This is a genomic window from Staphylococcus sp. HMSC069D12, assembly GCF_001810405.1.
GTDB classification, from domain to species: Bacteria; Bacillota; Bacilli; order Staphylococcales; family Staphylococcaceae; genus Staphylococcus; species Staphylococcus haemolyticus.
Window position 1 is genome coordinate 4,898 of record NZ_KV801122.1, and the last position, 57,671, is coordinate 62,568.

Below are 57,671 nucleotides of genomic sequence, written 5' to 3' on the forward strand. Positions count from 1 at the left end.
TATGCGTTATCTGATTTAGTCGCCAAACTATTCACATCAGATGACGCTCTTTTTATAACTGTATCAATATCATTTAATTCACTTTCATAGTCACGAATAACTGATAATAACGTTGATACAATAATGAAATTTGATTTCATATTGTCGTTGGTCTGTTTTTCTCCTAATACTTGATTATTTTCTCTATAATAATCTCTTAAATCTTCAAGTCCTTCTTGTTCGTCACATACATAATCAATAACTGCTTGGATCTTATTAGAAATATCAGCTATTTCAAAACTCTCTTTAATTTGTTTTAAATCTTTAAGCATTTACTATTCCTCCAATCTTTCAACAAAAACTAGCATTTCTTCAACAGCCATTTTTAAATCTTCAATATCATCTTCAGTTAAGAATTTACTAATATTAGAAGTTTCGTAAATGATAGGGAAGTCTGTAAAAGTTTCAGTAGCTTGAACAAGGTTTTTGTATTCTTGATAATCATTAGTGATTTCTAAAATCTCATCATTATTTAAATAAGGGTACATTTTTTTGATAATTGAAATATCTTTGTTACGACGTTTTTGGAATAGTTTCATCATTTTTTTAATATGCTTTTTGTCTTTAAAAATTAGATCGTGTTTCACTTCATTCTCAATATTTTTAAAATCTTGATTAGTTAAATTTTTCATTTTTTCATTTTCCTCTCTAAATTTATTTGTTGTGTTTAATTTTTGATTATTGTTCATTTACTGCTCCTCCATTTTCTTCAATATTTAACGCTGCGATCAAACTACCTAACATGTGAATTGCGAAAGCTACATGTATTCCTAGTAACCAACCACTAAGGAATGAGATTACTGAAATTAACATTAGTGTGACTATGAATTTAGCCATGTTGTATCTCCTCCATTTAAAGCCAACCTTTATGACGCTTACTAAGATACTCTTTAAAGCCATCAATAGAGATAACTGTCATTGTAGATGACAAGCTGTAATATAGATCTTCTACACCTTTGTTATCTTTATCATATTCTTTGAGAATTCTATTAACCGATGAATAAGAAATCCCAAATAGTTTAGCAATGGCATTAGGCTTTGCCATGATTGGCTTTACTATCACTTGTTTAGGTTCAGTAACTACATTTTCTTTAGTTGGTAAATCTTGTAATTTAGTATGCGGCATAACCTAAGCCTCCTCTTTTCATAGTAAAACATAGTAAGAGATTAAAAAAATATTTCATCAATAGTAATTCTAGGAAATAATTCTTTTCTTAATAAATCTCTAAAAATAATCATCTCTTTTCGATTAAAATTAATCTTTTGTTTTTCTTTCATTCGATAGGCTTGTACTGAAATATTAAATTTTTCTGCCATTTTTTCTTGTGTCATACCTAGCATTTTTCTATAACCTACTATTTTATTCATATATTCACCACCTCCGATAAACATAGTAAAACATAGTATTTCTGTAATGTCAATAAAAAACATAGTAAAACATAACTTTATATTATATAATTACTATTGAGGTGATAACTTGGATAAAGTAGAAGTCGGTAAAAGGATAAGAAAAATTCGTAGCCACTTAGGACTTACTATGGATCAATTTGGTGAAAAAATTGATAAAGAAAGTCCTGTAAAATCGGGAGTAGTTTCAAATTGGGAAAATGGAAAACAACTTCCAAATAAGAAAAGATTAAAAAAAATATCAGAATTAGGTAATATAAGTTTAGACGAATTATTATATGGTTCTATGTACAATTATATTGTTAAAAATATAAATATTGATTACGATAAACTAAATATTCCTAAAGAAGAAGGTACTTATCAAAAATCATTAATTGTTACTATGATGATGAATGATATACAAACTAAAGAGAATAGAAGAATGATTGAAAGTTCTATAAATGAAGAGAATTATGTACCCTTAACATATAGTCAATTTCTCGAAAAAGTTGAAATAGAATTGCCAAAAAAACTGAATTCTATTATTGAAAAAGGAAAAATCGCTATTCAAGAACTTAAAAAGAAAGACAAAGAGATTTTAAAAAATCATTCTGATTTAAATATAGTTAGTAAAATTCTTAATAATGAATATGTGACTTTTAATGATATTTTATTAGAACACTTTTTTATAGAAGTATTTTCATTAGAAAATTATACTTTTGAACAAGAAATTTATGTGGATAAAATGGATCAAATTAAGTCAATTTTATTAAGATATTTCACTGAAAAATATATCAACAACGATTTAAGTAACACTCTCACTATAGAACAACTAGAAAAATTAAAAGAAGATTCCTTGTATATGTCTGAAATATTAGAATATGATCCTTTCTTTAAAGATAACGAAAAAGTTAATGAAGACTTAATAAAAATTTTTAATAATAAAATTCCTAGACACTTAAATAAAAAAATTGAGTTCGCTAAAAAAGGAGAACTGTAAATGACAATAATTAAGGTGGTGGTTCTATCGAACAATGTCTAATACACCATAGAAAAATGAATATAAAGGATAATAAAATTAGGGAGTTACATATAAAATGAAAAAGTTCCTTATACTTTTATTAAGTAGTTTATTTGTTCTAGCTGCATGTGGTCATCATGATAATGGCGAATTGAAAAATAATGATTCAGAGAAAAGTGAGAATAAGGAAAATAGCAACAATAAAAACAGAAGTAATCAGAATCAAAACAACAGAAATAGCCAGCAACAAAATCAAATCACTGCTAGAGATGCAGAACAAATCGTTCATGACCATTACATAAATGATTTATCAGCTACTGAAGCACAAGTAGGCGATTTTAAAACTAATATGCAACGAAGTAATGCAAATGAATTCTATGTTGAATATTTTGCGAGAGATGCAGCAGGTACACCTATTTCTTGGTGTGCAATAGTTAATAGAAGTACAGGAGAAATCATTGATAAATTTAATGATATGAGCGAAGAAGAACAGAAAAATCTTGAAGAGTTGAAGAAGAATAGCCCAATATACAATCCAAATATGAACAAACCTAAAGAGCAAGAAAACAGTAATAATGAAAGCTCTAATAACGAACCATCAGTTAAAGAAGAAAGTAATCAACAACCTAAACAAAACGTAAAAACTCAAGAATCTATCGAAGAACCAAATACGCTAGAACAATAAAACACTGAAGAGACTGCAAGCACAGAAGAAGTTAAGAATCAAAGTTAGAATGATTATCTATTTATCTAATTTAACAGCGTCCTAGTGACGCTTTAATATAAATATATAAACAAAGGAGGGATGCATAATGAAAAAATTCTTAGCATTAATTTTCGCAAGCACATTAATTTTAGGAGCATGTGATACTAAAGATGTGGAAGATAGCACAAAGAAAAGGAAAGATCCTAAAACTGAAGTGGATGATAAAGGTAGAGCTAAGGGTGAAAAAATTGAAAAAGAACTAAAATAACATTTCACAGATTAATTATTTTACCATTCTAGTGGTGCTTTAATATAAATAAAGGAGGAATTGAGATGTTCGAAAAATTATTAACTTCAATAGGTATAGAATCATTAGAAATAAACACTGTGTTAAAAACACAACAAGTTCATAGTAATGGTATATTGGACGGAAGCGTGGTCATAGAAAGCGGCGCATCTGAACAAACTATTAATCAGATTGAGCTTACATTAATTGAAAGATATGATAATCCCGATGAACGAAGTCAATTTCCTATTTTAGATAATGAATTACAAACATTCACTTTACACGTAGACCGTAGTATATGTGAAAATACCAAAGAAATTGAACATTTCCATTTTAATATTCATGAACTAGAATTTAAAACTAATCCCAATAAATTAATTTTAAAAACACATGCTTACCTTTCTCATTCGGTTGATGCTTACGATGAAGATGAAATAAGGTTGATTGATTAATTGTGTTCTACTTTTTCAACATAAATAAGGAGATTGAGGGATGGAAAAACTTGATTTACACAAGCTTAATGATGAACATGTAAAATCATTGATAAATGACTTAAAGTACCCAACGACTCATATTGATGAAATCGAAGTAATAGGGAAAGTTATTTATAACTACCAAACTTTCGATTAATAGCGCCCTAGTGGCGCTTTAATATGAATTAATTTAAAGGAGAAATGTAGAATGTACTTTAATGATTGGAAAGTTACTATTAACGGAAAAGGCTCACATGATGTTGTGACAAATGAAGATACTTTGTTAATTTTGCAAGATTATCAACACGTTGAAATAGCATTAAAATTAGTAAACGATACTATTCAAGTGAAATCATTAGGCTATGGAGAGGATGTATGTATCAACCCTATAACAAAAGAAATCACAGTTAATGTAACAAACTTACTAGAAGATGATGAATAATTAAACAAAGGGGAAAACAAAATTCATAATATGTTAAGGAGGCCTACTCACATGTGGCATGAGAAATTTACTAATAAACATGGTGAAACTAAATATCGCTATTATGAGAAGTATAAAGACACTCTCACAAACAAATGGCGACGTGTTAGCGTGGTACTTAATAAAAATGGTAAGCAGTCACAGAAAGAGGCTCAGAAACGCTTAAATGAGCGTATAGAGGCAAAGGTAAATGACAAGACACCTACTACACTCAAAACGCTAACTTTCCATGCTGCATGTGATGAGTGGTTTGAACATTATAAGGTAATATCTGGATCTAAACAGTCAACTATTACTACTAAAAGCTATAAGGTTGCTCACATCAAAAGAAATATAGACAAAGATATTCTTGTTCAAAATATGAATGCTAAAGTTATACAAGATTTAATTAACTCATCATTAAAAGATGGACTAAGCCATAAAGTAGTTAAAGACGATTTAAGTATCATCAAAAATATACTTCGATATACTCAAAAGAAATATAACATCACTGATATATCATACATAGATGATGTTGTTATGCCTAAAAAAGCGACTACAAGAGAAGAAATTAAAGCTAAACGTGAGAATTATTTAGAAATGGCTGAAATTCTGGCTATTGCTGAACAATTAAAACGCATAGCAAATAAAAAGCGTGCTAGTTATATGAAAAGATCATACTTATTTACTGCTTACATAGTTGAATTTCAAGCATTAAATGGCATGCGTATTGGCGAACTCTTAGCAATTCAACCCGATAATATCGACTTTGAAAAAAAGAAACTTCTCATTGATGGCACTATACACTGGCGAAAAGATGGTAACAAAATAGGTTTCAAAGATACTACAAAAACAGCATCATCATATCGTACTATATCTTTAACTACTAGAAGTTGTGATATTTTGCGTAAGGTTATGTTGGAAAATAAGAGAGCGATACAATGGGAAAACATGTATGTTGATAGAGGTTTTATATTTACAAGTCATAGAGGTAACCCTCTACCTCTCACATCAATAAACAGAAATATACAAATAGCTACACAAAATATAGGGATAAAAAAGCATGTGACAAGTCACAGTATGCGTCACAGTCACATATCATTATTATCGCAATTAGGTGTATCTCTTAAAGCTATAATGGAGCGTGTAGGTCACACAGACCATAAAACAACATTAGAAATATATAGCCACGTCACCGAGCAAATGGATAAAGATATGATGAATAAATTAGAAAAAGTTGGAAATTAATTTAATATGCCCTTTTTCTGCCCTTTTTTAATTTAAAAATCATAAAAAACAACCTCTTAAGCCTATGCCTAAGAGGTTTCTTCATTTTATGTTATTATTCCCACTCTATAGTGCTTGGTGGCTTAGAAGTGATGTCATAGACTACGCGGTTAACGTGGTCTACTTCGTTTACGATACGACTTGAGATTTTTTGTAGGACTTCCCAATCAATGCGGGCGAAGTCACTTGTCATACCGTCAATAGATGTAACTGCACGAATACCTACAGTATGATCATACGTACGATAGTCTCCCATAACACCTACAGATTGAATGCCAGGAAGTACTGTGAAATATTGCCAAATGTCTCTCTCAAGGCCTTCCTCACGCACAACTTCACGTAAAATCGCATCTGATTCTCGTACGATTTCTAATTTATCTTCAGTAATTTCACCTAATACACGGATTCCTAAACCTGGACCTGGGAAAGGCTGTCTCCACACTAAATGTTCAGGAATGCCTAATTCTATACCTAATGCACGCACTTCATCTTTAAATAACGTGTTAATCGGCTCAATAAGTTCAAATTCCATATCTTCAGGTAATCCACCTACGTTATGGTGAGATTTGATAGTTTGTGCAGTTTTAGTACCTGATTCGATGACGTCAGTGTAAAGCGTACCTTGTGCTAAGAAATCAACGTCAGTTAATTTTGCCGCTTCATCATCAAACACATATACAAATTCATTACCAATAATTTTACGTTTTTGTTCTGGATCAGATACACCTTTTAATTTATCCATGAAACGTTCCTGTGCGTTCACACGAATAATATTCATATCGAAACCTTCACCAAATTGTTCCATAACCATGTCACCTTCGCCTTTACGAAGTAAACCATGGTCAACAAAGATACATGTCAATTGATCGCCAATCGCTTTATGTAATAAGACAGCTACAACTGATGAGTCTACGCCCCCGCTCATCGCACATAATACTTTGCGATCTCCAACGCGTTTACGGATTTTTTCAACTTCGATATCGATAAAGTTTTCCATTGTCCATTCGCCTGTGCATTCACACACACGGCGTACGAAGTTTCTTAATAAATCATTACCGTATTCTGTATGACGTACTTCAGGGTGGAATTGAACACCGTAAATTCGGCGTTCTTTGTCTTCAATTGCTGCATAACTTGTACTTGGACTATCCGCAATCACTTCAAATCCGTCTGGAATTTCAATTACTTTATCAGAATGACTCATCCATACAGTTTGTTCAGCTGGTAACCCAAAGAATAACTCATCTGATTTTGCATTAATAATTGCTTTACCATACTCACGTTCATTAGCGCGTTCAACTTTTCCGCCTAAAAGTTTAGTCGTCAACTGCATACCATAACAAATACCTAGTACAGGAATGCCTAAATTATAAATTTCAGGGTCGATAGTGAATGAACCTTCCTCATATACTGAATTCGGACCACCTGAAAGAATAATACCTTTAGGATTCATACGTTTAATTTCATCAACCGTAATTTCGTGATCATGTAATTCACTGTATACGCCCATTTCACGAATACGACGCGTAATCAATTGATTGTACTGACTACCAAAGTCTAAGACAAGAATCAACTCTTGCTCTTGAGCCATTTCCATAATTGTGAATCTCCTTTTAATTGAATTTTATGTAAACAATAGAGAGACACTTCCCACAATGCATTGCTTTTAGATTCTTCTTAAAAGTGAACAACCTCTATGACAATCACATTTAAAATGAAAAGTGCTCCCCATTCTTTCTAACAAATTGACTTCATCACACTTGATTTAAATTAAAATGAATAGTTTGGTGATTCTTTTGTAATTTGTACGTTATGTGGATGGCTTTCTGCTAAACCAGCAGGGCCCATACGTGTGAATTGTGCTTCATCACGTAGTGTTTTTAAATCAGGTGAACCTGTATAACCCATACCAGCTCTTACGCCACCCATAAGTTGATAAATTGTATCTTGTAAAGGACCTTTATATGCAGTACGTCCTTCAATACCTTCAGGGACAAATTTTCTAGGCGTTTTGTCTTCTTGGAAGTAACGGTCGTTTGATCCTTTTTCCATAGCGCCTAAAGAACCCATACCACGGTAAACTTTATATTGTCTGCCTTGGAATACTTCAGTTGCGCCTGGGCTTTCTTCAGTACCAGCTAATAAGCTTCCTAACATTACTGCATGTCCACCAGCAGCTAATGCTTTAATAATGTCACCAGAGAATTTAATACCACCATCCGCTATGATTGCTTTACCAAATTTACGAGCTTCAGTAGCACAATCATAAATCGCAGTAATTTGAGGCACACCTACACCAGCTACGACACGTGTTGTACAAATTGATCCTGGTCCAATACCAACTTTAACGACGTCAGCACCAGCTTCAAACAATGCACGTGTAGCTTCAGCAGTGGCTACGTTACCAGCTACGATTGTAATCTCTGGATATTTTTCTTTCATTTTTTTAACTTCTTGAATAACGCCATTAGAGTGACCATGTGCTGTATCGATAATTAATGCATCTACGCCAGCTTCGACTAATTTTTGAGCACGAATTTCTGTATCTTTAGATGTACCGATAGCTGCAGCAGCTAGTAAACGTCCATGCGCATCTTTTGCTGCGTGAGGGAATTCAAGCACTTTTTCAATATCTTTAATTGTAATTAAACCTTCTAAACGACCATTTTCAACTAAAGGTAGTTTTTCAATTTTGTGTTCTTGAAGAATTGTTTCGGCTTCATCTAATGTAGTGCCTACAGGAGCTGTAATTAAGTTTTCTTTAGTCATAACGTCAGAAATTTTGATTGAAAAGTCTTCAATAAAACGTAAATCACGATTAGTTAGAATACCTACTAGCTCTCTTGATTCTTTATCACTAACAATTGGTACACCTGAAATACGATATTTACCCATTAAAGCTTCTGCTTCATACACACTTTCGTCTGGCGTTAAGTAGAATGGGTTTGTAATTACACCGTTTTCTGAGCGTTTAACTTTTTGAACTTCTTCAGCTTGCTCTTCGATGCCCATATTCTTATGAATGACACCTAGACCACCTTGACGTGCCATTGCGATGGCCATTTTAGACTCGGTTACTGTATCCATACCAGCTGATATAACTGGAATATTTAATTTAATTCGTTCTGATAATTCAACACTAAGATCCGCATCACTAGGTAACACATCTGATGCAGCTGGAATTAATAAAACATCGTCAAACGTTAAAGATTCTTTAGCAAACTTGTTTTCCCACATTGATAATACAGCCTCCATTTTTTATATAGTTATTTCTATTATTTCACATTTTCTTCGCTTTGTTTATACTTTAGACCATTAAAAAAGAAATTAAGAATAATTGCTGAAATAGCACCTAGTACAATGCCATTTTGAGTTAGCCAAGCAAATTGCTCACCTAACGCTTTAAATGCTTGAGGTACTGCACTAATGCCTGTACCTAAACCTACGGATACTGCAATAATTAGTAAATTATTTTGATTTTTAAAATCAATATGTCCTAAAATGCTAACACCATAAGCCATAACCATACCAAACATTGCAATCATTGCACCGCCTAATACAGGTAATGGGATGATATTAGCTAATGCACCTAATTTAGGAATACAACCACATATTAAAAGTAAAATAACCATGCCGTAAATGACATTGTTTTTCTTAGCACCTGATAAAGATACTAGTCCAACATTTTGAGAGTATGCCGTATAAGGAAATGAGTTAAAAATTGATCCTAATACAATAGCAAGACCTTCCGCAGTGTAACCTTTACGAAAATCTTTTCTTTCCAACTTTTTACCAGTAATTTCACTTAGTGCATGATATACACCTGTCGATTCTATTAAACTTACGATGGCTACAATTGTAAATACAAGTATCGCACCTAAATCAAAACCAAAACCAGAAAAACGAAATGGTTGAGGTATTCCTAACCAATGGGCTTCTCCCACTTGCTTAACATCTACTAAGCCAAGCACATTTGCCAATATTGTACCTGCAACTAGTCCGATTAAAATCGCAATGGATTTTAAGAACCCCTTCGTAAATCTTTGTAAAATAAGAATAATGACTAATGTAGCGCCTCCTAAAATTAAATTTTTAGGATTTCCATAGTCTTTAGCACCTTCTCCACCAGCTAAATAATTCATTGCTACTGGCATTAAATTAATTCCTATAATTGTAACCACACTTCCAGTTACGACAGGTGGAAAGAATTTAACTAAATAAGAGAAGAATGGTGCAATAATAACAACTAAAATACCTGATACAAACAATGAACCATATAGCACATCCAAGCCCTTCGTTTGACCGATTAAAATCATAGGTGCTACCGCAGTAAATGTACATCCTAGTACAATGGGTAATCCTGTACCTGTCACTTTGTTAGCTTGTAAAAATGTTGCTACACCACACATAAAAACATCCACTGTGACTAAATACGCAATTTGTTCCGGCGTAAATTTAAGACTGGTACCAACAATAATTGGTACTAATATCGCTCCGGCATACATTGCTAATAAGTGTTGTAAACTTAAAATGAACGTCTTCATTCATTTTCACCTAGTAGTGTCACTTGGTTTCCTTTTAATGAAGCCACTTTACATAATGAAGAAACGTTTAAACCTGCATCTTCTAATCTTTGTCTACCATCTTGGAAACTCTTTTCAACAACAATACCAATACCAACCGTTTTAGCTTTAGCTTGTTGCGCAATATCATATAACCCAAGTGAAGCATCACCGTTGGCTAAGAAATCATCAATAATTAAAACCGTATCATTCTCATTTAGAAATTCTTCCGAAACAATAACCGTACTTGTTTTATTCTTTGTAAAAGAATGAATATCGGTACTATAAAAGCCATCTTTCAACGTACTTGGTTTAGCCTTTTTAGCAAATAAACAAGGAACATCAAAATGTAAAGATGCCATAATAGCTGGAGCAATGCCTGAAGCCTCGATTGTCAAGATCTTTGTGACACCTTTATCTTTAAATTGCTCATAAAATGTTTTGCCTACTTCATGCATCAATTTTGCATCGATTTGATGATTTAAAAAACCATCCACTTTCAATATTTTTTCGTCAATTACTACGCCATCTTCTTTGACTTTCTGTCTAAGCGATTCCACGTCAAAACCTCCTAAATTTGTATACAAAAAAAGCCTCAAACTTTGCGAAAAAGTTTCAGGATCCATGAGCGTACAGGCAATACATAGTATTTTGAAATTTCAAGAAGCCGTATATTTAAATGTATTCTTCTTCAAACACTTTATAATTTTAAATTTGTTTTACCTCATAGGATGAAGTGGGTGAATATACAACCTCCAAAGCTAAACAACTTTTATATAGTATTCTAGATAGCTATTTAAATAAAACTTGCTCTTTTATGTATTGAGTCTGAACTCATAGTCATGTCGTTTGTGGCAACATGGTAGAAACTTCTAAAGCCATATTCTTTAGATTATATGAGTAATATAAATTATTTAACGATAATAGCAAACTTTTGCTTTATTTTCAATATGATAGAAATTGTTACAAGCCCTTTCATAATAATATTTTCAAGTGTAAGCGTTTAACTAAATATTGTTCATCACTATTTGTAAACCATTCTTAATTAATTATATAATAACTATAGTTGAGTTTTATAAATATTCTTAAGGGTATACTTTTATTAAAAGTAGGACGAAAAGATGGAGGGCGATTAATATGGCAGATTTTACCGTATTAGACAAGCAAGATGAGATTTATAACGTTATTGATAAGAAAAAAGCTGAAGGATACTCAGAAAATGAATTAGTCGTTGTAAGTAAAAGTAAATTACATTTAGATGATTTCCATGATTCTCAAGTTACTTTAATTGCTACAAGTGGTTCTTTTAGTGACCGTATGTCTAAATTATTAACTGGTGAGGATGGCGAAGAAGCCGTTTTAGCTCGTTATGAATTATCTGAAGAGCAAACAGAAAAATACAAAAAAGATATTTTAGATGGTAAATTTTTAGTAATTGCCAACAAAGATAACTCTTCACACGACGAAGTTGAGGAAAATAACTCAGCTTATGAAGAAATTGATATTACACATTATGCAAACGAATCTAAAGGTCCTAAATCATAATCAATATTCATTTTAAACTTTGAGACCGTGAAATGAACGTAGTTTTAAGTTCATTTTACGGTTTTTTTCAATCTCAATATCTTTTTAACAATGACGTCAAAATGTTTAAATATGCTATACTTAAACAAACTATCGTGGGGGTGACATAATGAATTTTCACGTAATTCAATCAATAAAAGATGAATATTATGACAAAGCAATCACTTTTTATAATCAACAATTAGATGTGAATTTCTATGAAGATAGCTATATTATTGAAAGATCCTTAAAAAATAATAAGACCGAAAATGATTACGTATTTCTTGTGGGCATACAAGATGATGAGATTATTAGTTTAGCAACGGCACATTATGAAGCAACAACAAATTCGGCATTTTTAATACATTTAATCGCCAATGATACACCAAATTATGAAGATGTCCTAATTAATACACTTCAAGAAATAGAACATCAATTAAATCAACTTTCTAATAAAGTTCATTCTCGTGATATTAATTTTGTAATGGTGGAAGTTCCTAAGACGAATCATCCATTAAAAGACATCAATCAACAAGCTTTAACTCAACGCCAACAATTATTATTATCAAACGGCTTTGAACGACAAAGTGAAATTGAATATATACATCCTAACTATTCAAAAATTGACTCGCCTTTTAAAGTAGACTTATTCATTAAATCAAATATAGAATTAACAAAAGATATCTATCCAGCAAGTGTTAAATCAAATTACATTTTAAAATATGTGTTTGCTAACGGCATTTCTCGAGATATTATTTATCCTTTATTAGTCAAAATGAATTTACGCCTACCCCATTAGGAACACTTGAAATGAGCGATATAAAGGGTTAAACTAATATTTGAGGTTAGACTGACGTTTCACTGACAGAAGACAAACGTCAGTGTACATAAATCAAAGAACGAAAGGACTTTCAGCTATGTTAACCAAAGAATTCGCTCAGCGTGTCGAACTAAGTGAAAAACAAGTCCGTAAGATAGTCCAACACTTAGAAGAACGTGGCTATCAACTTAGTAAGACAGAATATCGTGGCCGTGAAGCTACTGACTTTAAAGAAGAAGATATCGAACTTTTCCAAGATATCGCTGAAAAAGTAAAACAAACGAATAGTTATGATTTAGCTTTTGAAGAGCTTGAAAAAGAAAAAGACTTCTTACAAGTGATTGTCAAAGAAGATAATGAACAACTACCTGCTGATCAAGGTGCTACACAATTGGTAGAAGAATTACGCACAGAAATTCAAAAAATGCGCGAAGAACGTCAAATGCTCGGTCAAATGATTAGCCAAGTTCACCAACAACAAACGGAATTAAAAGAACTTCAAAATCAAATCACTGAAAAATTAGATACTCACAATCAATCATTATTGGCTATTCAAAATTCACAAGAAGCCATCCAAACAGCTCAAAAAGAGCAATCTGAATACACTAAAAATAGTTTAGTTAAAGAAATTAATGATAATAATCAACAATCTATCGATACATTAAAAGAAGATATTAAAACGCAATCTTCTCATAATAGAACTAATGATGAGAATAAAGGTTTCTTTGCGAGATTATTTAATTTATAAAGATTTCAATTATTTAATGATTGGTAACAGGACCTATTTGTCGCAATACTAACTCTTTATACAAAGGTGAGACAGAATTCATTTTGAATTCATTGTCTCACCTTTTTTCGTTTCTATATTAATATGATTAACGATTTAAATCTTTAAATTATTTTAATTCAATTAACTATTGTGTGTTTTCAAAAACTTATAATTTATACTTTTTATTTCAAGCTATTGAAATATAAAATAAATAGTATTATCCTTATTAAGTATGTCGGAATTAGAATATTCAAAGGAGACTAATTATGGGGACTTTTTTTACAGTTATTAATATTGTCGTTATGATATTGTTTTTAATTGGGTTATTCATAATGTCTAGAAAGCACGTCTCATTCCCTAAAAGAGTATTTACCGCATTAGGGTTGGGAATTGTGTTTGGTATAGCGTTACATCTTATTTATGGAGCAAACTCCAAAGTACTTGAAACAACTACTGACTGGTTTAGTATTGTGGGAGACGGGTATGTGGCTTTGTTACAAATGATTGTAATGCCACTTATATTCATTTCAATTGTGTCAGCATTCAGTAAAATACAAATTGGTGATAAATTCGCTAAAATTGGTACTTATATTTTTATGTTTTTAATTGGTACTGTAGCTATTGCTGCTATAGTAGGAATTTTTTATGCCATTGTATTTGGACTTGATGCCTCAAGCATTGATTTAGGTAGTGCAGAAAACTCAAGAGGAAGCGAAATTAGTAGCCAAGCTAAAGATCTGACTGCTAATACGTTACCACAGCAAATTCTTGAATTATTACCTAGCAATCCATTCTTAGATTTCACTGGTCAGAGAACAACTTCTACAATTGCAGTGGTTATCTTTGCAATCTTTGTAGGATTTGCATATTTACGTGTTGCTCGCAAACAACCAGAAAGTGGTAGTTTGTTAAAACGCGGCATCGATGCTATATACGCATTAGTAATGTCTATCGTTACATTCGTTTTAAGACTAACACCATATGGTATCATCGCGATTATGGCATCTACAATCGCTACGAGTGATTTTCAAGCGATATGGACCTTAGGTAAATTTATGATTGCATCTTATGCAGCATTAATCACAATGTACATTATCCATTTAATATTATTAGCAGTAATGGGAATCAATCCAGTGCGTTACGTTAAGAAAACTTTAGAAGTGCTTATATTTGCATTTACTTCTCGCTCAAGCGCTGGTGCATTACCTTTAAACATTCAAACTCAAACACAACGATTAGGTGTACCAGATGGTATCGCTAATTTCTCAGCATCATTCGGCTTATCAATAGGTCAAAATGGTTGTGCGGGAATTTATCCTGCTATGTTAGCCATTATGGTAGCACCAGTTGCAAATGTAGATATTGATTTACCATTTATTCTTACATTAATTGGCGTTGTTATAATCAGTTCATTTGGTGTAGCTGGTGTCGGCGGTGGTGCAACTTTCGCATCTATCTTAGTATTATCAACTTTAAATCTACCAGTTGCACTTGCAGGGGTACTTATTTCAATAGAACCAATTATCGATATGGGACGTACTGCCCTTAACGTTAATGATTCAATATTAGCAGGTACTGGAACTGCAAAACTTACAGGTAATATGGATAAAGATAAATTCAATTCAAATGAATATGGAGATTTATCAACAAATTAATATTTAAAAAAAGCGTAGCTAAAACATTACAATGTTTATTTCGAACAATTGTAACCATTAGCTACGCTTTTTTATTAATAGCTTATTTTTTCATTAACCCAGATTTATTTAGCTCTTCCAACATATCTAAACGTGTTTTACCACTTAAGAACCCAGCAACTTGTTGTGACCATGTTTCTTGACGCTTTCCATTCGTACGTTCTTTATAATACTCACTGATTTTCTCATCATATTTCTGAATAGCTTCTCTTTGTTCTTTAGCATTGCTATTATAAACGTTTTTATGAAATACATGCTCAAACGGTAAACGTGGCTTAGGTGCACCATTTTCATCATCTGCTGGCTCGCCAACAGCCATTCCAAATAATGGAAAAGCATATTCAGGTAAATCTAAAATTTCTTTGACACGCGCAACATCATTTCGTAGTGAACCTAAGTAAACAATACCATAACCCATATCCTCAGCAGCTAAAGCAACATTTTCAGAAACTAATGCTACATCAATAGCTCCTACCAATAATCCTTCTGCCGATTCAAAAGACGTTTGCATATCAAAGTCTACATTTTCATTTATTAAATTATGACGATAATAATCTAAAACAAATACAAATAAATAGCCATTATCGACAACATATGGCTGTCCTGAAACTTCTTTCAATTGTTTTTTAATTTCAGGATCATCTACACCTATAATTGAGTATGTTTGTAAGTAACTTGACGTTGATGCGCTTTGCCCTGCTTCTACTAACTTTTGAACTGTTTCATCACTTAGTGCTTTATCTTTAAATTGTCTCACTGAGTGGTGTTTTTTCATCAAATCGTAAACATAGTCTGACATGGTATCTACTCCTTCAAGTCTATTTATTACATCGTAACAATTTATATTTCATTTTGCTTTTATAAAGGTTTAACTATCTTCCGTAAAACATTTGCATGATAATAATTTTATAGTTATCATAATAGTAACAATTTTCAGATATTTAAGGAGAGGTATCATGAGTCAAGCAAACAAAGAAGTATCAAATGCCTTATTTCAAGCATACATTTCAAAAGAACCTATCGAATTTGTAAGCAAAACATATAATCTAACTGAACCAGAAGCTTACAAAACACAAGATGATCTTATCCATCAAATTCAAGCCGAGAAGAATGTACCTATTAAAGGTTATAAAGTTAGTATGACGAGTGCTGCAACTCAAGCAATTGCTAACACTAATGAACCAGCATACGGTACTATTTTATCTCATCAAGTCGTAGAAAACGGTCATGGTGTGTCTCTTACAACGTTATTTGCACCACTATTGGAGCCTGAAATTATTTTCGAATTAACTGCGGATTTACCTGAAGATGCTGATACACAAACGATATTAGAAAGCGTAAAAGTCGCACCAGGCATCGAAATTCCCGATGCACGTTATAAAGATTGGTTCCCAAATTTCACTTTAGGTGATTTAATTTCTGATAATACAGCTACTGGACTTATTGTGGTTGGTGAACGTATCACACCTCTTGATTACGAGGCATTTGCTGATATTAATTTAAAGTTATTCAAGGATGATAACCAAATTGAAACAGGTAACTCTAGTGAAGTGCTTGGCAACCCAATTGAATCAGTAAAATGGTTAAACAAAAAATTACATTCTCATGGTAAATCATTAAAAAGAGGACAATTTATTTCATCTGGAACTTTCATTTCTCCTTTAAATTTAGAAGAAGGTACTTATACTGCTGACTATGATAGAGTAGGATCTGTCACAGTTAAAGTTATTGATTAACTGACTATTTAAGTTATAAAGAACTAACCCATACATTAGCCATTGTTGAACGGGATATGAAACCTTCATCATTAATGTTGATTTCTATTCCGTCTTTTTAATTATTCATATTATTTATTATCAAAAACATATGTTTAGTTGAGAATGGAAAAAGTTAATTGATATTCATAAGCACTTTTAAAATAACATTTTCAAAGTAAACACTAAAACTTAAACACATATTTACTTTCTCAACATATGATTCAAAAAACCTATTTGAACAATGTTAAATCAACATTTCAATAGTTATAAGTGCATTAAGTTGACGAATAAGAAGTAGCATGTAATAATAATATTTAAGAAATTAGAATTATTATAAACAAGCAATAATTATTATGTAGTTCTAATTAATATTCATGATAATCAGGAGGAGTTTAAGTTATGTCATTAATCAATAAAGAAATTCTACCATTCACAGCGCAAGCTTATGATCCTAAAAAAGACGAATTCAAAGAAGTAAGCCAAGATGATTTAAAAGGTTCTTGGAGCGTAGTATGTTTCTACCCAGCTGACTTCTCATTCGTATGCCCAACTGAATTAGAAGATTTACAAAACCAATATGATAAATTACAAGACTTAGGTGTAAATGTATTCTCAGTATCAACTGATACTCATTTCGTACACAAAGCTTGGCATGATCATTCAGATGCAATCAGTAAAATCCAATATCAAATGATTGGTGACCCTTCTCAAACAATCACTCGTAATTTTGATGTATTAGATGAAGAAGCTGGTTTAGCTCAACGTGGTACTTTCATCATTGATCCAGACGGTGTTGTTCAAGCAGCTGAAATTAATGCAGATGGTATTGGCCGTGACGCAAGCACATTAGTAAATAAAATCAAAGCCGCTCAATATGTACGTCAACATCCAGGTGAAGTATGCCCAGCTAAATGGGAAGAAGGTTCTGAATCATTACAACCAGGATTAGACTTAGTAGGTAAAATTTAAGGAGGCATTAAAGAATGCTTAATGCTGATTTAAAACAACAATTGCAACAACTTTTAGGACTAATGGAAGGCGATGTAGAATTCAGGGCTAGTATCGGTTCTGACGACAAATCTAAAGAACTTAAAGAACTTTTAGATGAAATCGCTGAAATGTCTGAACATATAACAATCGTAGAAAAAGAATTAAAACGTACACCAAGCTTCTCAGTCAGCAAACCTGATGAAGAAGCTGGCGTAACGTTTGCCGGAATTCCATTAGGTCATGAATTTAATTCTCTTGTATTAGCAATTTTACAAGTAAGTGGTCGTGCACCTAAAGAGAAACAATCAATTATTGATCAAATTAAAGGTTTAGAAGGTAAATACAACTTTGAAACCTACGTTAGTTTGACATGTCAAAAATGTCCTGACGTTGTTCAAGCATTAAATCTAATGAGTGTTGTTAACCCTAATATCACTCATACAATGATTGATGGTTCTGTATTCCGTGAAGAATCAGAAGATATCATGGCTGTCCCAGCTGTATTCTTAGATGGTGAAGAATTTGGCAATGGACGTATGACTATTTCAGATATCTTAACTAAATTAGGCAGTACACAAGATGCTTCTGAATTTGAAGGTAAAGATCCATATGATGTTTTAATCATCGGTGGTGGTCCAGCTAGTGGTAGTGCCGCAATTTATACAGCTCGTAAAGGACTACGTACAGGTATTATTGCTGACCGTATTGGTGGTCAAGTTAATGATACTGCTGGCATCGAGAACTTTATCACTGTAAAAGAAACAACAGGTTCTCAATTCTCAGCTAATTTAGCTGCTCATATTGAAGAATATGATATTGATACAATGACAGGCATCCGTGCTACTAATATCGAGAAGACAGACCAAGCTATTCGTGTCACACTTGAAAATAATGCAGTTTTAGAAACTAAAACCGCTATTATTTCAACAGGTGCAAGCTGGCGTAAACTTAACATTCCTGGTGAAGATCGTTTAATCAATAAAGGTGTTGCTTTCTGCCCTCACTGTGATGGTCCTTTATTTGAAAACAAAGACGTTGCAGTTATCGGCGGAGGAAACTCTGGTGTTGAAGCTGCTATCGACTTAGCAGGAATTGTTAAACATGTTACTTTATTTGAATATTCATCAGAACTTAAAGCAGACACTGTATTACAAGATCGTTTACGTTCACTATCAAACGTAGATATCCACACTAATGCACGAACTGCTGAAGTATTAGGTGAAGATCATGTAACTGGTATTAGTTACGAAGATTTAAATTCTGGCGAAATGAAAGAATTAAGTTTAGATGGTATCTTCGTTCAAATCGGACTAGTTCCAAATACAAGTTGGATTGGTGATGCAGTAGAACTAAATAACCGTGGCGAAGTTGTTATTGACCGTAATAACAATACAAACGTTCCAGGTATATTTGCTGCTGGCGACGTTACCGATCAGAAAAATAAACAAATTATTATTTCTATGGGTGCCGGTGCCAATGCGGCATTAAATGCATTTGATTATATCATTAGAAATTAATAATCTTTTTAGGATATGTTAGAAGTTTATTTACTTCACATTTATCCATATTAAACACTTAACCTATCAAATATCTTCATATAAAGCAGAGACGTTTTTTACGAGCGTCTCTGTTTTTTTGTAACTTTCACTTTATCTTTGCTAATCTATGTTTGTACAGTTGGAGGTCACTGTATGTCACGAATCTCTTTCCCTAATTTCAGAAGAACAATTGAGTAATTTGAAGCTACTTGTAAATCCATCATCTCATTACAGTAAAGTCTATACGCTACTTCAATTCGCTTCACAATCCGAAACATTAACACAACTTTACAATGAGATGAGCCAATCTGAAAGAATTTATATTAGTATTTTTTTAAAAATAGTGAATCACTTATACTAATTAATAAGAGAAAATTAAAAAAGTTACCTATAACCCATAAAATCCTAGATAATCTTTTAGCCGATTTACAAACTATGTAACTAGATAAATGCCACAAATTGTTCATAGATGGCTATGAATTTAAGTACTTAACATTCAATTATTTTTCGATAAATGATAATCTATTATTATGTAAAATTATAGTTGCGTTACTAATAAAGGAGATTTATAAACCTATGAAGAAGAATATATTAATAGGTCTCTTTTTATCATTATTACTAACATTAAGCGCTTGTGCACCTGAGGATGATAATGATACAACAGACCATCATAGTAATGGCGTTAATGCACCAAAACACGCTAAAAATTTAACAGAAAGTGATATTTTCACTTCAAATAAAGAGAACCAAAAACTTAGCGAAGATGAAATGAATAAAGCCATTAAAAAATATTTAGATGTTAATAGCGATATTTTAGATAATAAATACGTGATGCAAAGTCAAATTGACCGACAAAGTACAGGACAAACAAGAATCACTGATAAACAAGCTAAAAAGCTCAGCAAATTATCAAACTTAGCTGTTAAAAATGATTTACATTTCAAAAAATTCGTTAAAAACAATACCTTACCTTCTGGGTATAAGGAAAACACTGAGCGTATTATTAATTATTTCCACGCCTTAAATAGCACAATCGCAGATGTAGATAAGAGCATTGAGCAGCTTAATTATGAACCACAAAATACAATTAACGTTGTCGATGTGCCTACACATTATGCAGGTGATGTAAATGGTAAACAACAAGATAAAATTCAAAAATTCCTAGACGATAAAAATATTAAATCTGACGTTTTAGATAAATAAAATGTTGTGACTGACATACTTTTCTAGGCACATAAAAATCCAAACCGTTAAAATATGCGGTTTGGATTTTTGCGTGTTAATCAATTGTTATTATACATTTTATACTTCTAAAAAGTATGGTTTACAATTTTCGACATTGTAATCTAATGCTTCTTCTTCACCAATTACATTGAAATATGCAAATATACAACGAATAACTACTTGATGTGCTACGATTACAATTGTTTCATCGTCACTCATATTCATTTGTCCAAAGAATTGATGAACTCTATTATATACATCTCTATAACTTTCACCCATAGGCGCTTTTTGAGTGAAACTATGACGAAAATCTTTATATTCAGGATTGTTAAAGTAACGATGATATTGCGCATCTTGCATTAACTTATCTTTATACTCACCTTCAAATACTCCTAAAGAACGTTCTCGAAGCAATGAAGTGATAGTAGAAGGTATGTCATAAGGAAAGATATAACGATAGGTTTCCTGTGTTCGAGTTAAATCAGATATATAAACATGATCAATATGTTTGTCTTTAAAGTAGCTTTCCAAATTTTTTGCGCCTTCAATACCTTTCTTGGTTAATGGCACATCTAATTGGCCACAGAAATAAGCTCGATTATGTTTATTATCATAATTTGATTGTGATTCTCCATGTCTCACTAAATATAATTTCATATACTACAATCCTTTACTGAAATTTATCTACTCTTGCTTAATAATAAATTAATTGATAATCCAATTAAAATAAAACCTACAGTATAATCAAATATAGCTTTTACTTTAGGCTGACTGAATAATAATTTAATATATTGAAATACAAATACACAGAATAAAAACCAAATTAAGATAACCATAATGACTGCTAAAGATAAAATGGCTACTTGTGATTTCACTTCAATGCCGCCAGTTGACAAAAATTGCGGTAAAACACTCACATAATAAAGTAACGCTTTAGGGTTCAAAATTGTGCTTAGAAAGCCTTGTCGATATGAGGTAAAACAACTCACATCATTGACTTTATTACCACCCGTATTAAAGTTCATCGACTGACAAGCTGAACGAATACTTTGTACGCCTAGATAAATCAGATAACAGGCACCTAGAATTTTTATAATCAAAAATACATAATATAAACTTGTAAGAATATATACAATTCCCAATACAGCTAACGATGAATAAATGATATGAGCAGAGGTAATACCTAAAGCTGCCATAGAACCATTTAGTTTGCCCTAATGGATTGTGTTTTTCATGACAATCAAAAAGTCTGGACCAGGCACAATGATAATAAGTAACGTAATAGTAATAAACGTTATTATTCGATCCATATATACACCCTCTTCAATCAAATATTATAAAAATTATGCCATAACTTATATAAATATGTAAGTCTACGCGTAGTCTAAATGTTAATAAGCGACACAATCATTTTAAGTTTAATAAATAACTTAAATATAACTTTTTACAAATATTAGTACTAAACGAAATTTTTTTATATTTTAAGCACTTTTTATTGTCATTACAGTAGGTAACATGATAGTATTAGGGTGTAGTTAAATAATAACTACAAAGTCTTTTATATTCATGAACATAATACTCCTGGGTGACGCCTTAACCCGACGTCACCCTCTTTTTATGCCCAATTTTAGCTACTTTTAAAATATACCCCCCTCAAAAAGATAAGTGAAATGATAATCATTAACATTTAAGTAAAATTACTGTCATCATGCATTTTTACATGCTACATTATAACTAAGTAATCACACTTATTGGAGGGGAATCAATAATGGAATTACTAGGTTATAAAATGGTAAACGACGAACTCATGGCAACTGTTAAATCGGACCACGGACATATATTTAGGTATTCATTTAATATTGAAACGCCTGAGTATGAAATTCTGGAAGTATTAGAAGAAGTTAATAAGCACGTTGATAATGGTAGACATCCACTAGGATGTGAGATTATAAAGAACTATGATTTTGAAGATATTCATAACCATCAGGCTTTAATTAATTAAAATTTCATTAAACTAAAAAAGAGAGCTACTATTAAAGTAGCTCTCTTAATATTGCTATTATTTTCTAAGTGCTTTTAAAATTAAAGAAACAACGAAAATAACAATAATTGCACCGATTAGTGCTGGAATGATTGGTACGCCACCCCATACAGGTCCCCAAGTACCTAACAATTTACTACCTACAGCTGAACCGATTAAACCAGCGATGATGTTACCGATGATACCACCTGGGATATCTTTACCCATGATCATACCGGCAACCCAGCCGATTAATCCTCCGACTATTAACATAACAATAAAGCCCATATTCAGAACTCTCCTTACATCTTCTATTTTTGTATACTTCTTATATATACCACGCATCAATATGAATAAACATTAGCATATAATTTTATTATATTTTTATTTAAACTTATATCAAATCTCATTATAAAAATTATGGATAATTTATATATTCGTTTTCCACTACTACAAATTCGATTTTCATTCTGAAATTCTGTAAAATTTTAATGCATTTTTATAAAAGATCTTCTCTTGTGTCTCTTCATCAAAATGCTTTTGAATTAACTCAATATCTTGTTCACTAAAAGGGCGCTTTGCTCGCGTGGAAGGTAAATCTGTACCAAACATAATGGCATCAGGATTAATGTCAATCAGTTCCTTAATGACTGCAATAGGCTCAACTTCTATACGTCCAAATCCTGTTGCTTTAACATAAACACCTTGTTTGACTAATGCTTTTAAATCTTCAAAACCCTCTACGGTCAAGCCAAGATGATCGATTGATACTTTAGGTAACGAACTTATAATTTCTTTATAGTCTTTTAATTGTTTGGATTCAATATATATTTCAGAATGCCAGCCAACTAAATCATAGACTCTTTGTGCAAACGTCTTAATAAGCGCTATATCTTCAGACCCACCACGTTTAACATTAAATCGAATACCTCTAACTCCTTCATCATGTAATCGAAGAATTTCATCATCAGATGTAGATGCAGGTAGCTGCGTTATCCCAACAAATTGACCCTGAAGTTGATTTAAAGCTGATATTAAATAATCTTGGTCAAATCCTTGAAATGACCCTGATACAATTGCGCCACCAACAACATTTAATTGCTGAGTATGATTTAAATAGTCATTAACCTTAAATGATGGAGGCATATAGCCGTTATTTTCCTTCACCGGAAAATCATAATCAATGATATGAAAATGCGAATCAAATAGTTTCATTATAAATTTCCCCTACATTTATATTTCTTGAAATAAAGATAACATAATTAATATTTATCAGCTAAAAGACTTGATAATTATTGTGAACAAGACTAGTATAGTTAAATAACTTAGGTTGTATATAAAAGACTCAAATTATTTACTTATAATTAAAGAATTGGAAAGTAAGTAAAAACAATTTAAATTCAAACTTGTTTTTTAGGAGGTTATATTTCATGAGTTCACATACACTTTTTAATTTAAGAACTAAACGAAATCTTGAAATTAACGAATTAACAGAATTAATTAATAAAAAATATGGTACACATTATGAACCCCATCAATTATGGGAATGGGAAAATCATCAACATGAACCTAAGTTTAAAGATGCAATGATTCTCGCAGACTTCTTTGACACACCTTATCAAATGTTAGTCGAAAGTAAATACAAAGAATATCAACAGCAAATTGACGATATCGATATTCGTTTATAATTTCTATTAAATGCCTGTCATACTATATATTTAGTGTATGACAGGCTTTTTTATCATAATTTTCTTTTTAAATAAAATTAATTGCGATATAATGACTTGAATTTAAATTAATGTCACAAAATAAATTTTATAGCTATTGTATGTAAATTTTAATTTATGTATGATTGTAATTAGTGTTAACCAACTACAAGGAGGATATTTTAATGGCATTTAATGAAGAGCCACCAAATAATACCAATTCATCCCAAGAACAATCACAAGAAAACAATATACATAATCAAGATAAAAATGAAAATGTGAGTAATAATGAAAGTACTCAAAACGATGATTTCAATAGTTCTAATAAAGGGAAATATTGGCTTATTGGATGCGGCGCCGGTTGTGGCTGTCTAGTTATTTTAATTATATTAATACTAGCAGCTTGTGTGATTTTTATGAAAGTCTCAGACTCAATTTCATCAAGTGATAGTGAAAATGCAACACATGAATCCAAACAAGAAGGTAACTCTCGTAAAGCTGGCGGGAATGATAAAGAAGAAGCTTTGCAACGTGCTGAAACTTATGCTAAATCGATGTACATGTCTAAAAAAGGTATCTATAACCAATTGACTTCTAGTAGTGGTGATAAATTTAATTCTAGTACAGCTAAATATGCCGTTAATCATTTAAAAGATGTAGATTATAAGGAAAATGCGTTAAAAACTGCAGAAGAAAGTAGTGATAACTTACATTTTTCGAAAAAAGAACTAACTGATTATCTTAAAAATGATGAAAATTCAGGTCAATTTACTAGTGAACAAGTAGATTATGCGATGAAGCATGCAAAAATTGACTATAAAGAAAATGCGTTAGAAACAGCAAAACATATCAGTGACCAATCTTATTCTTCAAAATCGCAACTTGAAGACGAACTTACGTCTAAGGATGGGCGTCAATTTACGAAAGATGAAGCAGATTACGCAATGAAACATTTGAAGACGGATTTTAAAAAGAATGCATTAAAAAATGCCCAACGATATATGCAAGACTCTATCGAATCAAAAAGTGAACTTTATAATAAGTTAGTAGAATACGACGATTTCACAGAAGATGAAGCAAAATATGCTGCCGATAATGTAAAAGTAGACTACAAAGAGAATGCACTAGAAAGAGCCAAATCTTTATCTAAGAATGGCGATACTTCTAAATCAGATATTAAGGATATGTTGTCTTCTAAAGATGGTTTCAAATTCACTGAAGAAGAAGCACAATATGCCGTTGATCATTTAAAATAATGATTTAATGACAATAAAATATTAGTATTTATAATATTAAATCCCCTTCAAGCTAAATTATCAATTTAGTATTGGTGGGGATTTTTTTGTGTAGTACTACTAAGTGCTTTATGTAAAATTATTATTATATCCCTTTTCTATCCTTTCCCTAAAATTCAAAGCACAAAAAAATAACCCCATAAGCCTTAAGCCTACGGGGTTTAACCAATACCTATATATTAGTTTTCGTCTTTAACATATGGTAATAAAGCCATATGACGAGCACGTTTGATAGCTGTAGTCAACATACGTTGATATTTAGCTGAAGTACCAGTTACACGACGTGGTAAAATTTTACCGCGTTCTGAGATAAAACGTTTTAATAATTCAGTGTCTTTATAGTCAATGTGTGTAATACCATTTGCTGTGAAATAGCATACTTTTTTACGACGACGTCCGCCTCTTCTTGGTCCACCTGCCATGGTTAATTACCTCCTTTGGAATATTTTTTTATACGTTCATTTTGTTATTAGAATGGTAAGTCATCATCACTAATATCAATCGGTCCGTTTGCGTTTGCAAATGGATTATCAGATTGTTTATTGTTTGATGAATTATTGTTATTGTAAGACGTATTTTGTCCTGATTGTTGACCACCAAATCCTTGACCGTAGTCTTGGAAATCATTGTTATTACTTTGATTACGTTGGCCACCTTGAGCATTTTTAGGTTCAAGGAATTGAACACTATCTGCTACAACTTCAGTAACAAAGATACGACGACCTTCTTGATTTTCATAACTGCGTGATTGTATGCGACCATCAACGCCAGCTAGACTACCTTTGAATAAATAATTATTCACATTCTCTGCTTGTCTTCTAAATACAACAACATTGATGAAGTCAGCTTCGCGTTCCCCTTGAGCATTCGTGAAAGTACGATTAACTGCTAGAGTAAATGTCGCTACACTTACGCCTGAGGGAGTGGTTCTGTATTCTGGATCTTTAGTTAAACGACCTACTAATACAACTCTGTTTATCATTAAAACGCCCCCATTAATTTATTACTTATCTTGATCTTCACGGATAACGATATAACGGATGATATCGTCACTGATTTTAGCTAAACGTTGGAATTCGTCTGTAGCTCTGTTGTTATCAGTTTTAATGCGTACGATGTTATAGAAACCTTCTTTGAAATCTTCAATTTCATAAGCAAGACGGCGTTTACCCCAGTCTTTTTCTTCTAAAACTTCTGATCCTTCTGAAGCTAAGATACCGTTGAAGCGTTCAACAACTGCTTTTTTAGCATCTTCTTCAATGTTTGGACGTACGACATACATAATTTCATATGTTCTCATTTTATACTTGCACCTCCTTGTGGTCTATGCGGCCTATCGAATACTAACGATAAGCAAGGAATAATTTTCATTACTCACAATCAAGGATTATAGCACAGAGTATTACTTTTTACAATATATTTTATTCAGCATCTGTACCGCTAATTTACATTGTTCATAACCTTATTTTTCTACATATGTATCGTGTCAATTATAAAGTTGAGAATCATTAGTTTTTGTACTAACATCACAACTGCATTTTGCATATTAATATTATTTTAAAAAAATAAAATATCTAAAGGAGAGCTCAAATGTTCAAGAAAACAACATCATCTATTGCATGTTTAACTATTATGGCAACTTCTATAGGTGCGTTAAATGCAAACGCTTCTGAACAGACTGAAGGTAGCCAAAAAGGAACGATGGGGTATGGATATCAAAAATATCTAAAAAATCATCCCAATGAACAAAACAACGCTACTAGTAACCGTTCAACCTTTTCAACAAAATCTAAAGCAATCACAACACAAAATGGTGATCGTGTGTTAGATATTTCAGAATGGCAAGGAAACTTAACGGATGCACAAGTTAAACAACTAAAGCAAGATTATGATTTCATCATTATCAGAGGTCAATATGGTTCAGAATATGTTGATCAATGTTTGGAGAATAATTCAGCTTTATTAGATAAAAATAATATGAAATTCGGCGTCTATTCATATAGCCTGTATGAAAATGCTGATGATGCTCGAAATGAAGCTCAAACGCTTTATAGTCGTGCACCTAAAGCTTCATTCTATGTAAATGATTTTGAACAAAATTCAATCACTTCTGGTGATGCTGACACTGCTACAAAAGCTTGGGCTGATGAAATGAAACAACTTGCAGGGAATAAAAAAGTATTATTTTATTCTTATGAGAACTTTATGACCAACAACGTTCCGAATGCTGTAAGTGCCTATGATGGTTATTGGTTAGCAGCTTATCAAACGCAAGAACCTAATAGAGAGAAAGTTTTATGGCAATACACAGATAGTTACTATGCCCCTGAGCTAAACCAAAACGTTGATGCGAATTACTTAGATGCGAATGTTACTGCTGATTGGTTTACTAGTTAAAAAATTTATACATAGCACTTTATTTTTACGAACACTTGTTCTATAATATAGTCGAGGTGTAAAACATGCAATTAGATTTAGATTGGAATAAAGATTTTCAAGAATTTCAAGAAGTCTTAAATTGCGGTATCAATCCAGAATGGTTATATTGTGCGAAAGCCAATATGATTCTAGAACCTGCTTACACTGGAGAAGGTAAACAGTTTTTTAGCACCAAAGATATTATTGAAGCTAGTAAAGTTATACCGTTCTTTTAAGATATAATGAAATAAACAATATAAAAAAGCAATGTAAGTCTCCTGTCACTCAAGCCAAGCGAAACTTACATTGCTTTTTATTTTTTTATCAAATATTTAATTTTTACTATGCATATCGCTATAAATAATTAGATGTGATTATTAAACGTTAAATCTAAAGTGTACGATATCGCCATCTTGCATAATGTATTCTTTACCTTCTAAACGTTGTTTACCCGCTTCTTTAGCACCTTGTTCGCCACCATGCTCAACATAGTCATCATAACTTGTCACTTCGGCACGGATAAATCCACGTTCAAAGTCAGTGTGAATAATACCTGCACATTGTGGTGCTGTCATACCTTGTTTGAATGTCCAAGCACGCACTTCTTGTACACCTGCAGTAAAGTATGTTGATAAACCCAATAAATCATATGTTGTTCTGATAAGTACGTCTAGTCCTGGTTCCTCAATGCCTAAATCTTCTAAGAACATTTCTCTATCTTCGTCATCTAATGTAGCGATTTCTTCTTCGATTTTTGCACTAATAACGATAACTTCAGAATCTTCTTTCGTTGCATATTCTCGAATTGCTTTTACTTTATCGTTATCTTCATCACCAATCTCGTCTTCTCCAACATTGGCAATATATAACATTTTCTTAGACGTTAGTAATTGTGCTTGGTTAACGTATCTTTGATCTTCTTCATTGAAGTCTAAGCTACGTACAGGATCACCATTTTCAAGTGCTTCTTTGATTCTAGACAGAATTCTCATTTCCATTTCAGCAGTTTTATCTTTTTGACGCGCCATTTTTTCAATACGAGGCAAACGTTTCTCAACAGATTCTAAGTCTGCTAATACTAATTCCATATTAATAACTTCAATATCATCTAAAGGATTTACGCGTCCTGATACGTGCGTTACATTTTCATCATCAAATGCACGTACAACTTGGCAAATTGCATCTACTTCACGAATATGTGAAAGGAATTTGTTTCCTAATCCTTCACCTTTAGAAGCACCTTTTACAATACCTGCAATATCAGTAAACTCAAAAGTTGTAGGAATAGTTTTTTTAGGTTCAACCATTTCTGTTAATTTATTTAAACGTGAATCTGGTACCTCTACGATACCTACGTTTGGATCAATTGTTGCGAATGGATAGTTAGCGGCTAACGCTCCCGCTTTAGTTATTGCATTAAATAAGGTAGATTTACCTACGTTCGGTAATCCTACGATTCCTGCTGTTAAAGCCATTAATCATTCTCCTAACCTTCAGTATCTTGATTTGATACTAATATTTTCTTTAATTTTTTATTGAACGTTTGACGTGGAATCATAATACTTCGTTGGCAATTCTCACATTTGATGCGAATATCAGCACCCATACGAATAATTTTAAATCGATTAGTTCCACATGCATGTTGCTTTTTCATCTCTACTATATCATTTATTCCATAATTTGACGTCATGAAATTACCCCTCAATAATAATTAAGATTTTCCTTGTTGATTATTATTTTTAATATAAATTGGTTGTGGTAATTTAATACCTTCTTGAACAAATACTCTTTGAATTTCTTTACGTAATATTCTTGAGCCGGATGCACCTTCACCTGGAATGGTTTCAGCAGATATTCTAAACGTTACTTTAGTTTCATCCAACGAATCAATACCTTCTACGACTGGATCAGTGATAAATAAGTAATATTTGCTGCGCATTGCAGTAAATAGTTTATTTAGACGCTTTTCTACCTTGTCTAAGTTTTCTTCTACAGATACCGGAATTTCTACTATAGAGAAACCATTGGTAATAGAGAAATTAGTAATTTCTCCCATACTACCATTTGGTAAAATCGTTAATTCACCAGTGATTGTGTTAATTCGCGTTGATCTTAAGCCAATAGATTTTACTGTTCCTTCTGCTACTGTTGTACCACCGCTATTGATTTTAACATAGTCCCCAACATCAAATTGATTTTCAAATATAATAAAGAAACCAGTTATGATATCTTTAACAATCGTTTGAGCACCGAAACCAACCGCTAAACCGACGACACCGGCACTAGCGATGATACCTTCAACACTAATTCCAAATTTACTTAAGATAGTAGTAATCACAATGAACCAAATAATGTAGCTCACTACGTTTTGCACAAGAGAAATAAGCGTTCGAGAACGTTTCTTATTGCCTTTGCTACTGCGATTTTGAATTTTAAATGCTTGTTCAATTACTTTGTTTAATATTGCTATGACGATAAGTGCAACAATAATATATATGATAATTAATGCTATTTTAATAGCTAAATTTTCATATGTTTCTATTTTAGTTAACGGTTCAAATAATGAAGACAATACATTTTTGACCTGATTCATGTAATAGTAACCTCCCTATTCAACTTTTTTATAATTAAATTATTATACTCATTTATTGCGCAATATGTATCCGTCTTAAGCTTTATTTTATTACTTATTTCCTTGGCAAAGCCTAAGATGTAACACATCTTAACTCACTCTTTCATAGAATATCACTCTATCAATACGATTGATTACGTATCATACTTCGTCATTGAGTTTTTGAATGAGTCGTTTAAATTCTTCTTCTGTTTTGAATTCAAATGTTATTTTACCTATATTCTTGCTAGTTGAAATGTCTACTTTAGACCCAAACTTTTCTTTCAGTCGACGTTCTTGCTTTTGAATGAATTTAGGTTTTATTTGCGTTGTTGCTTTGCTTTTTTTATACTGCCCACCGTCTTGTAATTCATTTACAACCTGTTCAAGATATCTAACACTCCAATTTTCACGTATGGCTTGTTGACTTATCTTTTTCATCATAGTGACATCTTTAATGCCTAACAACGTGCGTCCATGTGCACTAGATAACGCACCTTCTTTGACTTGATTCGAAATGTCTTTGGGTAAATTTAGCAATCTTAGCATATTTGCGATATATGGTCGTGATTTGCCTAGTCGTTCCGCTACTTTTTGTTGTGTTAATCCTAAATCATTCATGAGGCGCTGGTAACTTTCAGCTTCTTCAATGGCATTGAGATCTTCTCTTTGTAAATTCTCGATAATTGCTAATTCCATCATGTCAGAATCGGACAATTCTTTAATAATGGCAGGTATCTCGGTTAACCCTGCTAATTGAGATGCTCTTAATCGTCTTTCGCCAACTACTATATAGTAGCCCTGTACAGTCTGACGCAATACAATGGGCTGTAATACACCATGAGTTTGTATTGACGTTGCTAAATCACTCAATCTATCATCGTCAAATGTTTTACGAGGTTGATATGGATTAGCTTTAATTTTAGAAAGATCAATTTTTTGAATTTGTTCATTTTGACTTATCGCCAATCGCTCATCTTGCTTATGACTCACTATTTTCACCTCTCTAAGCCATTATTGATATCGTATTTGAAGCATTATCTAAGAACTAGTCTTTTACAATCACAACAAACTTACTTTTACACTATAAATTCAATGGCGCGCATTTTTTAGTACTTATTTATTTTAAAAAATATAGAATAGGTTTAACAAGTAAATTAAACAAATGTAATGAAAAAATTAAATTTTTTTATATACAATTATCGCTATGCTATCAATACTTAAAGCGTTTTCTGAATTACCTTTATAATTTTAATTTTCAGAAAAGTTGTTGACAAATGTAATTTAGGTCTGTAAGCTATGAATTAACTTAAAAAACACAAATTACACACTGTAATAAGGAAAGTAGAACTTACACTGCTAATACAGAGAGTCTCCAAAGCTGAGAAGAGACATTGAAAGAAAGTTTGAAAATGGCCTTTGAGTGTTGATGCCAATACGAGGTGTCAACGGGTTCGCCCGTTATAGCGATACAGTATTAACATTTATTGTTTAATGGCGTACTGGAATTCTAGACGTCGCTAATCATCGTTAATACTCATTTACTTATAATCAAGTTAAATGAGTTTTTTAATGTGTCCCTTTCATTCGACTAAAGCGTTACATAACGATTAAATTAGCGTCCACTATCTCAGTACACTTTTATTCATAAAATGGCGTACTGTTTGAGGTTACTTTAGCAATAAAGTAATAAATAAAGGTGGTACCGCGAAACAGGCTTTCGTCCTTTACATCCGATGCATATCGGGTTTAAAGGACGGAAGCTTTTTTTATTAGACAAAAAATGAATGGAGGATTTGACATGAAAGATACTCAATTAGCACAAATATCATTAACTAAAGATATTACTGGCGCAATAGCCAATCCTATCTATTTGTCTACTGCATATCAGCATCCTCACCTTGGTCAGTCAACAGGCTATGACTATACAAGAACAAAGAATCCAACACGTTCTGCATTTGAAGAATCCTTTGCGAAATTAGAAGGAGGCATTGCTTCATTTGCCACTTCAAGTGGCATGGCTGCAGTACAACTCATATGTAACTTGTTTCAACCAGGTGATGAAATATTAGTCGCTTTCGACTTATATGGTGGTACATTTAGATTATTTGACTTTTATGAAAAACAATATGGTATCAAATTTAAATATGTTGATTTCCTAAATTATGAAGAAGTTGTTAACGCTATTACGACCAATACAAAAGCACTTTTCATAGAACCTATTTCGAATCCACAAATGATCGAAATTGACGTTGAACCTTATTACATCTTAAGTCAACAGCATGATCTATTAACAATTATCGACAACACATTTTTAACACCTTATTTATCCACGCCTTTAGAAGACGGTGCAGACATTGTACTCCATTCAGCAACTAAATATATTGGCGGTCACAATGATGTATTGGCTGGGGTTGTATCTGTTAAAGATGAATCATTAGCTGAGCAACTTGGGCAATTGCATAACATGATTGGAGCAACATTGTCTCCTATCGATAGTTATTTATTACAACGTGGCTTAAAAACATTACATTTACGTATTGAACGGTCAGAAGCAAACACTAAGAAGTTAGCCGAGCGATGTAAAGTTTCTAGTGCTATAGACGAAGTGCTATACAGTGGTAAAACGGGCATGCTGAGTTTACGTCTAAATAAAGACTTTAGCGTTGCTAAATTTTTGGAAAATTTAGAAATCTGTATCTTTGCAGAAAGTCTAGGTGGAACAGAAACATTCATTACTTTCCCATACACACAAACGCATGTCGATATGCCGGATGAAGAAAAAGATAAACGTGGCATAGATGAACACCTTATACGCTTATCTATTGGTATTGAAGATTATAACGACATTGAGTCAGATATTTTACGAGCATTGGAGAATTCTAAAGTAGGAGTGATTTCATGAGCTTATCAAAAGAAACCGAAGTTATTTTTGATGAACACAGAGGTGTAGATTACGATTCAGCTAACCCACCACTTTATGACTCTTCAACATTTCATCAAAAAGTGCTTGGTGGCAATACAAAATTTGATTATGCCAGAAGTGGCAATCCAAACCGCCAACTTCTTGAAGAGAAATTAGCGAAACTTGAAGGAGGACAATATGCATTTGCGTACGCCTCAGGTATCGCAGCAATTTCAGCTGTATTACTAACATTAAAAGCAAATGATCACGTCATTCTTCCTGATGATGTATACGGTGGCACATTCAGACTTACAGAACAAATTTTAAATCGCTTTGATATTCAATTTACGACTGTTAATGCTACACAACCTGAAGAAATTGAGCGTGCGATTCAGCCGAATACCAAACTCATCTACGTAGAAACACCATCCAATCCTTGTTTCAAAATTACAGATATACGTGCAGTAGCAGCGATTGCTAAACGTCATCACTTACTTTTAGCAGTAGATAACACATTTATGACACCGTTGGGTCAATCACCACTTTCACTTGGCGCTGATATTGTGGTTCATTCAGCTACTAAATTTTTAGGTGGCCACAGCGATATTATCGCAGGCGCTGCCATTACAAATCGTAAAGACGTCGCTGATGCATTATATCTTTTACAGAATGGTACGGGCACTGCATTGTCAACACATGATAGTTGGACATTAGCCAAACACTTAAAAACATTACCTGTGCGGTTTAAACAATCAACATCAAATGCGGAGAAACTTGTAGCATTTTTAAAAGAAAGAGAAGAAATTGCCGAAGTATATTATCCAGGAAACAGTTCATTACACTTATCACAGGCAAATAGCGGTGGTGCCGTGATTGGATTCCGATTAAAAGATGAAACGAAAGCACAAGACTTTGTAGATGCTTTAACTTTACCCCTAGTTTCAGTAAGTCTTGGGGGTGTAGAAACGATATTATCTCATCCAGCCACAATGTCACATGCTGCTGTTCCTGAAGATGTTCGAAATGAACGTGGCATTACTTTTGGCTTATTCCGATTAAGCGTAGGTCTAGAACAACCTCAAGAATTAATTGCTGACCTCAACTACGCATTAAAGGAGGCTTTCAATGAGTCGATTATTGAATCAATTACAGAACAACGTTTTAGTAGCTGACGGTGCAATGGGAACAATTCTCTATTCAGAGGGTTTAGATACATGTCCAGAAGCTTATAACTTAACACATCCAGAAAAAGTAGAGTCTATACATCGTTCTTATATAGAGGCCGGTGCCGATATTATCCAGACCAACACGTATGGTGCTAACTTTGAAAAGCTAAGACGCTTTGGCTTGGAACATAAAGTAAAGGACATTCATAAGGCAGCTGTAGCCATCGCAAAACGTGCCGCACGACCTGATACTTTCATACTTGGCACAGTAGGTGGTTTCAGAAGTTTACAGCAAGAGGAATTGCCTTTGTCCACCATTCAGTATCACGCTGAAAATCAAATCGATACACTCGTTGAAGAAGGTGTTGATGGGTTATTGTTCGAAACTTACTACGACTTAGAAGAACTGACAAATATTGTTACAACAACACGTCGAAAGTACGATATCCCTATCATTGCGCAATTGACCGCTTCAAATACGAATTACTTAGTCGATGGCACTGAAATCAATAAAGCTTTACAGCAACTAGTTGCCTGTGGCGCCAATGCTGTTGGATTAAATTGCCATCACGGTCCACACCATATGCAACGCTCATTTTCACATATTGAGTTACCAGAAACGGCTTACTTATCATGCTATCCAAACGCAAGTTTACTGGATATTGAGAATAGCGAATTTAAGTATAGCGATAACGCACAATATTTCGGAGATGTCGCACAAGAACTTATTAATGAGGGTGTGAGATTAATTGGAGGATGTTGTGGCACAACACCACAACACATTGCGTATATCAAATCATCTGTAAAAGATTTAAAGCCTGTTAAAAATAAAAACGTCATTCCGATTAATCGTCAGACAAATCGAGCAGTCACACATACTTATAAACATAATTTAACAACAAAAGTTAAAAACAGACCAACAGTTATTGTCGAACTTGATACACCTAAACATTTAGATACAGATCTCTTCTTTGAGAATATTGGCAAACTTGACGAAGCGAACATTGATGCTGTTACCCTCGCTGACAATTCACTTGCTACTGTTCGTGTTAGCAATATCGCTGCAGCGAGCATCATACGCCAACGTTATAACATTGAACCCCTCGTGCATATTACATGTCGAGATCGTAATTTGATTGGCTTGCAATCACACTTACTTGGCTTATCGCTTATTGGCGTTAATGAAATTTTAGCGATTACAGGTGACCCTTCAAAAGTAGGCCACCTACCCGGTGCCACGAATGTCTATGACGTAAATTCAAAAGGATTAACCGAATTAGCATTAAGATTCAATCAAGGTATTAATACTGATGGTGATGCGCTGAAGAAACATACAAACTTCAACATCGCTGGTGCATTTGACCCTAATGTACGCAAACTTGACGGTGCAGTAAAACGCCTTGAGAAAAAAGTAGCTGCCGGTATGAATTACTTCATTACACAACCAGTGTATAGCAAAGAAAAAATTAAAGAAGTATATGAGGCGACGAAACACCTTAATGTCCCTCTATTTATAGGTATCATGCCTATCGCAAGCTATAACAATGCACTTTTCCTACATAACGAAGTGCCTGGTATTAAAATGTCTGAAGACGTATTAAGCCAATTTAAAGCAGTAAAAGATGATAAAGAAAAAACAAAAGCATTAAGTTTGAGACTTTCTAAAGAATTGATTGATACAGTGCATGAGTATTTCAATGGTTTATACATTATCACACCATTCCAACGTATCGATTATTCATTAGAACTCGCAGCATATTCCAAAGCAATTACCCAAAACAAGGAGGCAATATCATGACAACAATTACAACTTCAAATTTAGGATTCCCAAGATTAGGTAGAAAAAGAGAATGGAAAAAAGCCATCGAGAGCTATTGGGCTAAAAAAATCGATAAAGCAGAATTAGATCAAAAGTTAAGTGACCTACATAGAGAAAATTTACTATTACAAAAAAATTATAATTTAGACAGTGTACCTGTTGGTGACTTCTCATTGTATGATCATATTCTCGATACATCATTATTATTCAACATCATCCCTGAACGTTTCCAAGGTCGCGAAGTTAACGATGATTTATTATTCGATATTGCACGCGGTAATAAAGAACATGTCGCGAGTGCACTCATTAAATGGTTCAACACGAATTACCACTATATTGTTCCTGAATGGGATAATGTTGAACCTAAAGTGAACCACAACATTTTATTAGATCGCTTTAACTATGCGAAATCTCTTAACGTTAACGCTCACCCTGTGATTGTAGGTCCTATTACGTTTGTAAAATTATCTAAAGGTGGACATCAATCATTCGAAGAGAAAGTTCAAACACTATTACCTTTATATAAAGAAGTGCTTCAATCATTAATTGACGCTGGTGCAGCTTATATCCAAGTTGATGAACCAGTATTAGTTACTGATGAAAGCGAAACTTATGAAGCTATTACTAGAGAAGCTTATGACTACTTTGATAAAGCAGGTTTAGCTGACAAATTAGTCATTCAAACTTACTTCGAACGTGCCAATGTTAAATTCTTAAGTTCATTACCAGTTGGTGGTTTAGGATTAGACTTTGTACACGACAACGGTTATAACTTAAAACAAATTGAATCAGGTGACTTCGATTCATCTAAAACATTATATGCAGGTATTATTGATGGCCGTAACGTGTGGGCTGCAGATATCGAAGCTAAGAAAAAATTAATCGAAACGTTACAAGGACACGCAAAACATATCGTTATCCAACCTTCATCATCTTTATTACATGTTCCAGTATCATTAGATGATGAAACTTTAGAGCAATCTATCGAAGAAGGTTTAAGTTTCGCCACTGAAAAGTTAGACGAATTAGACGCGCTACGTCGACTATTCAATCAGAATGACAGCGCAAAATATGACGAATTGAAAGCACGTTATGAACGTTTCCAAAGTCAATCATTCAAAAATCTAGAATACGACTTCGATAGTGTACCGACAAGCCGTAAGTCACCTTTCCCTGAGCGTAAAAAAGCACAAGACGCACGCTTACACTTACCTGACTTACCAACAACTACAATCGGTTCATTCCCTCAAACACAAGAAGTACGTAAATATCGTGCCGATTGGAAAAACAAACGTATCTCTGATGAAGCCTATAATAACTTCTTAGAAAGTGAAATTGCACGTTGGATTAAAATCCAAGAAGATATCGGTTTAGATGTATTAGTGCACGGTGAATTCGAACGTAATGATATGGTTGAATTCTTTGGAGAAAAACTTCAAGGTTTCTTAGTAACAAAATTTGGATGGGTACAATCATATGGTTCACGCGCAGTTAAACCACCGGTAATTTACGGAGATGTAAAATGGACTGAACCACTAACAGTCAAAGAAACTGTATATGCGCAAAGTTTAACTGACAAACCAGTGAAAGGTATGCTTACTGGCCCTGTAACTATCTTAAATTGGTCATTCGAACGCGTAGATGTACCACGTAAAGTCGTTCAAGACCAAATCGCTTTAGCCATTGACGAAGAAGTATTAGCGCTAGAAGAAGCGGGTATAAAAGTAATCCAGGTAGATGAACCAGCTTTACGTGAAGGTTTACCATTACGTTCTGAATACCATGAACAATATCTTGCAGATGCAGTAAATTCATTCAAATTAGCAACATCTTCAGTACAAGATGAAACGCAAATTCATACGCATATGTGTTATTCTCAATTTGGTCAAATCATCCATGCTATCCATGAATTAGATGCTGATGTTATCTCAATTGAAACATCACGTAGCCATGGTGATTTAATCAAAGATTTTGAAGATATTAACTACGATTTAGGTATTGGCTTAGGTGTTTATGATATTCATAGTCCACGTATCCCTACAGAAGATGAAATCGCTACAGCGATTGATCGTTCTTTACAACAAATTGATCGTTCACTATTCTGGGTTAACCCAGACTGTGGCTTAAAAACACGTAAAGAAGATGAAGTAAAAGACGCTCTTACTGTACTTGTAAATACAGTTCGTAAAAAACGTGAATCAAATAATCAAAATAAACCCGCGTAGGGAGGGAGCAGTACAGAAATCACTTGTGATTTCGTAGTACTGTCCCGGCACAGCTGACTAGAACTGAAGCGAGCTTTTCCTAAAGCGATGAGTCAGTTCAGTCAGCCACTGCCAAAATCAATATAGAATAACAATTACAATTGGAGGTATTGAACATGCCAAACTATCCATTATGGGATCAACTAAATCAACTGAAAGAAGCTGAATGGGTTGATTTAACACATACCTTTGACCCTGAAATACCTCGATTTAGTGAATTTGAAAAAGGTGAAGTTTCGACTCTTTTCACAGTCAAAGAGCACGGCTTTTACGTGCAACGTTGGAATATCGTCACTCAATATGGTACACACATCGATGCACCTATTCACTTTGTAGAGAATAAACGTTACTTAGAAGAGCTAGAATTGAAAGAGTTAGTATTGCCTCTTATCGTCTTAGACTTTTCAAAAGAAGCTGCAGAAAATGCTGATTTTATCGTCACACGTGACCATTTAGAGCAATGGGAAGCTAAAAACGGATGTATTGAAGAAGGCACGTTTGTAGCATTACGTACTGACTGGTCGAAACGTTGGCCAGATATTGAACAATTTGAAAATAAAGATTCTGATGGTAATCAACATTTACCGGGTTGGGGCTTAGATGCCTTGAAGTTCTTAGTCGAAGAACGTGGCGTAAAATCAATTGGCCACGAAACATTCGACACAGATGCGTCGGTAGATACCGTTAAAAATGGTGACATCGTTGGAGAACGTTACATTCTTGGACAAGATACGTTCCAGCTTGAATTGTTAACGAATTTAGACCAATTGCCAACGCGTGGTGCGGTCATTTATGCCATTAGTCCGAAACCGAAAGACGCACCTGGGTTCCCAGTACGTGCATTTGCGATTAAACCTTAAATAATGACACTTGAAGGCTTGATAACGAGCGATCAAAGCCAAACCTTTCCTAATATTATATAAAATCCTGTCACATCACCCATTACATTCTAGTATCGGGATGTGGCAGGATATTTTATTGATACGTTTTTATAATATTAATGATGTCTTCGTGAATATCCGGATGCGCGATAATCGCACCTTTAACATGATTTAAATCGATAGAGTTGCCTTGAATATCTGTTACAACTAACCCCAACTCTTTCGCATATAATATTTGTGCACTCATATCCCACAGGTTTGCTCCCATATCAATACTTGCACCGAAATCACCAGTGATTGTACGCAATGCACCAATGCCACCAGCGCCAATAAATCGAAAACCATGCGCATGTGAAATCAACGCTTTGAGTAATTCAGAACTCGCACGTTTCGGATCAATAGAAATCAAAGCATCGTTGAGATGATGATACTTGTCTACATGAAGTGGCACGCCATTAATCGTCACACCTTGACCTTGAACAGCTTTATATAATTTCTGTTGATAAAATTCATATGTATAGGCTAGTAAAGGCTCGCCATCGTAGAATAAACTTACAATTAAACAATAATCCTTACCTTGCTTAACAAGATTGGTTGTTCCATCAATAGGATCTATCGCCCAAGCATAACCACGATACATATCTACTTCACTGTTACTTTTTTCCTCACCCATAATCTGGTGTTCTGGATAATTTGCTTTAATAAGTTGAGTGAAATCCGCTTGAACTTCTTTGTCAATATTCGTCACTAAATCTAAGTCATGCTTTTTAGTTTCAACAGCCACATCTTGTAACATCACATCTACTTTTTTAGCAATATGCACTATCCATGTTTCAATACGATGGTCAATATCTTGAATGACATACACGCCCTTCTCACCTCTTACTTTCAGTTTAATAATTGCTTTTTTAATTTTAAAAAATTATCCTTTTTCAACTATACCTAAGATTCGTTAACCTATTAAGTTCTTGTATGAAGTTTATATGTTTTTTCTAATAAAATATCTATTAAATACTCTGCCATTTAATCATTTTCTTTAATAACACTATCTTACCACTAGATTGACAAGAATGTTTAACGGGTAAATATTCAGTAGTTAATTTTTAAAGAATGTGGGGGAGATTAAATGAGTGATAAAACAGTTTATGATGTTATTGATACAGGTGTGAATTATCTATTATCAGTTTATGATAATTGGAACGTTGAGAAAGTATTAGATAAAGAGAATGATGTTTTTCCAAATACTTTACATTGGCAATTTGGACATGTTTTAACTATCTTCGATTCTGCTTTATCAATGGGTTCTCAAAATGCCGTTGATATTGAAACGTATACTAAATTATTTGGTTATGGTTCTAGTCCTGAAAACTGGGAGGAACAAGACATACCATCAATTGAATCGATTAAAGAGGACTTAAAAACAATTCCAGATCGTGCTCGTCAACTTACTGATGAACAACTATCACAAGAACTTGAACAACCGATTGCTGGCTGCAAAACACTTAACGAATTATTAGTGTTAAATGCCATTCACGTCCCACTACATGCAGGCAAAATTGAAGAAATGGCTCGTGTGCTTAAACAGGCCAAGTAATCCAAGTTTCATAATAAATACTTTAAGGGGATAAATATGAATATTATTGCGAATAGTATCTTTGTAGATAATCAAGAAGAAGCTTTACAATTTTTATACAGACATTTTAGGTTTTGAAAAGAAAATAGATGAACCTGTAGGCGAAGGATTTAGATGGCTTACTTTAGTATCTCCGAATCAACCAGATGGTGCTCAATTGATCTTAGAACCAAATGGCAACCCTATTGCAAGTGATTATCAACAACGTCTATTCGAAGCCAACATACCTATTACGATGTTCGGCGTAGAAAATGTACAACAAACCTATGATGCATTAACGCAAAAAGGTGTTCACTTTACCGTTGAACCGACTACAATGGGTAGTGCTAAAATGGCCATTTTCAACGATACTTGCGGTAATTTAATTCAAATAGTAGAACAATAAAGAATGAAACGCTTAACATAGTTTATTACTACAAACTGTTAAGCGTTTTTTTATAAGCTTCTACTTACCACTCTTCTTTAACATCCCCATATTCTTCTCTTAATAGACTATACACATAACTATCTGAGAACGCTCCACGTAGACGTTCACTATCTCTCAACACGCCCTCTTGCGTAAAACCAAGTCGCTCAGGTATGGCCCTGCTTTTCGGATTGCGCGTCGACATTTGAATTTCCACACGATTTACATCAAATTCTTCGTACACATAGCGAATCAACGCCTTTGTGCATGCTGTCATAATCCCTTTTTTCTGAAAGTGCTCTGCCAAATAGTAACCGATAGACGTTCGTTTGTTAACAAGATCTAAATAATGCAAGCCGATGACTCCTACAAGTTCCTTGTCATACCATCATATGCCGCAATGAAATCCATATCCGCATCAGTGCGGTTTTTAAATACAACTCCTCATTTCTTATTCGCGTGTAAACTGTTGCAATAGTGAATAGATAAAATTTACTATCTTCAACCTTCTTTATTTATTCAGCAAAAGGTAGAAATTCTGATAGATACTTACGATTACTATCTATTAATTTAAATAGTTATTCTGCTTCACTTCTCGTTCTTCAAATATTTTTAATTTCAAAAGTTCATTAATTTGATATCCAAATATAATTAGAATCTCCTATATTTTTAAAACATGAAAGAAATTATAACCAAAGCAACATATTACACAATTCAAAGGTATAAACTTATTACATGTTTGTAAAATTTTAAACTTATTCATTATTTTTTTAACTATATATGTTAAGCTTTTATACATCTACTTTATTAAATTTGAAAGGAGTTAAATACATGGAAAACAAATCTAAACAGTTTTCAAATGTATTTATTTTTGCTTCAGTTACTGTAGGGTTACTGGTAATTATTGGAGCCATCTTCCCTAATCAATTTGGTTCAATTTCAGGATCAATCGGAAGTTTTATTACAGAAACATTCGGTTGGTACTATATGTTACTTATTAGTATTATTCTGATATTTTGTATCACTCTTATTTTTCATCCAATTGGAAAGCTTAAATTAGGAAAACCTGATGATAAACCAGAATTTAATACTATTTCATGGCTAACAATGCTATTTAGTGCAGGTATGGGTATTGGACTTGTATTCTATGGATCTTCTGAGCCCATTTCACATTATCTATCTCCACCAACAGCGAGTAAAGAAACAGAAGCTGCTCTAGCTGAAGCTATGCGTTCAAGTTTCTTACATTATGGACTACATCCTTGGGCAGTTTACGGTATTGTTGCTTTGGCTCTTGCATATACACAGTTTAGAAAAAATGACTTAGGACTCATTTCTCGTACATTACGTCCTATTTTCGGAAATAAAGTAGAAGGTCCATTAGGTACTGTTATAGATGTTCTAGCTGTTTTTGCTACTATTATTGGCGTGGCAGTGTCACTTGGTGTTGGCGCCATGCAAATTAACGGTGGTTTAAATTATTTATTTGGAGTGCCAAACAATAAGCTTATTCAAGGCATTATTATTCTTATTGTTACAGTTTTATTCTTACTTAGTGCTTGGAGTGGCTTAAGCAAAGGTATTCAGTATTTAAGTAATTTAAATATGCTTTTAGCTGCGATGTTACTTATTATTATTCTAATTGTAGGTCCTACAATTTTAATTATGAATATGTTTACATCCTCAATTGGTGAATATTTGAATACACTTATTTTTAATAGCTTTGATGTTGCTCCACTTAACTCACAAAAACATGAATGGTTACAGTCATGGACGATTTATTATTGGGGCTGGTGGATGAGTTGGTCACCATTTGTAGGTATCTTCATCGCACGTATTTCAAAAGGTCGTTCGATTCGTGAATTCGTTATAGCAGTATTAGGTGTTCCTACAATTATTAGTATGTTATGGTTTACAGCCTTTGGTATTACTGGTATTGAAATTGGTAAGCAATCTAAACACATCTTTAGTATGCCACCTGAAACACAATTATTTGGTATTTTCAATGAAATGCCTATGGGTACAATTTTATCGTTTATCGCTATTATCTTAGTAGGCTCGTTCTTTATTACATCCGCAGACTCAGCTACATTTGTATTAGGTATGCAAACATCATTTGGACGTTTAAATCCATCCGGTTTTGTTAAGATTGTTTGGGGAGTCATGTTATCAGCGATTGCCTACGTACTTTTACTATCTGGTGGATCGACAGGTCTAGATGCTCTGCAATCAGCTGCTATTATTTCAGCATTACCATTTAGTTTTGTTGTTATTTTAATGATGATTTCATTTTTCAAAGATGCAAATCAAGAAAGAAAATTCTTAGGTTTAACCTTACAACCTGATCATCAACGTAAAAAGAACTATATTAAAAATAACACAAACCAACAATCTAAAATTAAATAGGACAAAACCTGAGACATTATTAAATGTCTCAGGTTTTATATATTGATGGTAGTCGATGATTAAAATGTAGCTAAAATTTATGCTAAAAAATATTTAAATTCTGGACGAGAACAAAGTGGATTTTATATTGATAAAAATGCAACAAATAATGAAGCTTATTTTGTTAATTTTAAAAACGGAACAGTTGCTGGGCCTGCATTAACACAAACAATTAAGGTTAATAAATATCGTGGAGAAGTCATAGATAGTTATACTAATGCAACTGATGAAGAAATGAAACAATTTAATAAAGCTAAAGAACAAAAGTATGGTCAAAATCAAGAAGACAATAATCAAATTACTAATGAAAATCAAGAAGAAACAAACACCAAAAATCAATCATCGGAAGATAAAGAAGGTACGGAATCTAATCATAATGATGATAATGTGCAAGAAGAATCATCGTCTTCTGAGGATCAACAAGCACAAGACAAATCATCAGAAAATGATTAGTAGCTTAAATCTATGTAATTTAGACTATATTTTTAACATATTTTAGTGGAAATAGATAGAATACAAGAAAAATAAGGAGTGTTAAGTATGGCTAATAAAATTGCAATTGCTGGGGCGGGTGCAATGGGAAGTCGTATTGGTACTTACCTAAAACAAAGTGGACAAGATGTTACATTAATAGATTACTGGAAAGATCATGTTCATCGAATAAATGAAAAAGGAGTAGAAGTTCAAACTGAACATGATACTTATACTGTTGAAATGCATGCCACATTCCCTGAAGAGGTCAATCAAACCTATGATATTATCGTACTTTTAACAAAATCAATGCAATCTGAACAAATGATGCAAATTTTAAAAGAGCAGGGAGCAATTAGCGAGGATACTGCCATCTTATGTATGATGAATGGTTTAGGCCATGACGAACGTCTATCACAATTCGTTCCAAAATCACAAATTTTCTTAGCCGTAACAATGTGGACAGCTGGATTACGTGGTCCAGGTCAATTGCTATTAGAAGGTGAAGGTTCAATTGACTTTCAACGTGCTGATGGTAAAAAAGACCCACGTACTCAAGAAATTGCAGATATCTTAAATCAAGCTCATTTAAATGCCACTATCAGTAATGATGTATTTAAAGCAATATGGTCTAAAGCCACGCTTAACAGTGTTTTAAATCCACTGTGCACGATATTAGATAAAACAATCGGTGAATTGGGCGCTTATGATCATTCTAGAGCAATGATACGCCCAATCATTGAAGAAATTGTCGACGTAGCACATGCTAAAAATGTAGATATTCATATTAACGACTTAATCTCGAAAATTGAAGCAGCTTATCCTGATCATGCACAAGGTTTACACTATCCTTCAATGCATCAAGATTATAATCATGGTCGTTTAACTGAAATAGATTACTTAAATGGTCAAATTGTGAACTATGGTAAATCATTAGGTATCGCAACTCCTAATAATGAACTGATTACTCATCTCATTCATCAATTAGAAATGAAGTTAAATAAACGTTAATATGAAATAATGTAAAATTAAACTATACTTTTTTGTGAATTATTTGAAAGAATTGGTATTTTTTTGATAAAACTCAATTGTTGTCATTGCCCTAAATAATATATATATTGATTTTTAAATTAACTTGTAAATGAATAATCAATATTAAATCTTTCTATATAAGAATAAAATAATAAGACCACTAGTCAAAATTGTTAGACTAATGGTCTTATTATTTTATATATTATTTGTAAATATTTTAATTACTTTTTCAATAGCTTTATCCCAAAATGCATAATCATGTTTTCCTGAGCTCTTTATAAAGTCATACTGTACATTTTTTTTATCTAAATAGTTAATAAAATCTAAGTTACCTTTATAAAGTTCATCTTCTGTACCACACATAATTAATAACTCTGGCAAATCAATATTTTTCTCTATAGCTTTATCAACGAGATGATAAGGATCAAAATTACTACCAACTATCTCCTTATCCGTTCCAACTATAGACTCTGGTGAAAAATCATACCATTTGTATTTTTTAAGCATAGAAACGTCGAATGCAGCAGATAAAGGAGCAGCTTTAGAAAACAACTGACTTTGTGTTAATGCAAATTTAATTGTTCCATATCCTCCCATTGAATGCCCTGCAATAAAATTATCTTCTCTTTTTTTAGACAACGGTAAAATCTGGTGTACATAATTGTAAACTTCTAAAATGTAATCATAATAACTGTGTCCAAAAGCCATATTCGTATAAAAACTGTGATCTGCATTAGGCATTATAATCGCTAATTGATATTCATTAGCATAGCGTTCTATACTTGTATATCTCATATACGAATGAGTGTCGCTAGATAGTCCATGAAATAACATCATTGTTTTAAGTTTTTTTGTTTCGTTCGCTGAATCAAAATAACTGTCATCTTCAGGTAAAATAACATTTAAAGATTGATGCATTCCAAGCGTTTTTGATAAATAATTCATCTGGATTAAAGCCATATTATCTACTCCTTAAATACTTTATTAATTATTCGTTTGTGTAGCTGGATCTAATTTTTTCTCTGCTAGACGTAAAATAATATCTATAAGGATTACTATCACAACAATGGGTAATGCACCAGCCAAGATAAATAGTGTGCCATCAGTAGCATTCGTACCACGAATAACGACATCACCAAGTGAAGGCGCTCCAATGAACGAACCAACAGCAACAACACCTATTGCAACTACTAGTGCAATACGTATGCCTCCAATAATTACTGATAAAGAAAGTGGTAACTCAATCATACGTAAGACTTGATTACGTGTCATTCCCATTCCTTTTCCAGCATCTTTAATATTGATATCCACTTCATTAATACCAGTATACGTATTTTTTATAATAGGAAGAAGTGCATATAAGAAAACAGTGAAAATAACAGTATTAATACCTAGTCCTATTACTAACATTAAAATTGCTAACATAGCAATTACAGGCACTGTTTGAATAATGTTAGCTAATGTAATAATAATTCCAGACAACTTACCAAACCTTGCAATAAGTATTCCAAGAGGTATACCGATAATAGCAGCAAATAATACTCCATATATTGACATTAAGAAGTGATTAATAAATAACTCCCATAGATAACCAAAATTTGTTTGATAATAATGTATTAGTTGTTCGAATAAATTACCTTCCATTAGTTTTGAACACCTTTCTGTTTAGAGTCATTTTCATCGTCAAAGTAATTATGTTTTTTTAAGAAATCTTCTGCTACTGTTGCTGGTTCTTTACCTTTTCCATCTGCTTGATAGTTTAGTTCTTGCATTTGTTCAGTTGAAATTTTACCTTCCAATTTTTTTATAATTGGTTTTAATTCTGGTTTTTCTTTTAATAATTGATCAGTCGCTAAAGGACTTGCATCATATGGTGGAAAGAAATGTTTATCATCTTTAAGTACTTTCAAATCATATGCCGCTATACGACCATCAGTAGAATAACCTACTGCTACATCTAAATTACCAGAATGTAATGCATCATAAACCAAGCCAATTTGCATAGGTCTTACTGTTTTAAAATCGATACCATATTCTTTTTTAAATCCCGAATAGCCATCACCTTTACGACTTTCCCAAGAACTATCCATACCTACCCTTAATTTATTTGCATGTTTTTTCAAATCAGAGACTGTTTCTAAATGATATTTTTTTGCTGTTTCTTTCGTTACCATCAAAGCGTAAGTATTTGCAAAACCATATGAATTAAAGAATGTTTGATGATATTTATCTTTAAAGCCTTTTTGTGTTGCCTTCATTGCTTTGTTAGGGTCTTTAATTGGATCTTCCCCTAATGCCCCTGTTAAATCAGTACCTGTATAACGTGTACCAGACATATTTGCTTGATCACTTGTAATAGCATTATGCTGAATAACACTTGATCCTAAGTTATTAATTAAAGTAGGTTGTATTTTATTATTTGTATCATGTTCAATTAAAATTCTTAACATATGTGAAATGATTTGAGATTCACTTGTGCCTAAAGATGTAATTCTAACATCGTCATCTGAATTACTATTTTTTAAACCTGGTAAACTACATCCAGACAACACAGTTAGACATAGTACAAAAACTGCAATATATTTTTTATAATATTTCATAATGTCCTCCTTTATTGTTTATCTGGAAACTTTAAGTCCTTTCGGAACTATCCACTTTTCAATTTGAGCTAAAATTAAATCTACAATTAGTGCAAGTACAGTTACTAAAATAGTACCTACGATAATCATCATTGGCTCATATAAAGCTAAACCATTGAAAATCAAGTCACCTAGTCCTCCAGCACCAACATAACTTGCTAAAGCTGCCCAGCTAATTACATATACTGAAGATAAACGGATACCACTTAAAATCATTGGTAAAGCTAATGGTAATTCGACATCTTTCATCAATTGAAAATTTGTCATACCCATACTACGTCCTGCTTCTTTTACATTGCTATCAATATTTTGGACACCTAAAATTGTATTATTTAAAATTGGTAATAATACGTAAATAAATAATGCAATAATTGCTGTTGTTTTACCCACACCAAAAAGTGGAATCATTAAAGCTAAAATTGCTAAAGTTGGAATTGTTTGTAAGATTCCAGCTACAGTTAAAGAAATCTTCGATAACTTTTCTCTTTTTGATAGTAGAATCCCCAAAGGAATAGCAACAATCATAGCAAGTAATAACGCTACTACTGATATATACAGATGCTCAAAAGTTTTATTAACTAATATGCCACCATTGTCTATTAAATAACTCATACTTTATCCGCCCCTATTTCTTTAGGCTCGACAATGCCTTCATCTTCATTTATTGTTTCTTCTTCAATTTCACCCCAAAGTGTATCGTATACGATATCTACTAAGTTAGATCGAGTTACTAATCCGATTAGAGTTTTACCATCTGTATCAACAATGGGTACATTTCTTACATTACGTTTTAAAATTGTACGTACAGTATCTTGTAATTTACTATCAACTTTAACGCGATAAATATCTCGCTGCATTGTATCAATAAGTTCTTTCATTTGACGTAGTCCTTGATTAATATCTTCAATATCTAAATATCCAAGTAAATGATGTTTATTATCAATTACAAAAACTGTGTCTACTCGTCGGTTTCTCATAATATTAACTGCATCATTTAATGACTCATCAATATGTACAGTGACTGGTGTAATCATTGCATCTTTTACTGTTCGTACATTTGGTCTATCTTGAATCAAACGATTCTGACCAATAAAATCTTTAACAAAATCGTTAGCTGGATGACGTAAAATATTATCTGGTGTATCATATTGAATTACTTTACCTTCAGACATAATACAAATTTTATCTGCTAATTTAATTGCTTCATCCATATCATGTGTAACAAAAATGAATGTTTTTCCTAGTTGTTTTTGTAATTTTTTCACTAAATCTTGTAATGTGTCTCTGGTAATTGGATCTAATGCACCAAATGGCTCATCCATTAAAATAATATCTTGCTCAGCTGCCAAGGCACGTACTACACCAATACGTTGTTGTTGTCCACCAGATAATTGTGAAGGATATCTATCTAAATATTCTTCAGGCAAATCTGCAAGTTTAATCAACTCTTTTGCTTTTCTGTCTTTTTTCTCTTGCGACCATTTTAATAGTTTAGGTACAAGTACAATATTTTCTTTAACTGTCATATGAGGCATTAGACCAATTTGTTGAATCACATAACCAATATTTCTTCTTAATTCTACTGCATTGATATCTTTAATATTCTTACCATTAATTGTAATCTCACCATCTGATGATTCGATCATTCTATTAATCATTCTTAATGCGGTTGTTTTACCACTCCCACTTGTTCCTATGAAAGCAACAAAATCTCCTGATTCAATATCAATGTTCATATTATCTACTGCTTTTTTCCCACCTGCATAGACTTTTGATAAGTTTCTAATACTTAACATATATCCAGTCCTCTCTTTTTTTATATTTATTACAAACTGAGGACTTAAAGTGTATGTTATACAAAGTTTACTAAGTAAAAACAAGGCACATTAAGTCCTCAATATTTCAATCATTCAATTATTAACTACTAAATTAGCCTCTATTTTCTTCTATTAATTCCTATTCGATGTCCTAATTGTTTAGGTCTTTCATTAATAGGGATTGTATTAAAATATAACTCTATAGATTCTAATATTTGTTCAGGAAAAGGTGCTGATCTATTTGTATTTATATCTATTCCCATCAACATAACTTCATATATGGCGCTACATATATCATCCTTATTAAACATTTCCATATAAACGTGTACACGTTTACTATCGTAATCATAAAGATGTACTTTTACCTGAATATTTTCGTCTTCTTTCATTTCTTTTAAAAATGTTATATGATTTTCTAATGTGAAAATTGTATACTGCAATCTTTGAATTGTTTCTTGATTAAGACCAATTAATGCTAACCATGCATCTGTTGCATCACTAAAAACACGGTTGTATTCAGCATCATTCATATGTCCGTTATAATCAACCCATTCTTTTTTTACATTTGTTTGGTAAATATAATGTTCTGACATATTAATTTACCACTTGATGTTTTTTAGATTTTTTCATTGAATCTGTATCTTCTGGCCAATATTCTTCTGCGAGTTGTTTTACTTTAATCAAGAATTCATTACGTTTTTGATCAAGTTCTGACATTGTATATCCTTGTGATGTCGCTTCACTACCGCTCACTACTTTTTCGTAAAGATCCTCTGTCAATTCTGGCGCAATTAACTTAGTCCATGGTTTTTTCAATGCAGGACCAAATTGTTTAAGCATGTGTCTCATACCACCTTCGCCACCTGCAAGATGAAATGTCATGAATGGTCCATATTGTGCATAACGTAAACCAGCTGCATGCGTAAATGCTTTATCTACTTCTTCTGTTGTCGCAATACCATCATTAACAATATGTAGAGATTCTCTCCATAATGCCTCCATTAGACGATCTGCAATATGTCCTTCAATTTCATTTCTTACATGGAGGACATCCATGCCAATATTCTCATAAATTTCCTCAGCTTTAATAATCGTTTCTTTTGAAGTACTTTGACCTGGTACAATCTCAACAAGAGGTAAGATATATACTGGATGGAAAGGATGTGCTACTACTAAACGTTCAGGATTCTTTAAATTTTTTTGCAATTCAGTTGGTATAATACCAGATGTACTTGAACCAATAATAGCAGACGGTTTCGCATAAAAATCAATTTCTTTTAAAACAGAATCTTTAATAGATTCTACTTCCGGAACATTTTCTTGAATAAGGTCTGCATCTTTAACTGCTGCATTCAAATCTGTAGTAAAGCTTAAATTATCTAGTGATGCATTCTTAGTTAACCCCATTTTTTTAGCATAAGGCCAGTTTTGTTTAACTTGTGTTAGCATTCTTTCATAGGCACCTTCGCTAGGATCTGTAGCAACGACTTCATGCCCATGAGCGAGTATTCTTGTTATCCAGCCACTACCAATTACGCCTGTTCCAACTACTGCGAACTTCATTATTTACCTCCTTGATTATTTTTAAGATTAAGTTTCTCTCTTGCTTCTGCAGGTGTTAATGGGACTAAATCATATTCTTTCATTATTTTCTTAGCTTCTTCAACTAATGCTTCGTTTGTTGCTTTAACACCTTTTGAAATATACAAGTTATCTTCAAGACCAACACGAATATTTCCACCGCGTTTAGCAACTTCTCTAACTGTCGGTAATTGCATTCTACCAATACCGAATGCAGACCATTGTGCATCTTCAGGGATTCTTGAAATAAGATAGTCTAACGTTTGACCATCATTTTCAGCACCCCAAGGTATACCTAAACAAAATTGGAACATAGGTTGTTCGACTAAGCCTTCTTTAACAAGTTGCTTTGCAAAACTGACATGACCTGTATCAAAACATTCAAGTTCTGGTTGTACACCTGCATCTTTAATCATTTGCGCTTGTTCTCTCAGCCATGAAGCGGGACTAATATATATCGAATCCCCCATATTAACACTGCCACAATCAAGCGTACACATTTCTGGTAATGTGTCTCCTACTGGTCTGTGACGCTCTTTAGGTGTTTGAATCCAGGTTCCTTCACCGCCTGTTTCTGGGTGTTCTTGACTTGGAATAAAGTCGCCACCGCCACCAGCTGTTACATTAATAATAATATCTTCTTCTGCTTCTCTAATGAGTCTTACAGTTTCACTATACAGTTCTGGATCATGACTCACCCCGCCTGTTTTAGGGTCTCTAACATGAATATGTGCTACTGTTGCTCCAGCTTTTGCACACTTAATTGCTGAATCAGCAAGTTCTTGTGGTGTTACTGGAACATTTTCATTTTTGTCAATTGTATCTCCAGCGCCTGTAATTGCTGCAGTTAATAACACTTTTTTCAAGATAAGCACTCCTTTATACTTTAAATACGTTACAAACTATACCAACTGGTCGGTAAAGTTTCAACCGTAGCATAAAAAAATAAGCTGAAAAGTTTCAATCTCACCTAACAGCTTAAAACCTGAAAATTTATTTTTTTTCTTTATTAATACCTACTTCTACGTTTTCTTTTAACCGATTTATTACTCTTTCACGCATTGATTCATCAATTGCACTTATTCCAAAAACTTCTGATAACCATAAACCGTCAACAGCTAACCTAATGATTGTTGCATCTATTTCATCTAGACCGTCATTAACAATTTGAGATTGCCAATCTTCATATAAAGATTTTAATGGTAAGAGTAGCGCTTTATTTGAACCTTGTGCAGCAAGCATTGCAGAAGTAATAGGCGCATTTTCAACACGATGCTCTTTCGTTGCTTCAATAAACGCATTTAACCATTGTCCTTGTTTACAATGTGTATTATCAATATGACTATTTACATTTTCTCGATATAATTCATTAGCATAATTGACAAGTTCTTTTATTAGACCTTCTCTATTTTTAACATGATAAAGCAAACCACCCTTGCTTATACTTGCTTCTTTTGCTACTGCATCTAATGTTAAATAGTCAGTACCTTGTCTATTTACTATATTAGCTGCAGATTCTAAAATATACTGTTTCTTAGATTTCCTCGTCATCAATTCACCCTCTTCCAATTAAAATCAATATTGTTTACATAATACTCTTAAATAGATAGAGATTATTATATTATATAAATTATTTTAAAAAAAGTTTTACGTTCTAATCTTTTTAACTATATTAAAAATGATTACACTTAAAAAATGTATAAAGTATGTGAGAATAAGACAAAGAATTCAAAATGCATTCTTCTTCCTATCCCAACTGTGTATGTAACCTAATTTATATTGAATATAAACTTCTTTTACGAAAGTCCTAGCTCTATGACTTAAATCAAATTGAACTTAAATTTTTTAACCTTTTGTATTGATTGTATAAGAGTAGAAGTGAAAAACTTAATATAAGTGTATTTTCTTTCATTTTAATTATTGATTATCTTTGTAAACAATCATTTAAAATGCTTTATGTCAAGTAGATAAGTAAATAATTAAAAGATACTATTAAATTCAACTAATTTCTCATCTTTAAATTTCATTTTCATATTCTTCTCTCAATAAACTATCTGAGAATTCCCCAGGTAATCCTAAAAATTGTCGATTTTGTTTAGTTAAATCGTTAGTCACAATAATTTACTTTCTCCCTTTGCTTATTTGTGATTTCTTTAAAGTTGTTCGTTAGCAAGACGTTCTATAGGAAGACCTTTTTTAAAACGTTCAATATAACGATTAAAGCTTTCTATTTCTTTTTTCATTTGGTTCAATTTTGATAGAATCAGTATCTTTAAAAGCAATTTCATTAAGATAACTAGATAAATTTACATAGTTTTCTGCTACAAGATATTTAGCTAAAACAGCAATCCCCCATGCTCCACCCTCACTAGCAGTTTGCATAACACTAACGGGACTTTGCATTGCTGCTGCCAAAAATGTTTGAGCAACTTTTTTGGTTTTGAATATACCTCCGTGTCCATATATTGAATTAATTTCAATATCTTCATTCTTTTTAATAAATCAATACCAATTTTTAATGTACTAAATGCACTATATATGTGAGTCTTCATTACATTAGCTAAATTGAATGAACTATCTATCGATCATACTAACATAGGATAACCCTGTTGAACCTCTGTAATAAATTCTCCGGAAATTATCACTTTTAAACTTAAATGTTGTAATATTATAATTTATACCCCATAACTGACTCCATCTTTACAATAGTTTTTATTGTGTTATCCTACACTTGGAATATTCTTAATCTAACATAAAAATTTTAACCACTTTTCAATTTATTCTGGAGCGTAAATTGAAAGTGGTTTTTTTAATTTATTATATATATAGTTTTACTAAACAATAAGCTTAAAAATAGAAAGAGATAACTCTATTCTCTATTATATTCGGAATGAATCTATAAGTGGATATCATACGTTTATTGATTACTTAAAAAATTATTATAAAATCATCTTGTAAATAAATTTGAATATATATTTACAATAGAATTAATCATCATATTCTTCCCGGAGTAAACTATACACATAACTATCTGAGAATTCCCCTTGTAAACGTTCATCACTTCTCAATATACCCTCTTGTGTGAATCCAAGTCTTGTTGGTATAGCTCGGCTTTTCTTATTTTTAGTAGACATTCGTATTTCGATTCGGTTAATATCATATTCTTCATATACATATTGAATAAGTGCTTTAGTGCATCTAGTCATAATACCTTTCTTTTGAAAGTCTTCAGCTAAATAATAACCAATCGAAGTTGTTTTATTAACTAAGTCTAAATAGTGCAATCCTATGACCCCAATCAGTTCTTTATTACTCCATATTCCACAATGAAATCCATTACCATCGATAAATTGTTGCAACGCTGAATGGATAAAGTGTTTACTATCTTCCACCTTCTTTGTATGTTCGACAAAAGGTAGAAATTCTGCTAAGTAGTTACGATTGCTATCTACTAATTTAAATAACTGTTCTGCTTCTCGTTCTTCTAATATCTTTAATTTAATATCTTTATCTACTTGATAACCAAAAATCATAACTATCCCGCCTATGTATTTAATTATTAATAAATCTCAAAGAAAAACCGCTACTAAAGTGGATATGGAAATCCATCTCCTCATCAGTGCGGTTTCTAAATGTCATACTTCAAGCCATCACCACGAGTGAACTGTTCTAGTGCCGACTGAATAAACTTCTTACTGTGCGTAACTTCCGTTGTATATTCTACAAATGGCAAGAACTCGCCTAAATAATCCCGATTCGCATCAACTAATTTGAAAAGTTGCTCCGCTTCACGTTCTTCTAATATCTTCAACGTCACATGTTCATTCACTTGATAACCAAACATCATATCTATCGCCTCTAGTTTAAATTTTCAAATTATTCGGTAAATTAAATATATAGTAACATAAATTGATTTAATTAATATAAAAGCTCATAAATTATTATGCTTCAAAAATCCTTAAAAATTAAGGCTGAGCAATTAAATTCAATCGCTCAACCTCATTATGATAATAACTATTCATTTATTAATAACCAGAACCGACTTCTTCACCATCTTCATCGTATTCAGTTACATAACCATCGTCAGTGTCAACGGTATATGATCCGGCTAAATCTCCGTCTTTGTCAGTAAATGAGAAGCCCCATTTACCATCATCTGTTTTTTCTGGTTCTTTGTATGTGTAAGTATCCGTATCTAACGTATGACCTTCGTATGATTCTACTTTATCAATGACGTTATCACGTGTCACTTCGCCTGAACTTGAATCAGAATCATCGCTATCACTATCATACTCAGCATCCATTTTGTCATCGATATACTTATCAATCTCATCATCATCAAACGTAACTGTGACATCTGTTACGTCATTATCGTCTTCCCCAGAACTAGTCACATTAACAGAATCTGATTTGAACGTTTTACCTTCATAAGTACCTTGTGCATAAACGGTTACTTCTTCATCAGGGTCATATGGTCCAAATGTTTCAGAAGATGATTCACTTCCGATTTCTTTATCATTCGCGTATATTTTCACATTGTTTAACATATAGCCGCCATCAACGCTGACTGTGAAACGTTTTTGTTTAAATGATTCATAAGCAGTAGCATCATCACTCATGTTAATCATTAACGCACCTTTGAATTTCTTACCATCGATGTCTTTTGTTGCTTTTAAATTGTAATCACCGATTGGGAACGTACCTAACGTTTTTTCGTCATTTTCCGTAACCGTTGTCGTACGCTTTTTATCATTATATTCGTAAGTAATATCTCCACTACTACTTGGATAAATGCTCACTGATTTTTGTGGAACATTGAATGAATAATTATCAAAAAATAGGAATTTCTTGCCATCCTTTGAAATATTTAACACACTATTTCCATTAGCATCTACAGATAAATTATTATAACGATTATCTTTAATTTCTTTCGCGCTTTGTTCTACGTTACTACCGACATTATTTAAGTCATCTTCTGTTTTGATGTAATTTAAATATGCGCGTGCTTCTTGTTTGCTTAATTTTTGGTCATTTTGAGTTGTAACTTCTTTGGCTAATGCCTTTTCGTCATCTTTCTTGATTGCTTGTGCAATATTAGATGCTTGCTTTTCCGGAGAAAATTGATTTTTTAATACTGAAAATGCAAGAATCAAAGCAATTAGCAATACAGCTATAACTGCAATAATAATCCAAGTCTTTTTATTATCGCCTTTACGTGGTTGTTGATCATGTCTGTCGGTATAACCGTTTTGATTATGGTTATTATACCCTTGATATTGATACTGCTCATGCTTATCTTGTCGACTTTGGTTGTGATGATCTTGCTGTGTGTTAGAGTGATTTGTTTTAGATTGCTGAACGGGTTTCCCACAATTTGTACATACCTTCACACCTTCGCGAAGAGGTTGACCGCAATTACTACAATATTTCATTAGTAAATCGAACTCCCATCAAATAGATTATTGAACTCACTGATTAAGTTTCCAAAGATTTGGTTAAATAAAGATTCACCGAAAATAATCACAAATAAGAAGAACACAATAATGTAAATGATCACACCGTAAAAACTTGAAAAGCGAGTATGATGATTTGCACTATATTTGGCAATCATGTAAACACCTGAAACAACGATTAATAAAATGGATAGTATAAATAATGCGCCACCAAAGCTAAAAGAATTAGCGAACATTAAAATAAGTGCAATCAATAGTACTGCGACTGAAACACTATTAATAAGTACAAAATCTGACAATACTTTTTTAAATGTAATTGGCTGTCTAACTACTAAGTGCGTAATACCATATGTTGCTCCCACTATCACTGCTAGGAATAAAATGATACCTAAAACAACAGAAAAGATAATTTGGCTTTTCGGTGTTTCAAACATTCCAACTGATGAAGGAATTACAATAGCAAGTAACAGTGCTACGACTAATAAACCGACAATGATTAAAGAAAATAACAATTTAAAACTAAATGCTTGTTGG

At 32.7% G+C, this 57,671-nt stretch carries 60 protein-coding genes, 7 pseudogenes, 1 riboswitch and 1 other annotated feature (1 of these 69 cut by a window edge); of the genes and pseudogenes, 30 read left to right on the forward strand and 37 right to left on the reverse strand.

Going from position 1 to position 57,671, the window contains the following annotated elements:
* The 5 genes from HMPREF2737_RS09725 to HMPREF2737_RS09740 all read right to left on the reverse strand — a co-directional run.
* Nucleotides 1-311 (reverse strand): hypothetical protein (locus HMPREF2737_RS09725; RefSeq protein WP_037551753.1); only part of this gene is annotated, 311 nt, incomplete at its 3' end.
* A 3-nt stretch (nucleotides 312-314) separates the two neighbouring features.
* Nucleotides 315-728: a hypothetical protein gene (locus HMPREF2737_RS09730; RefSeq protein WP_037551754.1), complete on the reverse strand. Its 414-nt coding sequence runs from the start codon at nucleotides 726-728 to the stop codon at nucleotides 315-317.
* Nucleotides 718-876 (reverse strand): hypothetical protein, encoded by a 159-nt coding sequence (locus HMPREF2737_RS11625; protein WP_176744067.1) that lies wholly within the window; start codon nucleotides 874-876, stop codon nucleotides 718-720. Before HMPREF2737_RS11625 ends, HMPREF2737_RS09730 begins: the two co-directional genes overlap by 11 nt.
* Before the next feature lie 16 nt (nucleotides 877-892).
* Nucleotides 893-1,165 carry a helix-turn-helix domain-containing protein gene (locus HMPREF2737_RS09735; RefSeq protein ID WP_037551756.1) on the reverse strand — a complete coding sequence of 91 codons (273 nt, stop codon included), beginning with the start codon at nucleotides 1,163-1,165 and terminating at the stop codon, nucleotides 893-895.
* A gap of 41 nt (nucleotides 1,166-1,206) precedes the next feature.
* Entirely contained in the window at nucleotides 1,207-1,407 is a 201-nt protein-coding gene (locus HMPREF2737_RS09740) for a helix-turn-helix transcriptional regulator (RefSeq protein ID WP_037551758.1), read from the reverse strand.
* Nucleotides 1,408-1,516: 109 nt separating this feature from the next.
* On the opposite strand from HMPREF2737_RS09740, the gene HMPREF2737_RS09745 reads away from it, so the two are divergent.
* The 7 genes and pseudogenes from HMPREF2737_RS09745 to HMPREF2737_RS09765 all read left to right on the forward strand — a co-directional run bounded on the left by HMPREF2737_RS09745 (nucleotide 1,517) and on the right by HMPREF2737_RS09765 (nucleotide 5,619).
* Nucleotides 1,517-2,425, forward strand: coding sequence for a helix-turn-helix domain-containing protein (locus HMPREF2737_RS09745; RefSeq protein WP_070650062.1), 909 nt, complete (start codon nucleotides 1,517-1,519; stop codon nucleotides 2,423-2,425).
* A gap of 97 nt (nucleotides 2,426-2,522) precedes the next feature.
* Nucleotides 2,523-3,131: a hypothetical protein gene (locus tag HMPREF2737_RS09750; RefSeq protein ID WP_052071617.1), complete on the forward strand. Its 609-nt coding sequence runs from the start codon at nucleotides 2,523-2,525 to the stop codon at nucleotides 3,129-3,131.
* A 127-nt stretch (nucleotides 3,132-3,258) separates the two neighbouring features.
* Complete coding sequence (locus HMPREF2737_RS11630; protein WP_176743794.1) at nucleotides 3,259-3,420, forward strand: hypothetical protein; 162 nt, start codon at nucleotides 3,259-3,261, stop codon at nucleotides 3,418-3,420.
* 65 nt (nucleotides 3,421-3,485) lie between these two features.
* Nucleotides 3,486-3,890, forward strand: a complete 405-nt coding sequence (locus HMPREF2737_RS09755; RefSeq protein WP_037551760.1) for a sporulation protein — start codon at nucleotides 3,486-3,488, stop codon at nucleotides 3,888-3,890.
* Between the two features lie 40 nt (nucleotides 3,891-3,930).
* Nucleotides 3,931-4,029: pseudogene (locus HMPREF2737_RS11635) on the forward strand (hypothetical protein); the annotation flags it as partial.
* 90 nt (nucleotides 4,030-4,119) lie between these two features.
* The gene (locus tag HMPREF2737_RS09760; protein ID WP_037551762.1) at nucleotides 4,120-4,353 is read left to right on the forward strand and encodes a hypothetical protein; all 234 of its coding nucleotides are present in this window, start codon (nucleotides 4,120-4,122) and stop codon (nucleotides 4,351-4,353) included.
* 51 nt (nucleotides 4,354-4,404) lie between these two features.
* A complete protein-coding gene (locus HMPREF2737_RS09765; protein WP_037551763.1) occupies nucleotides 4,405-5,619 on the forward strand; it encodes a tyrosine-type recombinase/integrase in 1,215 nt (404 codons plus the stop codon).
* Between the two features lie 94 nt (nucleotides 5,620-5,713).
* Here HMPREF2737_RS09765 and guaA read toward each other — a convergent pair whose 3' ends face one another.
* The 4 genes from guaA to xpt all read right to left on the reverse strand — a co-directional run bounded on the left by guaA (nucleotide 5,714) and on the right by xpt (nucleotide 10,780).
* Nucleotides 5,714-7,255 (reverse strand): glutamine-hydrolyzing GMP synthase, encoded by a 1,542-nt coding sequence (gene guaA, locus HMPREF2737_RS09770; protein ID WP_037551765.1) that lies wholly within the window; start codon nucleotides 7,253-7,255, stop codon nucleotides 5,714-5,716.
* A gap of 173 nt (nucleotides 7,256-7,428) precedes the next feature.
* Nucleotides 7,429-8,895 carry an IMP dehydrogenase gene (guaB, locus tag HMPREF2737_RS09775; RefSeq protein WP_037551767.1) on the reverse strand — a complete coding sequence of 489 codons (1,467 nt, stop codon included), beginning with the start codon at nucleotides 8,893-8,895 and terminating at the stop codon, nucleotides 7,429-7,431.
* Nucleotides 8,896-8,933: 38 nt separating this feature from the next.
* The gene (gene pbuX, locus HMPREF2737_RS09780; RefSeq protein ID WP_016931192.1) at nucleotides 8,934-10,202 is read right to left on the reverse strand and encodes a xanthine permease PbuX; all 1,269 of its coding nucleotides are present in this window, start codon (nucleotides 10,200-10,202) and stop codon (nucleotides 8,934-8,936) included.
* Nucleotides 10,199-10,780, reverse strand: coding sequence for a xanthine phosphoribosyltransferase (gene xpt, locus HMPREF2737_RS09785; RefSeq protein WP_037551768.1), 582 nt, complete (start codon nucleotides 10,778-10,780; stop codon nucleotides 10,199-10,201). The genes pbuX and xpt overlap by 4 nt, the downstream gene beginning before the upstream one ends.
* Before the next feature lie 257 nt (nucleotides 10,781-11,037).
* Nucleotides 11,038-11,140, reverse strand: a riboswitch (purine riboswitch).
* Nucleotides 11,141-11,357: 217 nt separating this feature from the next.
* Between xpt and HMPREF2737_RS09790 the strand changes: the two genes are divergently transcribed.
* From HMPREF2737_RS09790 to HMPREF2737_RS09805, 4 genes and pseudogenes are all read left to right on the forward strand, one after another.
* Nucleotides 11,358-11,765, forward strand: a complete 408-nt coding sequence (locus tag HMPREF2737_RS09790) for a general stress protein (RefSeq protein ID WP_037551769.1) — start codon at nucleotides 11,358-11,360, stop codon at nucleotides 11,763-11,765.
* Nucleotides 11,766-11,913: 148 nt separating this feature from the next.
* Nucleotides 11,914-12,582, forward strand: a complete 669-nt coding sequence (locus HMPREF2737_RS09795; RefSeq protein ID WP_037551771.1) for a hypothetical protein — start codon at nucleotides 11,914-11,916, stop codon at nucleotides 12,580-12,582.
* 118 nt (nucleotides 12,583-12,700) lie between these two features.
* Nucleotides 12,701-13,199, forward strand: a pseudogene (locus tag HMPREF2737_RS09800) (DNA-binding protein); the annotation flags it as partial.
* A 439-nt stretch (nucleotides 13,200-13,638) separates the two neighbouring features.
* Nucleotides 13,639-15,027: an L-cystine transporter gene (locus tag HMPREF2737_RS09805; RefSeq protein ID WP_037551775.1), complete on the forward strand. Its 1,389-nt coding sequence runs from the start codon at nucleotides 13,639-13,641 to the stop codon at nucleotides 15,025-15,027.
* Between the two features lie 82 nt (nucleotides 15,028-15,109).
* Here the strand turns inward: HMPREF2737_RS09805 and nfsA are convergent, their stop codons facing one another.
* On the reverse strand, nucleotides 15,110-15,865 hold the full coding sequence (gene nfsA / locus HMPREF2737_RS09810; RefSeq protein ID WP_037551777.1) for an oxygen-insensitive NADPH nitroreductase: 756 nt from the start codon (nucleotides 15,863-15,865) through the stop codon (nucleotides 15,110-15,112).
* Nucleotides 15,866-16,022: 157 nt separating this feature from the next.
* Here nfsA and HMPREF2737_RS09815 point away from each other — a divergent pair, with 157 nt between their 5' ends.
* The 4 genes from HMPREF2737_RS09815 (at nucleotide 16,023) to HMPREF2737_RS09830 (ending at nucleotide 20,554) form a co-directional block, all read left to right on the forward strand.
* Nucleotides 16,023-16,802 (forward strand): 2-keto-4-pentenoate hydratase, encoded by a 780-nt coding sequence (locus HMPREF2737_RS09815; protein ID WP_037551780.1) that lies wholly within the window; start codon nucleotides 16,023-16,025, stop codon nucleotides 16,800-16,802.
* Between the two features lie 420 nt (nucleotides 16,803-17,222).
* On the forward strand, nucleotides 17,223-17,792 hold the full coding sequence (gene ahpC, locus HMPREF2737_RS09820) for an alkyl hydroperoxide reductase subunit C (protein WP_037538531.1): 570 nt from the start codon (nucleotides 17,223-17,225) through the stop codon (nucleotides 17,790-17,792).
* A gap of 14 nt (nucleotides 17,793-17,806) precedes the next feature.
* Entirely contained in the window at nucleotides 17,807-19,330 is a 1,524-nt protein-coding gene (gene ahpF, locus HMPREF2737_RS09825) for an alkyl hydroperoxide reductase subunit F (RefSeq protein ID WP_016931188.1), read from the forward strand.
* A 597-nt stretch (nucleotides 19,331-19,927) separates the two neighbouring features.
* Entirely contained in the window at nucleotides 19,928-20,554 is a 627-nt protein-coding gene (locus HMPREF2737_RS09830) for an NDxxF motif lipoprotein (RefSeq protein WP_037551785.1), read from the forward strand.
* A gap of 99 nt (nucleotides 20,555-20,653) precedes the next feature.
* Here HMPREF2737_RS09830 and HMPREF2737_RS09835 read toward each other — a convergent pair whose 3' ends face one another.
* Entirely contained in the window at nucleotides 20,654-21,232 is a 579-nt protein-coding gene (locus HMPREF2737_RS09835; RefSeq protein WP_037551787.1) for a histidine phosphatase family protein, read from the reverse strand.
* A 23-nt stretch (nucleotides 21,233-21,255) separates the two neighbouring features.
* Nucleotides 21,256-21,885: pseudogene (locus HMPREF2737_RS09840) on the reverse strand (LysE family translocator).
* A gap of 458 nt (nucleotides 21,886-22,343) precedes the next feature.
* Here HMPREF2737_RS09840 and HMPREF2737_RS09845 point away from each other — a divergent pair.
* Nucleotides 22,344-22,577 (forward strand): hypothetical protein, encoded by a 234-nt coding sequence (locus HMPREF2737_RS09845; RefSeq protein WP_037551789.1) that lies wholly within the window; start codon nucleotides 22,344-22,346, stop codon nucleotides 22,575-22,577.
* A 57-nt stretch (nucleotides 22,578-22,634) separates the two neighbouring features.
* Here HMPREF2737_RS09845 and HMPREF2737_RS09850 read toward each other — a convergent pair whose 3' ends face one another.
* Entirely contained in the window at nucleotides 22,635-22,883 is a 249-nt protein-coding gene (locus tag HMPREF2737_RS09850; RefSeq protein WP_011276862.1) for a GlsB/YeaQ/YmgE family stress response membrane protein, read from the reverse strand.
* A gap of 177 nt (nucleotides 22,884-23,060) precedes the next feature.
* Nucleotides 23,061-23,810, reverse strand: coding sequence for an amidohydrolase family protein (locus HMPREF2737_RS09855; RefSeq protein WP_037551790.1), 750 nt, complete (start codon nucleotides 23,808-23,810; stop codon nucleotides 23,061-23,063).
* Between the two features lie 215 nt (nucleotides 23,811-24,025).
* On the opposite strand from HMPREF2737_RS09855, the gene HMPREF2737_RS09860 reads away from it, so the two are divergent.
* Together HMPREF2737_RS09860 and HMPREF2737_RS09865 are read left to right on the forward strand one after the other, a co-directional pair.
* A complete protein-coding gene (locus tag HMPREF2737_RS09860; protein ID WP_011276864.1) occupies nucleotides 24,026-24,283 on the forward strand; it encodes a hypothetical protein in 258 nt (85 codons plus the stop codon).
* A gap of 203 nt (nucleotides 24,284-24,486) precedes the next feature.
* Nucleotides 24,487-25,557, forward strand: coding sequence for an Ltp family lipoprotein (locus HMPREF2737_RS09865; protein WP_052071618.1), 1,071 nt, complete (start codon nucleotides 24,487-24,489; stop codon nucleotides 25,555-25,557).
* Nucleotides 25,558-25,775: 218 nt separating this feature from the next.
* Here the strand turns inward: HMPREF2737_RS09865 and rpsR are convergent, their stop codons facing one another.
* From rpsR to rpsF, 3 genes are read right to left on the reverse strand one after another with little or no spacing between them, the layout of a single operon-like run.
* The gene (rpsR, locus tag HMPREF2737_RS09870; RefSeq protein WP_002447994.1) at nucleotides 25,776-26,018 is read right to left on the reverse strand and encodes a 30S ribosomal protein S18; all 243 of its coding nucleotides are present in this window, start codon (nucleotides 26,016-26,018) and stop codon (nucleotides 25,776-25,778) included.
* A gap of 47 nt (nucleotides 26,019-26,065) precedes the next feature.
* Nucleotides 26,066-26,578, reverse strand: a complete 513-nt coding sequence (gene ssb / locus HMPREF2737_RS09875) for a single-stranded DNA-binding protein (RefSeq protein WP_011276866.1) — start codon at nucleotides 26,576-26,578, stop codon at nucleotides 26,066-26,068.
* A gap of 21 nt (nucleotides 26,579-26,599) precedes the next feature.
* Nucleotides 26,600-26,896 carry a 30S ribosomal protein S6 gene (gene rpsF / locus HMPREF2737_RS09880; RefSeq protein ID WP_011276867.1) on the reverse strand — a complete coding sequence of 99 codons (297 nt, stop codon included), beginning with the start codon at nucleotides 26,894-26,896 and terminating at the stop codon, nucleotides 26,600-26,602.
* Nucleotides 26,897-27,186: 290 nt separating this feature from the next.
* Here rpsF and HMPREF2737_RS09885 point away from each other — a divergent pair, with 290 nt between their 5' ends.
* Complete coding sequence (locus HMPREF2737_RS09885; RefSeq protein ID WP_037551792.1) at nucleotides 27,187-27,993, forward strand: glycoside hydrolase family 25 protein; 807 nt, start codon at nucleotides 27,187-27,189, stop codon at nucleotides 27,991-27,993.
* A 65-nt stretch (nucleotides 27,994-28,058) separates the two neighbouring features.
* Nucleotides 28,059-28,250, forward strand: a complete 192-nt coding sequence (locus HMPREF2737_RS09890) for a hypothetical protein (RefSeq protein ID WP_011276869.1) — start codon at nucleotides 28,059-28,061, stop codon at nucleotides 28,248-28,250.
* A 141-nt stretch (nucleotides 28,251-28,391) separates the two neighbouring features.
* Here HMPREF2737_RS09890 and ychF read toward each other — a convergent pair whose 3' ends face one another.
* The 4 genes from ychF to HMPREF2737_RS09910 all read right to left on the reverse strand — a co-directional run bounded on the left by ychF (nucleotide 28,392) and on the right by HMPREF2737_RS09910 (nucleotide 31,618).
* The gene (gene ychF, locus HMPREF2737_RS09895) at nucleotides 28,392-29,489 is read right to left on the reverse strand and encodes a redox-regulated ATPase YchF (RefSeq protein ID WP_037551793.1); all 1,098 of its coding nucleotides are present in this window, start codon (nucleotides 29,487-29,489) and stop codon (nucleotides 28,392-28,394) included.
* An 11-nt stretch (nucleotides 29,490-29,500) separates the two neighbouring features.
* Nucleotides 29,501-29,704: a DUF951 domain-containing protein gene (locus tag HMPREF2737_RS09900; protein WP_011276871.1), complete on the reverse strand. Its 204-nt coding sequence runs from the start codon at nucleotides 29,702-29,704 to the stop codon at nucleotides 29,501-29,503.
* Between the two features lie 21 nt (nucleotides 29,705-29,725).
* The gene (locus HMPREF2737_RS09905; RefSeq protein ID WP_037551795.1) at nucleotides 29,726-30,607 is read right to left on the reverse strand and encodes a mechanosensitive ion channel family protein; all 882 of its coding nucleotides are present in this window, start codon (nucleotides 30,605-30,607) and stop codon (nucleotides 29,726-29,728) included.
* A 180-nt stretch (nucleotides 30,608-30,787) separates the two neighbouring features.
* A complete protein-coding gene (locus HMPREF2737_RS09910) occupies nucleotides 30,788-31,618 on the reverse strand; it encodes a ParB/RepB/Spo0J family partition protein (RefSeq protein ID WP_037551797.1) in 831 nt (276 codons plus the stop codon).
* Between the two features lie 330 nt (nucleotides 31,619-31,948).
* Nucleotides 31,949-32,356, forward strand: a binding site (T-box leader).
* Nucleotides 32,357-32,426: 70 nt separating this feature from the next.
* Between HMPREF2737_RS09910 and HMPREF2737_RS09915 the strand changes: the two genes are divergently transcribed.
* The 5 genes from HMPREF2737_RS09915 (at nucleotide 32,427) to HMPREF2737_RS09935 (ending at nucleotide 39,639) form a co-directional block, all read left to right on the forward strand.
* Nucleotides 32,427-33,530, forward strand: a complete 1,104-nt coding sequence (locus HMPREF2737_RS09915; protein ID WP_037551799.1) for a PLP-dependent transferase — start codon at nucleotides 32,427-32,429, stop codon at nucleotides 33,528-33,530.
* The gene (gene metC / locus HMPREF2737_RS09920) at nucleotides 33,527-34,702 is read left to right on the forward strand and encodes a cystathionine beta-lyase MetC (RefSeq protein ID WP_037551802.1); all 1,176 of its coding nucleotides are present in this window, start codon (nucleotides 33,527-33,529) and stop codon (nucleotides 34,700-34,702) included. Before HMPREF2737_RS09915 ends, metC begins: the two co-directional genes overlap by 4 nt.
* Complete coding sequence (locus tag HMPREF2737_RS09925) at nucleotides 34,656-36,494, forward strand: bifunctional homocysteine S-methyltransferase/methylenetetrahydrofolate reductase (RefSeq protein ID WP_037551804.1); 1,839 nt, start codon at nucleotides 34,656-34,658, stop codon at nucleotides 36,492-36,494. Before metC ends, HMPREF2737_RS09925 begins: the two co-directional genes overlap by 47 nt.
* The gene (gene metE / locus HMPREF2737_RS09930) at nucleotides 36,491-38,740 is read left to right on the forward strand and encodes a 5-methyltetrahydropteroyltriglutamate--homocysteine S-methyltransferase (protein WP_037551806.1); all 2,250 of its coding nucleotides are present in this window, start codon (nucleotides 36,491-36,493) and stop codon (nucleotides 38,738-38,740) included. Before HMPREF2737_RS09925 ends, metE begins: the two co-directional genes overlap by 4 nt.
* 155 nt (nucleotides 38,741-38,895) lie before the next feature.
* Complete coding sequence (locus tag HMPREF2737_RS09935; protein ID WP_037551807.1) at nucleotides 38,896-39,639, forward strand: cyclase family protein; 744 nt, start codon at nucleotides 38,896-38,898, stop codon at nucleotides 39,637-39,639.
* 115 nt (nucleotides 39,640-39,754) lie between these two features.
* Here the strand turns inward: HMPREF2737_RS09935 and HMPREF2737_RS09940 are convergent, their stop codons facing one another.
* Nucleotides 39,755-40,528, reverse strand: a complete 774-nt coding sequence (locus HMPREF2737_RS09940; RefSeq protein WP_037551809.1) for an inositol monophosphatase family protein — start codon at nucleotides 40,526-40,528, stop codon at nucleotides 39,755-39,757.
* 258 nt (nucleotides 40,529-40,786) lie between these two features.
* Here HMPREF2737_RS09940 and HMPREF2737_RS09945 point away from each other — a divergent pair, with 258 nt between their 5' ends.
* Complete coding sequence (locus HMPREF2737_RS09945) at nucleotides 40,787-41,254, forward strand: bacillithiol transferase BstA (RefSeq protein ID WP_037551811.1); 468 nt, start codon at nucleotides 40,787-40,789, stop codon at nucleotides 41,252-41,254.
* Nucleotides 41,255-41,290: 36 nt separating this feature from the next.
* Nucleotides 41,291-41,678 (forward strand): annotated as a pseudogene (locus tag HMPREF2737_RS09950) (VOC family protein).
* A 64-nt stretch (nucleotides 41,679-41,742) separates the two neighbouring features.
* Here the strand turns inward: HMPREF2737_RS09950 and HMPREF2737_RS11640 are convergent.
* Nucleotides 41,743-42,348 (reverse strand): annotated as a pseudogene (locus tag HMPREF2737_RS11640) (GNAT family N-acetyltransferase).
* A 182-nt stretch (nucleotides 42,349-42,530) separates the two neighbouring features.
* Between HMPREF2737_RS11640 and HMPREF2737_RS09960 the strand changes: the two are divergent.
* From HMPREF2737_RS09960 to HMPREF2737_RS09970, 3 genes are all read left to right on the forward strand, one after another.
* Nucleotides 42,531-44,105: a BCCT family transporter gene (locus tag HMPREF2737_RS09960; protein WP_037551813.1), complete on the forward strand. Its 1,575-nt coding sequence runs from the start codon at nucleotides 42,531-42,533 to the stop codon at nucleotides 44,103-44,105.
* 273 nt (nucleotides 44,106-44,378) lie between these two features.
* Nucleotides 44,379-44,597, forward strand: coding sequence for a hypothetical protein (locus HMPREF2737_RS11915; RefSeq protein ID WP_229664821.1), 219 nt, complete (start codon nucleotides 44,379-44,381; stop codon nucleotides 44,595-44,597).
* A gap of 87 nt (nucleotides 44,598-44,684) precedes the next feature.
* Nucleotides 44,685-45,626, forward strand: a complete 942-nt coding sequence (locus HMPREF2737_RS09970) for a ketopantoate reductase family protein (protein WP_016930949.1) — start codon at nucleotides 44,685-44,687, stop codon at nucleotides 45,624-45,626.
* A gap of 216 nt (nucleotides 45,627-45,842) precedes the next feature.
* Here the strand turns inward: HMPREF2737_RS09970 and HMPREF2737_RS09975 are convergent, their stop codons facing one another.
* The 14 genes and pseudogenes from HMPREF2737_RS09975 to HMPREF2737_RS10040 form a co-directional block, all read right to left on the reverse strand.
* The gene (locus tag HMPREF2737_RS09975; protein WP_002502244.1) at nucleotides 45,843-46,607 is read right to left on the reverse strand and encodes an alpha/beta hydrolase; all 765 of its coding nucleotides are present in this window, start codon (nucleotides 46,605-46,607) and stop codon (nucleotides 45,843-45,845) included.
* A gap of 24 nt (nucleotides 46,608-46,631) precedes the next feature.
* Nucleotides 46,632-47,291 carry an ABC transporter permease gene (locus HMPREF2737_RS09980; protein WP_016930948.1) on the reverse strand — a complete coding sequence of 220 codons (660 nt, stop codon included), beginning with the start codon at nucleotides 47,289-47,291 and terminating at the stop codon, nucleotides 46,632-46,634.
* Nucleotides 47,291-48,247: an osmoprotectant ABC transporter substrate-binding protein gene (locus tag HMPREF2737_RS09985; protein ID WP_002502246.1), complete on the reverse strand. Its 957-nt coding sequence runs from the start codon at nucleotides 48,245-48,247 to the stop codon at nucleotides 47,291-47,293. The genes HMPREF2737_RS09980 and HMPREF2737_RS09985 overlap by 1 nt, the downstream gene beginning before the upstream one ends.
* Nucleotides 48,248-48,265: 18 nt before the next feature.
* Nucleotides 48,266-48,898, reverse strand: a complete 633-nt coding sequence (locus HMPREF2737_RS09990) for an ABC transporter permease (RefSeq protein WP_037551815.1) — start codon at nucleotides 48,896-48,898, stop codon at nucleotides 48,266-48,268.
* Nucleotides 48,895-50,082: a betaine/proline/choline family ABC transporter ATP-binding protein gene (locus HMPREF2737_RS09995; protein ID WP_016930946.1), complete on the reverse strand. Its 1,188-nt coding sequence runs from the start codon at nucleotides 50,080-50,082 to the stop codon at nucleotides 48,895-48,897. Before HMPREF2737_RS09995 ends, HMPREF2737_RS09990 begins: the two co-directional genes overlap by 4 nt.
* Nucleotides 50,083-50,222: 140 nt before the next feature.
* Nucleotides 50,223-50,696: a thioesterase family protein gene (locus HMPREF2737_RS10000; protein WP_016930945.1), complete on the reverse strand. Its 474-nt coding sequence runs from the start codon at nucleotides 50,694-50,696 to the stop codon at nucleotides 50,223-50,225.
* 1 nt (nucleotide 50,697) lies between these two features.
* Nucleotides 50,698-51,666, reverse strand: a complete 969-nt coding sequence (locus HMPREF2737_RS10005) for a 3-hydroxyacyl-CoA dehydrogenase NAD-binding domain-containing protein (protein ID WP_037551817.1) — start codon at nucleotides 51,664-51,666, stop codon at nucleotides 50,698-50,700.
* Nucleotides 51,666-52,550 (reverse strand): beta-keto acid cleavage family enzyme, encoded by an 885-nt coding sequence (locus HMPREF2737_RS10010; RefSeq protein WP_037551819.1) that lies wholly within the window; start codon nucleotides 52,548-52,550, stop codon nucleotides 51,666-51,668. The genes HMPREF2737_RS10005 and HMPREF2737_RS10010 overlap by 1 nt, the downstream gene beginning before the upstream one ends.
* 127 nt (nucleotides 52,551-52,677) lie before the next feature.
* Nucleotides 52,678-53,235 (reverse strand): TetR/AcrR family transcriptional regulator, encoded by a 558-nt coding sequence (locus tag HMPREF2737_RS10015; RefSeq protein WP_016930942.1) that lies wholly within the window; start codon nucleotides 53,233-53,235, stop codon nucleotides 52,678-52,680.
* 602 nt (nucleotides 53,236-53,837) lie between these two features.
* Nucleotides 53,838-54,323, reverse strand: a pseudogene (locus tag HMPREF2737_RS11360) (FGGY-family carbohydrate kinase); the annotation flags it as partial.
* A gap of 348 nt (nucleotides 54,324-54,671) precedes the next feature.
* Nucleotides 54,672-55,214, reverse strand: coding sequence for a GNAT family N-acetyltransferase (locus HMPREF2737_RS10025; protein ID WP_119882037.1), 543 nt, complete (start codon nucleotides 55,212-55,214; stop codon nucleotides 54,672-54,674).
* 209 nt (nucleotides 55,215-55,423) lie between these two features.
* Nucleotides 55,424-55,528, reverse strand: a pseudogene (locus HMPREF2737_RS12040) (RimJ/RimL family protein N-acetyltransferase); the annotation flags it as partial.
* Nucleotides 55,529-55,709: 181 nt separating this feature from the next.
* Nucleotides 55,710-57,116 (reverse strand): zinc ribbon domain-containing protein, encoded by a 1,407-nt coding sequence (locus HMPREF2737_RS10035; RefSeq protein ID WP_037551826.1) that lies wholly within the window; start codon nucleotides 57,114-57,116, stop codon nucleotides 55,710-55,712.
* Nucleotides 57,116-57,671 carry the 3' portion of a zinc-ribbon domain-containing protein gene (locus HMPREF2737_RS10040; RefSeq protein WP_037551828.1) on the reverse strand. It continues 518 nt past the right edge of the window, so the window shows 556 of its 1,074 coding nt (coding positions 519-1,074); the start codon falls outside the window, past its right edge; it ends in the stop codon at nucleotides 57,116-57,118. The genes HMPREF2737_RS10035 and HMPREF2737_RS10040 overlap by 1 nt, the downstream gene beginning before the upstream one ends.

Coding starts and splice junctions, on each gene's coding strand:
- HMPREF2737_RS09730 (WP_037551754.1), bottom strand. CDS start 728: ATGAACAATAATCAAAAATTAAACACAACAAATAAATTTAGAGAGGAA.
- HMPREF2737_RS11625 (WP_176744067.1), bottom strand. CDS start 876: ATGGCTAAATTCATAGTCACACTAATGTTAATTTCAGTAATCTCATTC.
- HMPREF2737_RS09735 (WP_037551756.1), bottom strand. CDS start 1,165: ATGCCGCATACTAAATTACAAGATTTACCAACTAAAGAAAATGTAGTT.
- HMPREF2737_RS09740 (WP_037551758.1), bottom strand. CDS start 1,407: ATGAATAAAATAGTAGGTTATAGAAAAATGCTAGGTATGACACAAGAA.
- HMPREF2737_RS09750 (WP_052071617.1), top strand. CDS start 2,523: ATGAAAAAGTTCCTTATACTTTTATTAAGTAGTTTATTTGTTCTAGCT.
- HMPREF2737_RS11630 (WP_176743794.1), top strand. CDS start 3,259: ATGAAAAAATTCTTAGCATTAATTTTCGCAAGCACATTAATTTTAGGA.
- HMPREF2737_RS09755 (WP_037551760.1), top strand. CDS start 3,486: ATGTTCGAAAAATTATTAACTTCAATAGGTATAGAATCATTAGAAATA.
- HMPREF2737_RS09760 (WP_037551762.1), top strand. CDS start 4,120: ATGTACTTTAATGATTGGAAAGTTACTATTAACGGAAAAGGCTCACAT.
- HMPREF2737_RS09765 (WP_037551763.1), top strand. CDS start 4,405: ATGTGGCATGAGAAATTTACTAATAAACATGGTGAAACTAAATATCGC.
- guaA (WP_037551765.1), bottom strand. CDS start 7,255: ATGGAAATGGCTCAAGAGCAAGAGTTGATTCTTGTCTTAGACTTTGGT.
- guaB (WP_037551767.1), bottom strand. CDS start 8,895: ATGTGGGAAAACAAGTTTGCTAAAGAATCTTTAACGTTTGACGATGTT.
- pbuX (WP_016931192.1), bottom strand. CDS start 10,202: ATGAAGACGTTCATTTTAAGTTTACAACACTTATTAGCAATGTATGCC.
- HMPREF2737_RS09790 (WP_037551769.1), top strand. CDS start 11,358: ATGGCAGATTTTACCGTATTAGACAAGCAAGATGAGATTTATAACGTT.
- HMPREF2737_RS09795 (WP_037551771.1), top strand. CDS start 11,914: ATGAATTTTCACGTAATTCAATCAATAAAAGATGAATATTATGACAAA.
- HMPREF2737_RS09805 (WP_037551775.1), top strand. CDS start 13,639: ATGGGGACTTTTTTTACAGTTATTAATATTGTCGTTATGATATTGTTT.
- nfsA (WP_037551777.1), bottom strand. CDS start 15,865: ATGTCAGACTATGTTTACGATTTGATGAAAAAACACCACTCAGTGAGA.
- HMPREF2737_RS09815 (WP_037551780.1), top strand. CDS start 16,023: ATGAGTCAAGCAAACAAAGAAGTATCAAATGCCTTATTTCAAGCATAC.
- ahpC (WP_037538531.1), top strand. CDS start 17,223: ATGTCATTAATCAATAAAGAAATTCTACCATTCACAGCGCAAGCTTAT.
- ahpF (WP_016931188.1), top strand. CDS start 17,807: ATGCTTAATGCTGATTTAAAACAACAATTGCAACAACTTTTAGGACTA.
- HMPREF2737_RS09830 (WP_037551785.1), top strand. CDS start 19,928: ATGAAGAAGAATATATTAATAGGTCTCTTTTTATCATTATTACTAACA.
- HMPREF2737_RS09835 (WP_037551787.1), bottom strand. CDS start 21,232: ATGAAATTATATTTAGTGAGACATGGAGAATCACAATCAAATTATGAT.
- HMPREF2737_RS09845 (WP_037551789.1), top strand. CDS start 22,344: ATGGAATTACTAGGTTATAAAATGGTAAACGACGAACTCATGGCAACT.
- HMPREF2737_RS09850 (WP_011276862.1), bottom strand. CDS start 22,883: ATGGGCTTTATTGTTATGTTAATAGTCGGAGGATTAATCGGCTGGGTT.
- HMPREF2737_RS09855 (WP_037551790.1), bottom strand. CDS start 23,810: ATGAAACTATTTGATTCGCATTTTCATATCATTGATTATGATTTTCCG.
- HMPREF2737_RS09860 (WP_011276864.1), top strand. CDS start 24,026: ATGAGTTCACATACACTTTTTAATTTAAGAACTAAACGAAATCTTGAA.
- HMPREF2737_RS09865 (WP_052071618.1), top strand. CDS start 24,487: ATGGCATTTAATGAAGAGCCACCAAATAATACCAATTCATCCCAAGAA.
- rpsR (WP_002447994.1), bottom strand. CDS start 26,018: ATGGCAGGTGGACCAAGAAGAGGCGGACGTCGTCGTAAAAAAGTATGC.
- ssb (WP_011276866.1), bottom strand. CDS start 26,578: ATGATAAACAGAGTTGTATTAGTAGGTCGTTTAACTAAAGATCCAGAA.
- rpsF (WP_011276867.1), bottom strand. CDS start 26,896: ATGAGAACATATGAAATTATGTATGTCGTACGTCCAAACATTGAAGAA.
- HMPREF2737_RS09885 (WP_037551792.1), top strand. CDS start 27,187: ATGTTCAAGAAAACAACATCATCTATTGCATGTTTAACTATTATGGCA.
- HMPREF2737_RS09890 (WP_011276869.1), top strand. CDS start 28,059: ATGCAATTAGATTTAGATTGGAATAAAGATTTTCAAGAATTTCAAGAA.
- ychF (WP_037551793.1), bottom strand. CDS start 29,489: ATGGCTTTAACAGCAGGAATCGTAGGATTACCGAACGTAGGTAAATCT.
- HMPREF2737_RS09900 (WP_011276871.1), bottom strand. CDS start 29,704: ATGACGTCAAATTATGGAATAAATGATATAGTAGAGATGAAAAAGCAA.
- HMPREF2737_RS09905 (WP_037551795.1), bottom strand. CDS start 30,607: ATGAATCAGGTCAAAAATGTATTGTCTTCATTATTTGAACCGTTAACT.
- HMPREF2737_RS09915 (WP_037551799.1), top strand. CDS start 32,427: ATGAAAGATACTCAATTAGCACAAATATCATTAACTAAAGATATTACT.
- metC (WP_037551802.1), top strand. CDS start 33,527: ATGAGCTTATCAAAAGAAACCGAAGTTATTTTTGATGAACACAGAGGT.
- HMPREF2737_RS09925 (WP_037551804.1), top strand. CDS start 34,656: ATGAGTCGATTATTGAATCAATTACAGAACAACGTTTTAGTAGCTGAC.
- metE (WP_037551806.1), top strand. CDS start 36,491: ATGACAACAATTACAACTTCAAATTTAGGATTCCCAAGATTAGGTAGA.
- HMPREF2737_RS09935 (WP_037551807.1), top strand. CDS start 38,896: ATGCCAAACTATCCATTATGGGATCAACTAAATCAACTGAAAGAAGCT.
- HMPREF2737_RS09945 (WP_037551811.1), top strand. CDS start 40,787: ATGAGTGATAAAACAGTTTATGATGTTATTGATACAGGTGTGAATTAT.
- HMPREF2737_RS09960 (WP_037551813.1), top strand. CDS start 42,531: ATGGAAAACAAATCTAAACAGTTTTCAAATGTATTTATTTTTGCTTCA.
- HMPREF2737_RS11915 (WP_229664821.1), top strand. CDS start 44,379: ATGAAACAATTTAATAAAGCTAAAGAACAAAAGTATGGTCAAAATCAA.
- HMPREF2737_RS09970 (WP_016930949.1), top strand. CDS start 44,685: ATGGCTAATAAAATTGCAATTGCTGGGGCGGGTGCAATGGGAAGTCGT.
- HMPREF2737_RS09975 (WP_002502244.1), bottom strand. CDS start 46,607: ATGGCTTTAATCCAGATGAATTATTTATCAAAAACGCTTGGAATGCAT.
- HMPREF2737_RS09980 (WP_016930948.1), bottom strand. CDS start 47,291: ATGGAAGGTAATTTATTCGAACAACTAATACATTATTATCAAACAAAT.
- HMPREF2737_RS09985 (WP_002502246.1), bottom strand. CDS start 48,247: ATGAAATATTATAAAAAATATATTGCAGTTTTTGTACTATGTCTAACT.
- HMPREF2737_RS09990 (WP_037551815.1), bottom strand. CDS start 48,898: ATGAGTTATTTAATAGACAATGGTGGCATATTAGTTAATAAAACTTTT.
- HMPREF2737_RS09995 (WP_016930946.1), bottom strand. CDS start 50,082: ATGTTAAGTATTAGAAACTTATCAAAAGTCTATGCAGGTGGGAAAAAA.
- HMPREF2737_RS10000 (WP_016930945.1), bottom strand. CDS start 50,696: ATGTCAGAACATTATATTTACCAAACAAATGTAAAAAAAGAATGGGTT.
- HMPREF2737_RS10005 (WP_037551817.1), bottom strand. CDS start 51,666: ATGAAGTTCGCAGTAGTTGGAACAGGCGTAATTGGTAGTGGCTGGATA.
- HMPREF2737_RS10015 (WP_016930942.1), bottom strand. CDS start 53,235: ATGACGAGGAAATCTAAGAAACAGTATATTTTAGAATCTGCAGCTAAT.
- HMPREF2737_RS10035 (WP_037551826.1), bottom strand. CDS start 57,116: ATGAAATATTGTAGTAATTGCGGTCAACCTCTTCGCGAAGGTGTGAAG.